General features: G+C 66.7%; 58 protein-coding genes (2 of these 58 cut by a window edge). 40 read left to right on the top strand and 18 right to left on the bottom strand.

Annotation, left to right across the window (positions count from 1 at the left end; genetic code table 11):
* Positions 1–559 carry the end of a murein biosynthesis integral membrane protein MurJ gene (murJ, locus tag FGU64_RS16500; RefSeq protein ID WP_139954168.1) on the top strand. It extends 1040 nt beyond the left edge of the window, so the window shows 559 of its 1599 coding nt (coding positions 1041–1599); the start codon falls outside the window, past its left edge; its stop codon occupies positions 557–559.
* A gap of 57 nt (positions 560–616) precedes the next feature.
* Here the strand turns inward: murJ and FGU64_RS16505 are convergent, their stop codons facing one another.
* Both FGU64_RS16505 and FGU64_RS16510 read right to left on the bottom strand, forming a co-directional pair.
* Complete coding sequence (locus FGU64_RS16505; RefSeq protein ID WP_139955416.1) at positions 617–991, bottom strand: hypothetical protein; 375 nt, start codon at positions 989–991, stop codon at positions 617–619.
* 14 nt (positions 992–1005) lie between these two features.
* Complete coding sequence (locus FGU64_RS16510; protein WP_246671139.1) at positions 1006–1464, bottom strand: lysozyme inhibitor LprI family protein; 459 nt, start codon at positions 1462–1464, stop codon at positions 1006–1008.
* A 145-nt stretch (positions 1465–1609) separates the two neighbouring features.
* Here FGU64_RS16510 and trpS point away from each other — a divergent pair, with 145 nt between their 5' ends.
* From trpS to FGU64_RS16525, 3 genes are all read left to right on the top strand, one after another.
* Positions 1610–2689, top strand: a complete 1080-nt coding sequence (gene trpS, locus FGU64_RS16515) for a tryptophan--tRNA ligase (RefSeq protein WP_139954169.1) — start codon at positions 1610–1612, stop codon at positions 2687–2689.
* 105 nt (positions 2690–2794) lie between these two features.
* A complete protein-coding gene (locus FGU64_RS16520; RefSeq protein ID WP_136354404.1) occupies positions 2795–3286 on the top strand; it encodes a universal stress protein in 492 nt (163 codons plus the stop codon).
* A 121-nt stretch (positions 3287–3407) separates the two neighbouring features.
* The gene (locus tag FGU64_RS16525; protein ID WP_139954170.1) at positions 3408–3977 is read left to right on the top strand and encodes a NifU family protein; all 570 of its coding nucleotides are present in this window, start codon (positions 3408–3410) and stop codon (positions 3975–3977) included.
* A gap of 55 nt (positions 3978–4032) precedes the next feature.
* Here FGU64_RS16525 and FGU64_RS16530 read toward each other — a convergent pair whose 3' ends face one another.
* Together FGU64_RS16530 and FGU64_RS16535 are read right to left on the bottom strand one after the other, a co-directional pair.
* On the bottom strand, positions 4033–4998 hold the full coding sequence (locus tag FGU64_RS16530) for a pyridoxal-phosphate dependent enzyme (RefSeq protein WP_139954171.1): 966 nt from the start codon (positions 4996–4998) through the stop codon (positions 4033–4035).
* Positions 4995–5756, bottom strand: a complete 762-nt coding sequence (locus FGU64_RS16535) for a GntR family transcriptional regulator (RefSeq protein WP_139954172.1) — start codon at positions 5754–5756, stop codon at positions 4995–4997. Before FGU64_RS16535 ends, FGU64_RS16530 begins: the two co-directional genes overlap by 4 nt.
* 152 nt (positions 5757–5908) lie before the next feature.
* Between FGU64_RS16535 and FGU64_RS16540 the strand changes: the two genes are divergently transcribed.
* The 4 genes from FGU64_RS16540 to kynU all read left to right on the top strand — a co-directional run bounded on the left by FGU64_RS16540 (position 5909) and on the right by kynU (position 9932).
* Positions 5909–6895 (top strand): ABC transporter substrate-binding protein, encoded by a 987-nt coding sequence (locus FGU64_RS16540; protein WP_139954173.1) that lies wholly within the window; start codon positions 5909–5911, stop codon positions 6893–6895.
* Positions 6896–6961: 66 nt separating this feature from the next.
* A complete protein-coding gene (locus FGU64_RS16545) occupies positions 6962–7741 on the top strand; it encodes an ABC transporter ATP-binding protein (protein ID WP_139954174.1) in 780 nt (259 codons plus the stop codon).
* 6 nt (positions 7742–7747) lie between these two features.
* A complete protein-coding gene (locus tag FGU64_RS16550; protein WP_136354414.1) occupies positions 7748–8671 on the top strand; it encodes an ABC transporter permease in 924 nt (307 codons plus the stop codon).
* A 13-nt stretch (positions 8672–8684) separates the two neighbouring features.
* On the top strand, positions 8685–9932 hold the full coding sequence (kynU, locus tag FGU64_RS16555; RefSeq protein ID WP_139954175.1) for a kynureninase: 1248 nt from the start codon (positions 8685–8687) through the stop codon (positions 9930–9932).
* 239 nt (positions 9933–10171) lie between these two features.
* Here the strand turns inward: kynU and kynA are convergent, their stop codons facing one another.
* Both kynA and FGU64_RS16565 read right to left on the bottom strand, forming a co-directional pair.
* Complete coding sequence (kynA, locus tag FGU64_RS16560) at positions 10172–11008, bottom strand: tryptophan 2,3-dioxygenase (RefSeq protein ID WP_139954176.1); 837 nt, start codon at positions 11006–11008, stop codon at positions 10172–10174.
* Entirely contained in the window at positions 11005–12630 is a 1626-nt protein-coding gene (locus FGU64_RS16565) for an AMP-binding protein (RefSeq protein WP_139954177.1), read from the bottom strand. The genes kynA and FGU64_RS16565 overlap by 4 nt, the downstream gene beginning before the upstream one ends.
* Before the next feature lie 307 nt (positions 12631–12937).
* Here FGU64_RS16565 and FGU64_RS16570 point away from each other — a divergent pair, with 307 nt between their 5' ends.
* Positions 12938–13765 carry an alpha/beta hydrolase gene (locus FGU64_RS16570; protein WP_139954178.1) on the top strand — a complete coding sequence of 276 codons (828 nt, stop codon included), beginning with the start codon at positions 12938–12940 and terminating at the stop codon, positions 13763–13765.
* A gap of 191 nt (positions 13766–13956) precedes the next feature.
* Here FGU64_RS16570 and FGU64_RS16580 read toward each other — a convergent pair whose 3' ends face one another.
* Complete coding sequence (locus FGU64_RS16580) at positions 13957–14853, bottom strand: D-alanyl-D-alanine carboxypeptidase family protein (protein ID WP_139954179.1); 897 nt, start codon at positions 14851–14853, stop codon at positions 13957–13959.
* A gap of 149 nt (positions 14854–15002) precedes the next feature.
* On the opposite strand from FGU64_RS16580, the gene FGU64_RS16585 reads away from it, so the two are divergent.
* The 3 genes from FGU64_RS16585 to FGU64_RS16595 all read left to right on the top strand — a co-directional run bounded on the left by FGU64_RS16585 (position 15003) and on the right by FGU64_RS16595 (position 17299).
* Positions 15003–16103, top strand: a complete 1101-nt coding sequence (locus FGU64_RS16585) for a hypothetical protein (protein WP_139954180.1) — start codon at positions 15003–15005, stop codon at positions 16101–16103.
* 112 nt (positions 16104–16215) lie between these two features.
* Complete coding sequence (locus FGU64_RS16590) at positions 16216–16836, top strand: nucleoside triphosphate hydrolase (RefSeq protein ID WP_139954181.1); 621 nt, start codon at positions 16216–16218, stop codon at positions 16834–16836.
* A 70-nt stretch (positions 16837–16906) separates the two neighbouring features.
* Positions 16907–17299, top strand: a complete 393-nt coding sequence (locus FGU64_RS16595) for a hypothetical protein (RefSeq protein ID WP_246671140.1) — start codon at positions 16907–16909, stop codon at positions 17297–17299.
* A 131-nt stretch (positions 17300–17430) separates the two neighbouring features.
* Here FGU64_RS16595 and FGU64_RS16600 read toward each other — a convergent pair whose 3' ends face one another.
* The 4 genes from FGU64_RS16600 to FGU64_RS16615 all read right to left on the bottom strand — a co-directional run bounded on the left by FGU64_RS16600 (position 17431) and on the right by FGU64_RS16615 (position 20279).
* Positions 17431–18135, bottom strand: a complete 705-nt coding sequence (locus FGU64_RS16600) for a glutathione S-transferase N-terminal domain-containing protein (RefSeq protein WP_139954182.1) — start codon at positions 18133–18135, stop codon at positions 17431–17433.
* Positions 18136–18224: 89 nt separating this feature from the next.
* A complete protein-coding gene (locus tag FGU64_RS16605; RefSeq protein ID WP_139954183.1) occupies positions 18225–19433 on the bottom strand; it encodes a beta-ketoacyl-[acyl-carrier-protein] synthase family protein in 1209 nt (402 codons plus the stop codon).
* Between the two features lie 9 nt (positions 19434–19442).
* Positions 19443–19700, bottom strand: a complete 258-nt coding sequence (locus tag FGU64_RS16610) for an acyl carrier protein (RefSeq protein ID WP_136354434.1) — start codon at positions 19698–19700, stop codon at positions 19443–19445.
* Positions 19701–19838: 138 nt separating this feature from the next.
* On the bottom strand, positions 19839–20279 hold the full coding sequence (locus FGU64_RS16615; protein ID WP_139954184.1) for a hypothetical protein: 441 nt from the start codon (positions 20277–20279) through the stop codon (positions 19839–19841).
* 164 nt (positions 20280–20443) lie between these two features.
* On the opposite strand from FGU64_RS16615, the gene FGU64_RS16620 reads away from it, so the two are divergent.
* The 5 genes from FGU64_RS16620 (at position 20444) to FGU64_RS16640 (ending at position 23369) form a co-directional block, all read left to right on the top strand.
* The gene (locus FGU64_RS16620) at positions 20444–20800 is read left to right on the top strand and encodes a GFA family protein (RefSeq protein WP_136354438.1); all 357 of its coding nucleotides are present in this window, start codon (positions 20444–20446) and stop codon (positions 20798–20800) included.
* An 8-nt stretch (positions 20801–20808) separates the two neighbouring features.
* The gene (locus FGU64_RS16625) at positions 20809–21405 is read left to right on the top strand and encodes a hypothetical protein (protein WP_136354440.1); all 597 of its coding nucleotides are present in this window, start codon (positions 20809–20811) and stop codon (positions 21403–21405) included.
* Positions 21406–21432: 27 nt separating this feature from the next.
* Entirely contained in the window at positions 21433–22017 is a 585-nt protein-coding gene (locus FGU64_RS16630) for an urease accessory protein UreE (protein WP_139954185.1), read from the top strand.
* Between the two features lie 57 nt (positions 22018–22074).
* Positions 22075–22515 (top strand): DUF3995 domain-containing protein, encoded by a 441-nt coding sequence (locus FGU64_RS16635; RefSeq protein WP_136354444.1) that lies wholly within the window; start codon positions 22075–22077, stop codon positions 22513–22515.
* 86 nt (positions 22516–22601) lie between these two features.
* Positions 22602–23369, top strand: coding sequence for a class II aldolase and adducin N-terminal domain-containing protein (locus FGU64_RS16640; RefSeq protein ID WP_136354446.1), 768 nt, complete (start codon positions 22602–22604; stop codon positions 23367–23369).
* 141 nt (positions 23370–23510) lie between these two features.
* On the opposite strand, the gene FGU64_RS16645 is transcribed toward FGU64_RS16640, so the two are convergent.
* Complete coding sequence (locus tag FGU64_RS16645) at positions 23511–24149, bottom strand: HAD family phosphatase (RefSeq protein ID WP_139954186.1); 639 nt, start codon at positions 24147–24149, stop codon at positions 23511–23513.
* 186 nt (positions 24150–24335) lie between these two features.
* Between FGU64_RS16645 and FGU64_RS16650 the strand changes: the two genes are divergently transcribed.
* The gene (locus FGU64_RS16650; protein ID WP_139954187.1) at positions 24336–25298 is read left to right on the top strand and encodes a sugar-binding transcriptional regulator; all 963 of its coding nucleotides are present in this window, start codon (positions 24336–24338) and stop codon (positions 25296–25298) included.
* Here the strand turns inward: FGU64_RS16650 and FGU64_RS16655 are convergent.
* Positions 25258–25494: a hypothetical protein gene (locus tag FGU64_RS16655; protein WP_139954188.1), complete on the bottom strand. Its 237-nt coding sequence runs from the start codon at positions 25492–25494 to the stop codon at positions 25258–25260. The genes FGU64_RS16650 and FGU64_RS16655 overlap by 41 nt on opposite strands.
* Before the next feature lie 117 nt (positions 25495–25611).
* Here FGU64_RS16655 and gcvA point away from each other — a divergent pair, with 117 nt between their 5' ends.
* From gcvA to FGU64_RS16695, 8 genes are all read left to right on the top strand, one after another.
* Positions 25612–26508: a transcriptional regulator GcvA gene (gene gcvA, locus FGU64_RS16660; RefSeq protein ID WP_180375556.1), complete on the top strand. Its 897-nt coding sequence runs from the start codon at positions 25612–25614 to the stop codon at positions 26506–26508.
* Between the two features lie 172 nt (positions 26509–26680).
* Positions 26681–27994, top strand: a complete 1314-nt coding sequence (locus FGU64_RS16665; protein ID WP_139954190.1) for a sugar ABC transporter substrate-binding protein — start codon at positions 26681–26683, stop codon at positions 27992–27994.
* Positions 27995–28225: 231 nt separating this feature from the next.
* Positions 28226–29098, top strand: a complete 873-nt coding sequence (locus tag FGU64_RS16670) for a sugar ABC transporter permease (RefSeq protein WP_139954191.1) — start codon at positions 28226–28228, stop codon at positions 29096–29098.
* A gap of 9 nt (positions 29099–29107) precedes the next feature.
* A complete protein-coding gene (locus tag FGU64_RS16675) occupies positions 29108–29932 on the top strand; it encodes a carbohydrate ABC transporter permease (RefSeq protein ID WP_136354461.1) in 825 nt (274 codons plus the stop codon).
* Positions 29933–30002: 70 nt separating this feature from the next.
* Positions 30003–31004, top strand: coding sequence for an ABC transporter ATP-binding protein (locus FGU64_RS16680; protein ID WP_139954192.1), 1002 nt, complete (start codon positions 30003–30005; stop codon positions 31002–31004).
* An 11-nt stretch (positions 31005–31015) separates the two neighbouring features.
* Positions 31016–31786 (top strand): L-iditol 2-dehydrogenase, encoded by a 771-nt coding sequence (locus tag FGU64_RS16685; RefSeq protein ID WP_139954193.1) that lies wholly within the window; start codon positions 31016–31018, stop codon positions 31784–31786.
* 238 nt (positions 31787–32024) lie between these two features.
* The gene (locus FGU64_RS16690; RefSeq protein WP_139954194.1) at positions 32025–33497 is read left to right on the top strand and encodes a mannitol dehydrogenase family protein; all 1473 of its coding nucleotides are present in this window, start codon (positions 32025–32027) and stop codon (positions 33495–33497) included.
* Positions 33498–33863: 366 nt separating this feature from the next.
* Positions 33864–35450 (top strand): FGGY-family carbohydrate kinase, encoded by a 1587-nt coding sequence (locus FGU64_RS16695; protein WP_139954195.1) that lies wholly within the window; start codon positions 33864–33866, stop codon positions 35448–35450.
* A 220-nt stretch (positions 35451–35670) separates the two neighbouring features.
* Here the strand turns inward: FGU64_RS16695 and FGU64_RS16700 are convergent, their stop codons facing one another.
* Positions 35671–36255: a histidine phosphatase family protein gene (locus tag FGU64_RS16700; RefSeq protein ID WP_139954196.1), complete on the bottom strand. Its 585-nt coding sequence runs from the start codon at positions 36253–36255 to the stop codon at positions 35671–35673.
* A gap of 226 nt (positions 36256–36481) precedes the next feature.
* Here FGU64_RS16700 and FGU64_RS16705 point away from each other — a divergent pair, with 226 nt between their 5' ends.
* From FGU64_RS16705 to FGU64_RS16750, 10 genes are all read left to right on the top strand, one after another.
* Complete coding sequence (locus tag FGU64_RS16705; protein ID WP_139954197.1) at positions 36482–37882, top strand: MATE family efflux transporter; 1401 nt, start codon at positions 36482–36484, stop codon at positions 37880–37882.
* Positions 37883–37948: 66 nt separating this feature from the next.
* A complete protein-coding gene (locus FGU64_RS16710) occupies positions 37949–38197 on the top strand; it encodes a hypothetical protein (RefSeq protein WP_139954198.1) in 249 nt (82 codons plus the stop codon).
* 29 nt (positions 38198–38226) lie between these two features.
* Positions 38227–39528: a nicotinate phosphoribosyltransferase gene (gene pncB / locus FGU64_RS16715; RefSeq protein ID WP_139954199.1), complete on the top strand. Its 1302-nt coding sequence runs from the start codon at positions 38227–38229 to the stop codon at positions 39526–39528.
* Positions 39529–39650: 122 nt separating this feature from the next.
* Positions 39651–41033: a hypothetical protein gene (locus FGU64_RS16720; protein ID WP_139954200.1), complete on the top strand. Its 1383-nt coding sequence runs from the start codon at positions 39651–39653 to the stop codon at positions 41031–41033.
* 154 nt (positions 41034–41187) lie between these two features.
* Positions 41188–42492, top strand: coding sequence for an ABC transporter substrate-binding protein (locus tag FGU64_RS16725; protein ID WP_139954201.1), 1305 nt, complete (start codon positions 41188–41190; stop codon positions 42490–42492).
* Between the two features lie 66 nt (positions 42493–42558).
* Positions 42559–42828, top strand: coding sequence for an antitoxin of toxin-antitoxin stability system (locus tag FGU64_RS16730; protein WP_139954202.1), 270 nt, complete (start codon positions 42559–42561; stop codon positions 42826–42828).
* 419 nt (positions 42829–43247) lie between these two features.
* Positions 43248–44129 (top strand): branched-chain amino acid ABC transporter permease, encoded by an 882-nt coding sequence (locus tag FGU64_RS16735; RefSeq protein WP_139954203.1) that lies wholly within the window; start codon positions 43248–43250, stop codon positions 44127–44129.
* On the top strand, positions 44126–45088 hold the full coding sequence (locus FGU64_RS16740; RefSeq protein WP_139954204.1) for a branched-chain amino acid ABC transporter permease: 963 nt from the start codon (positions 44126–44128) through the stop codon (positions 45086–45088). Before FGU64_RS16735 ends, FGU64_RS16740 begins: the two co-directional genes overlap by 4 nt.
* Positions 45089–45102: 14 nt before the next feature.
* A complete protein-coding gene (locus FGU64_RS16745) occupies positions 45103–45840 on the top strand; it encodes an ABC transporter ATP-binding protein (protein ID WP_139955420.1) in 738 nt (245 codons plus the stop codon).
* A complete protein-coding gene (locus tag FGU64_RS16750; protein ID WP_139954205.1) occupies positions 45837–46550 on the top strand; it encodes an ABC transporter ATP-binding protein in 714 nt (237 codons plus the stop codon). Before FGU64_RS16745 ends, FGU64_RS16750 begins: the two co-directional genes overlap by 4 nt.
* Positions 46551–46776: 226 nt before the next feature.
* Here FGU64_RS16750 and nagA read toward each other — a convergent pair whose 3' ends face one another.
* Genes nagA through FGU64_RS16770 form a run of 4 tightly spaced genes read right to left on the bottom strand, consistent with a single transcriptional unit; the run spans position 46777 to position 50630 of the window.
* Positions 46777–47931: an N-acetylglucosamine-6-phosphate deacetylase gene (gene nagA, locus FGU64_RS16755; RefSeq protein ID WP_139954206.1), complete on the bottom strand. Its 1155-nt coding sequence runs from the start codon at positions 47929–47931 to the stop codon at positions 46777–46779.
* A 13-nt stretch (positions 47932–47944) separates the two neighbouring features.
* Entirely contained in the window at positions 47945–48976 is a 1032-nt protein-coding gene (locus FGU64_RS16760) for an SIS domain-containing protein (protein ID WP_139954207.1), read from the bottom strand.
* On the bottom strand, positions 48973–49761 hold the full coding sequence (locus FGU64_RS16765; RefSeq protein WP_136354491.1) for a GntR family transcriptional regulator: 789 nt from the start codon (positions 49759–49761) through the stop codon (positions 48973–48975). Before FGU64_RS16765 ends, FGU64_RS16760 begins: the two co-directional genes overlap by 4 nt.
* Complete coding sequence (locus FGU64_RS16770; protein WP_139954208.1) at positions 49758–50630, bottom strand: N-acetylglucosamine kinase; 873 nt, start codon at positions 50628–50630, stop codon at positions 49758–49760. The genes FGU64_RS16765 and FGU64_RS16770 overlap by 4 nt, the downstream gene beginning before the upstream one ends.
* A 203-nt stretch (positions 50631–50833) precedes the next feature.
* Between FGU64_RS16770 and FGU64_RS16775 the strand changes: the two genes are divergently transcribed.
* From FGU64_RS16775 to FGU64_RS16790, 4 genes are all read left to right on the top strand, one after another.
* Entirely contained in the window at positions 50834–51772 is a 939-nt protein-coding gene (locus tag FGU64_RS16775) for an N-acetylmuramic acid 6-phosphate etherase (RefSeq protein WP_139954209.1), read from the top strand.
* A 22-nt stretch (positions 51773–51794) separates the two neighbouring features.
* Positions 51795–53054 (top strand): ABC transporter substrate-binding protein, encoded by a 1260-nt coding sequence (locus tag FGU64_RS16780; protein WP_139954210.1) that lies wholly within the window; start codon positions 51795–51797, stop codon positions 53052–53054.
* 262 nt (positions 53055–53316) lie between these two features.
* Positions 53317–54237 carry a sugar ABC transporter permease gene (locus FGU64_RS16785; protein WP_136354499.1) on the top strand — a complete coding sequence of 307 codons (921 nt, stop codon included), beginning with the start codon at positions 53317–53319 and terminating at the stop codon, positions 54235–54237.
* A gap of 7 nt (positions 54238–54244) precedes the next feature.
* Positions 54245–55006: the 5' portion of a carbohydrate ABC transporter permease gene (locus FGU64_RS16790; RefSeq protein WP_139954211.1), read on the top strand. Its footprint extends 78 nt past the window's final position; the window shows 762 of its 840 coding nt (coding positions 1–762); its start codon is at positions 54245–54247; the stop codon falls past the right edge of the window.

Consider the following 55006-nt stretch of genomic DNA (forward strand, 5'->3'; position numbering starts at 1 on the left):
CAACAATTCGACGCCGACGGTGGCGGCGATCCTCGCCATCTTCGGCCTCGGCCTGCCGGCCTTCGTGCTTATAAAGGCCTTCACGCCCGGTTATTTCGCCCGCGAGGACACCAAGACGCCGATGGTCTTCGCCGCCGTCTCAGTGGCGGTGAACGTGGCGACGGCGCTCGCGCTGTTTCCGTCCATGGGTGCGCCGGGCATTGCGGTGGCCTCGGCCGTCGCCGGCTGGCTCAATGCCGGCATGCTTTTGTTCGTGCTGGTGCGGCGCGGCCATTGGGGCAGGGAAGCGGCGCTGATGAAGCGCATCCCGCGCCTCGTGCTCTCGGCGGCGCTGATGGGCGCGGCTCTGTGGTATGCGCAAGGCTGGCTGGCGGCGGAACTGTCGTCCTCGGCCCGCCTCGTCACCAAGGCGGCGACGCTGGCGCTGCTGTCGGGCGCCGGTGCCGTGCTCTATTTCGCGCTCGCTTTCGCCATCGGCGGTGCCGATATCGGCATGATCCGCCGCAACATGCGGCGGGGCGGCAAGGCGCAGGTCATGAATCCGTCTCCGGACCCGTGAGCCGGCGTCCGGAGTTTTCCGCTCCCCAAACGGGCGTCATCTGTCGGCCGCCAGCCTTCAGTTGTCATCGTCGGGGTTGTCGACCTCGCACCCTATGTCACGGCATCCCTGGTAGTTGCCCTGGGTGTCGAAATTCGGATTGCCGTCCCTGTCGTAGCTCGGCCGGGTATCGATCACGTCGTCCTGTCTGCGGCGCGCCTCCCTGCGCTCGCGGTCCCGCCGTTCCATGCGATCCTCGAAACGCCGTTCGTCGTCGTCGCGCTGCACGCTCTGTTTCATCATGCAGTCGGCGAAGCTGTCGGTCCCTGGCCGGTAGCCGAAGGACGCACACTTTTCCTGATCCATCGCACGCTGGTCTTCGGCGCTGACGCAGCCGGCGACGGCCAGCGGCACCAGGGCGAGCAGCACATATCTCATTCTGAAATTCGGCATCTTGCTGCTCATGGTCATTCCGAAGGAACCGGGCAAGCAAGATCGCCTTCCTGGCAGTTCAGGTATGCTTTCAACTGTTTCGTGCGGTCGTTGGTCAGGTCTGCCCGACAGCCGGCGGCAACCATGGGCGCCGCGGACCCGCCGTCGTCTCCGCTGGACTGGAAGGTGCATTCGGCATCGCGGAACGCGATCCATGCCCGTTGCGCTTTCACGAGCCGCGCCTTGCCGCCGGCGTCGTCGTCAAGCCGCTTCTGGATTTTCTTGAAGGTCTGGTTCAGCGCCTGGTCGGCTTTCTTGAGGTCGGTCCCCGGATCGGCCAGGACAGCCGTCGCGGTGAACGAAAGTGTGATTGCCAAGGCAGTCATTAAACGCATGGTTGCATCCATCAATAAAAAAGCAACCGGAGGAAAGCACGCACCCATTCGGCCGGCAAGCCTTGCCATGCCGCATGGTAAGCAAAAGGTTTTCTGCACGCGCTGTTTTTCTTTCAGCGAAGCTCGCCCGGGCGGACGGCGATGCCGAAACCCTTGCCTGACCCCGCGACTTGGTTCATAAGCCCGCGCGTCCGAAATTTCGCCGCGTGCGAAACGGCCCTCCACAAGCCAAGGAAACTTGAAAATGACCGATCAGACTTCGCCGTTCCGGCAGCTCGTCTTCTCGGGCGTCCAGCCCACCGGCAACCTCCATCTCGGCAACTATCTCGGGGCCATCCGCAAGTTCGTCGCCCTGCAGGACGAGTACGACTGCATCTACTGCGTCGTCGACCTGCATTCGCTGACCGCGCAGATGGTCTATGACGACCTCGCCGACCAGACGCGCCAGATCACCGCCGCCTTCCTCGCCTCCGGCATCGATCCGAAGAAGCACATCGTCTTCAACCAGAGCCGGGTGAAGCAGCACGCCGAGCTTGCCTGGATCTTCAACTGCGTGGCGCGCATCGGCTGGATGAACCGCATGACGCAGTTCAAGGACAAGGCCGGCAAGGACCGCGAGAACGCCTCGCTCGGCCTGCTCGCCTATCCGAGCCTGATGGCCGCCGACATCCTCGTCTACCGCGCCACCCATGTGCCGGTCGGCGAGGATCAGAAGCAGCACCTGGAACTGACGCGCGACATCGCCCAGAAATTCAACAACGACTTCTCCGGCCGCATCGCCGACCTCGGTGTCGGCGTCGAGATGCAGGTCGGCGACGAGACGGTCAACGGCTTCTTCCCGCTCACCGAGCCGGTGATCGGCGGGCCGGCGGCGCGCATCATGAGCCTGCGCGACGGTTCCAAGAAGATGTCGAAATCGGATCCGTCGGACCTGTCGCGCATCAACCTCACCGACGACGCCGACGCGATCTCGAAGAAGATCAAGAAGGCCAAAACCGATCCCGACGCGCTGCCGAGCGAACTGGCGGGCCTGGAAAGCCGGCCCGAGGCGAAGAACCTCGTCGGCATCTATGCCGGGCTTGCCGACATCTCCAAGGAAGACGTCCTGAAGGCGTTCGGCGGCCAGCAGTTTTCCACCTTCAAGCCGGCTCTGGCCGACCTCGCGGTGGAAAAGCTCGCCCCGGTGGCGTCCGAGATGCGCCGCATCATGGCCGACACCGCCTATGTCGACGCCGTGCTGAAGGACGGCGGCGAGCGCGCCGGTGCGCTGGCCGAGGAGACGATGAAGACGGTACGCGACATCATCGGCCTGGTGCAGGACTGACCGTTCAGGCGCTCATGCCGGGAAATATCCTGACAGCCACCCGCTTGCCGCCGACTGGCGCGGGTGGCAGATTGTCGGGCCTCCACACCACTTTTCACGGATAGCATGGTCTCCAAACGCCTCAGCCGCCAAGCCGGGCACCGGCGCAAGTTCCTTTCGATCGTCGATGCGACGCCGGAAGGCGAGCGCGCCGCCGCCTATGCCTCGAGACGGGCGCAGAACACCGGCGGCGTACTCGTCCTGCTCTACGTCATCGAGCCGGACGACTTCCAGCATTGGCTGGGCGTGGAAAAGATCATGCGCGAGGAGGCGACCGCCACGGCGCGTGCGGCGCTCGACACCCAGGCGGCCAAGATCCGCTCGACGCTCGGCATCGAGCCGGAACTGGTGGTGCGCGAGGGCAAGGCGGTCGAGGAAATCCACAAGCTGATCGAGGAGGACCAGGACATCGCCATCCTGGTGCTTGCCGCCGGCGCCGGAAAGGAAGGGCCGGGGCCGCTGGTCACCTCCGTTGCCGGCAAGGGCGCGGCCTTCCCCATCCCCGTCACCGTCGTGCCGCAGAATCTGTCCGACGAGGACCTCGACAATCTGGCCTGAGCCCGCGCCGGCACCTATATGCGCCTCGACAGGGTCGCTTGTTTCGCTTGAACCGGCGCCCGATCGGGTCTATTTAGAATTATTCCAAACTGTATCGCCCCAGGCGGGCGTGGAGACGGCGATGTTCATCCAGACCGAATCGACCCCCAATCCGGCGACGCTGAAGTTCCTGCCCGGCAAGGAGGTCCTGCGCGACGGCACCGCCGATTTCCGCGACGCGGCGACCGCGTCAGAGGCTTCGCCGCTGGCCGCGCGCCTGTTCTCCATCCCCGGCGTCACCGGCGTCTTCTTCGGCTACGATTTCATCACCGTCACCAAGGACGGTCCGGACTGGCAGCATTTGAAGCCCGCCATCCTCGGCGCCATCATGGAGCATTTCATGTCCGGCCAGCCGGTGATGGCCAATTCCGGCTCCTCTCATGTCGAGGAAAATGGCGAGGAGTTCTACGACAAGGAAGACGAGGAGATCGTCGTCACCATCAAGGAACTGCTGGACACGCGCGTGCGCCCGGCCGTGGCGCAGGACGGCGGCGACATCACCTTCCGCGGCTATGAAAAGGGCACCGTCTTCCTGCATATGAAGGGCGCCTGCGCCGGCTGCCCGTCCTCTACCGCGACGCTCAAGCACGGCATCCAGAACCTGCTTCGGCATTTCGTGCCGGAAGTCGAGCACGTCGAGCAAGTCGCGTAAGGCCGCTTTTCCGCACGGATAGCACCATCGAACGGGCGTAGCGCAGCCCGGTTTGTCACGGCCGCGGAATGCCGCCGGCCAGAACGGTCGCATAGGCGTCGGCATCGATATTGCCGCCCGAAATCACGCACACGACGTTTCCCTTGGCGCGCTCGTCGGTGAGGGCGGCCGCCAGTGAGGCCGCACCCGCGCCTTCGGCCACCACCTTCGCCTTGGAGAACAGCATCCGCATCGCGGCGGTGATCTGCTCCAGGCTGACGGCAACCGCGCCGTCGATCAGCGTTCGCGCCACCGGCCAGAGTTGCGGCACCAGCGACGGTCCGCCGATGCTCTTGACGAAGGATGGCCGCGTCGGGATCTCGACGATTTTTCCCCCGGCGGCCAATGCCGCCGTCGCCGGTGCGGCGTTCTCGTCCTCCGCCGCCAGCACCGTCGCCTGCGGCCGCAGCGCCTTGACGGCGCTGGCGACGCCGGTGGTCAGCGAGCCGCCGCCGTAGGGCGTCACGACGACGTCGACCTCCGGCAGGTCCTCGACGATCTCCAGCCCGATCGTGCCGTTGCCGGCAAGCACCGCCTGGTCGGTGACGGGATTGATCAGAAGTTCGGGCGCGTCCGGACGTTCGGCCTTGACGATGTATTGCCACCATGTCTCCATCGAGATGAAGCGCACCGCGCCGCCTAGCCGCTGCACGCCCTCGATCTTCGTCTTCGGCGCGCCGGAAACCATGTAGGCGGCCATCGGCACGCCGAGCAGGCCCGCCGCCGCGGCCATGCCGTAGGCCATGTTGCCGGAGCTTGCCACGGCAACGCCGGAAGCGAGTGCTGCGCGGTCGCGCGACAGCAGCGCATTCAGAGCCGGCCTGATCTTGAAGGCGCCGATCGGCTGCAGCGTTTCCAGCTTGAGGAAGATTTTCCGGTCCGGCAGGCCGAGGTCGAGAGGGACGAGTGGCGTGCGGGTGATATGAGGCGCCAGCCGGTCGCGCGCGGCCTCGATTTCGGCGAGCGTCGGGCGGCGGGTCACTCGGCGGCCGGCCTGGCCATGAGCTCCAACCCGCCTTCCGCCGTGCGCGTATAGACGTTGAGCGTAAAGCCGATGTGGTCGATCATCAGCGCCTTCGTCCGCTCCAGGTCGCGGTCGAGCGCGGCCTGCATCAGCGCCGTGTGCGAGCCGATGGACTGGGCTTCCCTGAGCGCCGCCATGGCGTCCTCCGAGCCGCCTTTGTGGCCCGCGGCGGCGGCGCGCACGGCCGGCGTCAGGCTGAGCGCGCGATGGTGGCGTCGCAACTGGTCCGAGATGGTCGCGCGGAAGCGCATCAGCCAACCGGCGTCGGCGGCGCCGATGAGCGCGGCATGGAAAGCTTCGTGGCATTCGTCCCAGGCGTCGATCGCCGCGTCGGACGGGTCCTCCAGCGCCGTCTTGCAGCGCGACAGCCGGTAGTGCGTCGTCACCACCGCTTCCTCCCAGTCGCTGCCGCCCTTTTCCACCGATTCCATCAGCAGCGGCACCTCGACCACCAGGCGCGCGCGGGAGAGGTTCTCCAGCTCATGGCGCGAGACAGGCGCGACGGCGAAGCCGCGATTGGAAACGGCGGTGACGAGGCGCTCGGCCTCCAGCCTGGACAGCGCCTCCCGCAACGGCGTCCACCCGACGCCGTAGGCCTCTCCCAGCATGGCGAGCTTGAGCGCGGCGCCCGGCATCAGCCGCGCCGTGAGGATGTCGCGTCGCAGCAGCCGATAGGCCGTCTCCGTCTTCGTCGCGCGTTCCTTGCGGTCGTCCATCGCAGTCTCCGCTGCCCCCAGACCGACGAAGGATTATATATCATGGGCGCTATCGGCAAGAAATATATATAATGTTGACGCAGCCGCCGGAACCTGCTCATGTTGCGGGCAAGCTGCCATGGCAATGGCGGCGTGGACCATGGGAGGAGTTCATGAAGAAGTTCAAGACGGGCCTGTTGTCGGGCCTGATCGTGGCTGGCGCGTTCGCCGCAAGCCTCGCCACCGCCGCCGCCGACCCGATCAAGATCGGCATCGCCAATTTCGGCGAGCATCCGCAGCTCAACGCCGCCATCGCCGGCTTCAAGCAGGCGCTGACCGACAGCGGCTATGCCGAGGGCAAGGACGTCGTCTACAGCGAGAGCCACACCAATTTCGATGCTTCGCTGGTGCCGCAGATGATCGCCAAGCTGCAGGCCGAGAACCCGAAGCTGATGTACACCATCACCACCCCGGTCTCGCAGATCGCCAAGAAGGCGCTGGCCGGCTCCGGCATTCCGATCGTCTTCGCGGCGGTGACCGATCCGGTCGCGGCCAAGCTCGTTCCCTCGTGGGAAGCGGGTGACGAAGGCATGACCGGCGCCACCGACCTGCAGGATATGGCTGCCGTCATGGCCTTCACCAAGAAGCTCCTGCCCAACGCCAAGCGTTTCGGCGTGCCCTTCAATCCGGGCGAGGCCAACGACGTGGCGCTGGTCGCCAAGATCAAGGAAGTGGCGCCGGCGGCGGGCTTCGAGGTGGTCGAGGTCGGCGTCGACAACGTCAACGACATCCAGCAGCGCATCGCCTCGCTGGCCGGCAAGGTGGACGTCATCTATACACCCGCCTCGAACCTGTTGCAGCCGGCCATCGCCGCCGTCTCGGCCGCCGCCCGCCAGGCCGGCATCCCCATCGTCAATTCCGACGACGGCGCCGTGCGCAAGGACATCGTGCCGGCCTCCTTCGCGGTCAACTACACCCAGGTCGGCATCAATGCCGGCAAGATCGCCGTCGAGATCCTCAAGGGCAAGGACCCCAAGGAGATCCCGCCGTCGCGTCCCGCCTACGAGGACCACGCGCCGACCATCTCGAAGAAGGCGATGGCCGATTTCGGCATCGAGATCCCGGCTTCGCTGGCCGATTGCGGCTGCATCGTCGACTGATTTCGGTCCTTCACATCAATCGCGGCGGCGCTCCCGGCGCCGCCGCCACCGTTCTGGGAGGGACGGATGCTTGAGATCAGATCGGCGCGCAAGGTCTTCCACCGCGGCCAGCCGGACGAGAAGGTGGCGCTCGACGGGCTCGACCTGAAGCTCGCCACCGGCGAGTTCGCCGTCGTCATCGGCTCGAACGGCGCCGGCAAGTCGAGCATGCTCAACGCCATTTCCGGCGCGCTGGTGCTCGATTCCGGCAGCATCGTCATCAACGGCGACGACGTCTCCGGCCTGCCTGTCTACAAGCGTGCGGTAAGATTGGCGCGCGTCTTCCAGGACCCGATGAGGGGCACCGCCGCCTCCATGACGGTGGCCGAGAACATGCTTCTGGCGGAGCTGAGGGCGACGAAGCGCACCCTTCGCCAGGGTCTCAACGTCAAGCGTCTGGCCGACTACAAGGAACGGCTGGCGCTGCTCGGGCTGGGGCTGGAAAACCGTCTCAACACCCGCGTCGACCTGCTTTCGGGCGGCCAGCGCCAGTCGCTGTCGCTGATCATGGCCGTCGGCGGCAAGCCGGACCTCCTGCTGCTCGACGAGCATACGGCGGCGCTCGATCCGCGCACCGCCGACATCGTCATGCAGGCGACGGTGCGCGCGGTGGACGCGCTGAAGCTGACCACGCTGATGGTGACCCACAACATGCAGCACGCCGTCGATTTCGGTCACAGCGTCGTCATGCTCGACGCCGGCAAGGTGCGCCTCGAAATTTCCGGGCAGGAGAAGGCCGACGTCACCGTCGCCGATCTCATCGGTCATTTCGCCGTCAAGACCGACCGCATGCTGCTTGCGAGCTAGAGACCCATGGATTTCATCCAGACGACCGTCGAGAGCTTCATCTCGCTCATCCCCGTCACCCTGGCGCAGAGCCTGATCCTGTCCTTCGTGGTGCTGGGCATCATGATCCCGTTCAGGACGCTGAACTTCCCGGACCTGACCAGCGAGGGCGCCTTTCCACTCGGCGGCTGCGTCTGCGGCGTGCTGCTGGCAGCCGGCGCCGGGCCGCTGACGGCGATCGCGGCCGCGCTCGTCGCCGGTTTCGCCGCCGGCTGCTGCACGGCCATCATCCATCTGCGCTTCCGCATCCACACCCTGCTCGCCGGTATCCTGATGCTGACCATGCTCTATTCGGTCAACCTGAGGATCATGGGCAAGTCGAACCTGTCGGTGTTCGGCCAGCCGACCGTGTTCGACTGGGCGCCGTTCATGAGGCCGGGCTTCCCGGCGTCGAAAATCGTCATCGCAGGCCTGATCGCGCTGGTCGTCTTCCTCGTCCTCAATTTCTATTTCAAGACGGAGAAAGGCACGGCCATCCGCGCCGTCGGCGCCAATCCCGACATGGCCGAGGCGCAAGGCATCAACGTCTGGGCCGCCACCATCGGCGGCATCGGCCTCGCCAGCGCCTTTTCCGCCACCAGCGGCGCGCTGATGGTCCAGAGCCAGGGCTTCGCCGACGTCAACATGGGCCTCGGCATCCTCATCAACGGCCTTGCCGCGCTGATGATCGGCGAGGCGATCGTCGGCAAGCAGACGGTGCTGCGCCAGCTCGCCGCCCCCTTCGTCGGCGCGGTGGTCTATTATCAGCTTGTCTCGGTCTGCCTTGCCGCCGGCATGCCGCCGCCCGACCTCAAGCTCGCCACCGGCCTGTTCGTGCTCATCATGCTGGCGGCTCCCACGCTCGGCCGCAGCCGCGGCCCGCTGCCCGAGCGCGAAACCATCCGCGAATAGAAGAGAAACCGCAATGACCCGATCCGTCGATCTCGCCGCCGCCGAGGCCATGGACGCCGCCGATCCGCTGCGCTCCATGCGCACCCGCTTCGTGCTGCCGCAAGGCGTCATCTACCTCGACGGCAATTCGCTGGGGGCTGCTTCGCCGACGGTGTTTGCCGAGGTCGATATCGCGGCGCGGCAGGAATGGGGCGAGGGCCTGATCCGCAGCTGGAACACCGCCGGCTGGTTCGACATGCCGCTGGAGCTGGGCCACCGCATCGGCCGCCTGATCGGCGCCGCCGCCGGCCAGACGGTGGTGACCGACACCACCTCGATCAACATCTACAAGGCGTTGCATGCGGCGATGGGCCTGCGCCCCGGCCGTAATGGCATCGTCGCCGAGGGCGGCTCCTTCCCGACCGATCTCTACATGGCCGAGGGCGTCGCCGCCACGCGGCCGGGCGCTCGGCTCAAACTGGAAGGCGTCGACGCACCGGCCATCGAGGACCTGATCGACGACACGGTCGCCGTGGTGCTGATCAACCACGTCAACTACAAGTCGGGCGAACTGCGCGACATGGCGGCGCTCACCAAGCGCGCGCACGACGCCGGCGCGCTGGTGGTGTGGGACCTGTGCCATTCCGCCGGCGCCCTGCCGGTCGAGCTCGATGCGTGCGGCGCCGATTTCGCCGTCGGCTGCACCTACAAGTACCTCAACGGCGGACCGGGTGCGCCGGCCTTCATCTATGTGGCCAAGCGCCACCAGGCCGAGACGCGCCAGCCGCTTTCCGGCTGGTGGGGCCACGCACGGCCCTTCGCCTTCGAGCAGGGCTATGATGCCGATGCCGGCATCCGCCGCTTCCAGTGCGGCACGCAAGGGATGCTGTCGCTCAGGGCGCTCAAAGGCGCGCTCGATGTCTGGGACGAGGTCGACATGCAGGCGCTGCGCAAAAAGAGCATCGCGCTGGCCGACCTGTTCATCGAGCTGGTGGAGGCGCGCTGCGCCGGCCATGGACTTGAGCTGGAAAGCCCGCGCGACGGGTCGAAGCGCGGCAGCCAGGTCTCGTTCACGCAGGACAATGCCTACGCCGTCATGCAGGCGCTGATCGCGCGTGGCGTCATCGGCGACTTCCGCGCCCCGTCCACCCTGCGCTTCGGCTTCACGCCGCTCTACATCGGCTACGCCGACGTCTGGAAGGCGGTGGACGTGCTGGTGAATGTGCTGAACACAGGCGCCTGGAAGGACCCGCGCTTCGCGGTGCGGGCGGCGGTGACGTGATCCCATCTTCGGAAATGATAATCGCGTAACGCACCGTACTTCTCTTGCGTCGTCCTCCCCCTCTCCGTCTCGGCTTCGCCGAGCCACCTCTCCCCCACTTCGTGAGGGGAGAGGATAGGCGTCCAGCTTGGCTCCCATCCTTTCCCTCCGGAACGGGGGGAGAGGTGGCTCGGCGAAGCCGAGACGGAGAGGGGGTGATGCGCCCCTGTCTTTCGGAGAGGAGCGAGCAGCCCCAACCCTCACAGCCGCGTGCGCACGTTCCACAGCTCGGGAAACAGCACGACCTCCAGCATCTTCCTGAGGTAGGAGACGCCGCCGGTGCCGCCGGTGCCGCGCTTGAGGCCGATGATGCGCTCGACCGTGGTGACGTGGTTGAAGCGCCAGCGGCGGAAATAGTCCTCGAAATCCACCAGCTTCTCGGCCAGTTCGTAGAGCGTCCAGTAGCGCTGCGGGTCGCTGTAGACTTTCTGCCAGGCTGAAAGCACTTCCTCGCTCTCGGCCCGCGTCTCGCGCCAGTCGGAGCGGTTGGCGTCGGCGCCGATGTCGAAGCCGCTGCGGCCGAGCAGCAGGATCGCCTCGTCGTAGAGCGATGGCTGTGCAAGAATCGCTTCCAGCTTCTCCATCAGGTCCGGCCGGTGCCGGTGCGGGCCGAGCATGGCAAGGTTGCGGTTGCCGGCCAGGAATTCGATGGCGCGGTATTGCCACGACTGGAAGCCGGAGGACTGGCCGAGCGCGCCGCGGAACTCGGTGTACTCGCTGGGCGTCATCGTGCGCAGCACGTCCCAGGCGTTGTTGAGCTGCTCGAAGATGCGCGCCACGCGCGTCAGCATCTTGAAGCTGGGTTCCGGCCTGTCGGCGCGGATCGAGGCGATCGCCGCCCTGATCTCGTGCAGCGCCAGCTTCATCCACAGCTCCGAGGTCTGGTGCTGGATGATGAACAGCATCTCGTCATGCGCGGTCGATAGCGGCGCCTGCGCGGTCAGAACCTTTTCCAGGCCGAGATAGTCGCTGTAGGACATGCGGTCCTTGAACGACATCTGCGCCCCTTCCGTGGAAGGATCGTAGGGCTTGCTCACTTCGTTTCCTCCGCGCGCAGGCGAAAACGCTGGATCTTGCCGGTCTGCGTCTTCGGCAGTGCGTCGACGAACCTGACCGAGCGCGGATATTTGTAGGGCGCGATGGTCGCCTTGACGTGGTCCTGCAACAATTTGACCATCAGCGCGTCGCCGACGGCGCCCTTGGCGAGCACGACATAAGCCTCGACGATCTGGCCGCGGTCGGTATCGGCAGCGCCGATGACGGCGCATTCGGCCACCGCTTCATGGGCAAGCAGGGCGGCTTCCACTTCCGGCCCTGCGATGTTGTAGCCGGCCGAGACGATCATGTCGTCCGAGCGGGCGGCGAAATGGAAGAAGCCGTCCTCGTCCTGGTAGAAGGAATCGCCGGTCAGGTTCCAGCCGTCGCGCACATAGTTGAGCTGCCGGTCGTCGGCCATGTAGCGGCAGCCGGTCGGGCCGCGCACCGCCAGCCTGCCGACCGTGCCGCGCGGCACTTCGTTCATCTCCTCGTCGACGATGCGCGCCTCGTAGCCGCCGACCGGCTTACCGGTCGAGGCCGGCTTCATGTCCTCGAAGCGGTTGGAGATGAAGATGTGCAGCATTTCCGTCGCGCCGATGCCGTCGAGGATCGGCTTGCCGGTCTTTTCCACCCATTCCTCGAACACCGGGCCGGGCAGCGTCTCACCGGCCGAGACGGCGACGCGCAGCGACGACAGGTCGGCGCCCTCATCCATCGCCTTCATCATCGCCCGGTAGGCGGTCGGCGCGGTGAACGAGATGGTCGCCTTATAGGTTTCGATGATCTCGATCATGTTCGGCGGCGAGGCGTTTTCCAAGAGCGTCGCCGTGGCGCCGAAGCGCAGCGGGAAGATCGCCAGCCCGCCGAGGCCGAAGGTGAAGGCGAGCGGCGGCGAGCCGACGAACACGTCGTCGGGCGTCACGCCGAGCACCTCCTTCGCATAGCCGTCGGCGATGATGAGCAGGTCGCGATGGAAATGCATGGTCGCCTTCGGCACGCCGGTCGTGCCGGAGGTGAAGCCGAGCAGGGCGACGTCGTCGCGGCCGGTCTTCACCGCCTCGAAGCGCACGGATTTGGAGAGTGCTACGCGGTCCAGTTCGGCGTCGTGGTTGGCGGTGCCGTCGAAGCCGATGACCTTCTTCAGGAAGGCGCTGTCCTTGGCGCAGGCGACCATCTCGTCCATCAGCCGCGTGTCGCAAAGCGCCAGCGAGATCTCCGCCTTGTCGACGATCTTGGCAAGCTCGCCGGCACGCAGCATCGGCATGGTGTTGACCACCACCGCGCCCGCCTTGGTGGCGGCCAGCCAGCAGGCCACCATGGCCGGGTTGTTGGCCGAGCGGATAAGCACGCGATTGCCCGGCTTGACGCCGTAGTCTTCGACCAGCGCATGCGCCAGCCGGTTGGTCCAGTCCGACAGTTCCTTGTAGGTGCGCCGCCGGCCGTTGCCGATCAGCGCCGTGTGGTCGCCGAAGCCCTTGTCGACCATGCGGTCGGTCAGCTCGACGCCTGCGTTGAGATGGTCGGGATATTGGAAGCCGTCGAGCAGGAAGGCCGGCCACTGGTCCGCCGGCGGCAGGTTGTCACGCGTGAAGGTGTCGGTATGCGCTGACGGTCCAAGCATTCTGCGGTTGCCCTTGTCGATCCGGTCACGGCATCAGTATGCCGGTTCCTGGGAAAATGTCTTGCGTGAAGAGGTGCGGGGCCGCTCGCATCCGGCTCGGAAGGCCGGGAAACGACGCCTTGCGAAGGCAAAGGGCGCCGTCGGTCTGTCTTGCGGGTGACACAGCCAAACCTCCCACTCGGCTGATCGCTGACCATCGCACCGCGACCGTGTTATTTCAAGCATAAAGTTTTTCGCCGTGGTGCATTGACGGCTCCACGCAGGCCGTTCATTGCTGCCGTGTTGGGATACCGAAGGGAGGACGCCGGTGCTCGAACGACAGATCGGCGATTGGGACGACGCCTACGCCAACAGCCCCCACATCGTCGGCAGCGAGGACCTGCCCGATCTCTGGGCGAAGCAGGCGAAGACCTTTCGCGACGAGCTTGCGGCGGCAGGCCGCGCCAGGCTGGACATCGACTATGGGTCCGGCGAGCGCAACCGCCTCGACCTGTTCCTGCCGCAGGGCACGCCCGCCGGCCTCGCCGTCTTTATCCATGGCGGTTACTGGATGGCGTTCGACAAGGGCTCGTGGTCGCATCTGGCGCGCGGTGCCGTGAAACGCGGCTATGCGGTGGCCATGCCCTCCTACACGTTGTGCCCGGATGCGCGGATCGCCGACATCTCGCGCGAGGTCGGCGCGGCGATTGCAAAGGCCGCCGGCCTCGTGCCCGGCCCGGTCGTGCTGACCGGCCATTCCGCCGGCGGCCATCTGGCGAGCCGCATGGTCTCGGTCACCACGCCGCTGCCGGCCGCCGTGCAGGCCCGCATCCGCAACACCGTTTCGATCTCCGGTGTGCACGACCTGCGTCCGCTGATGACGACCGGGATGAACGAAACGTTGCACCTCGACGAGGCCGAGGCGCTGGCCGAGAGCCCAGCCTTGCTCAGGCCGATGGCCGGCGCCCGCATCACCTGCTGGGTGGGCGGCGGCGAGCGCGGCGAGTTCCTGCGCCAGAACGCGCTGCTGGCGAACGTCTGGACCGGCCTCGGCGCCACGACCGCCGCCGTGGTCGAGCCCGACCGGCATCATTTCAGCGTCATCGAAGGCCTTGCCGATCGGGATCACGCCCTGACGCGCACCCTGCTGGGGTGAGAAGATCGTCCATGGCGCAGTACCCCCACCCTTAACCCCTCACCGAAAGGGGGAGGGGATTCCGCAATGGCGCCACAATTCGACCCAAGCGGTTTTGAGCGAGCGGGCGGCGTCAGCGTCTCCCTCCCCCTTGCGGGGAGGGGACAGGGGTGGGGGTATCTGCGCCAGGGTTCGATGACCCCGCGCCGGCGTCAGTAGGCCGCCGCAGTCCCCTGGTCGGAAAACACCAGTTCCGTCCTGCCGCCGCCCGGCGACAGCGCGCGTTGCAGCAAAGCCTCGGCGTGGTCGTTGCGCTGGCGGGCGCTGTCGGCTCCCATCACCACCACGACGATCTGCCGGCCGTCGGCATTGTAGGAGGTGACGATGTTGAAGCCGGAGGCGCGGATGTAGCCGGTCTTGATGCCGTCGACGCCGCGCACCCGACCGAGCATATCGTTGTGGCCGCGCACCAGCCGGCCGCGGAACATGAAGTCGGTGGCGGAAAAATAGGAATAGTATTGCGGGAAGTGCTTGCGTAGCGCCATGCCGAGCACCGCCATGTCGCGTGCCGTCGTGTGCTGGCCGTCGTCGGGCAGGCCGGATGCGTTGCGGAAGACGGTCGCCCGCATGCCGATCCGCCGCGCCTTGTCGGTCATGGCGGCGGCGAAGGCCTCCTCCGAGCCGGCGAGATATTCGCCCACCGCGACCGCGACGTCGTTGGCGGATTTCACCACCAGCGCGCGGATGGCGGAATCGACGTCGATCGTCTCGCCGGGCTTGAAGCGCAGCTTGGTCGGCGGCTGCGAGGCGGCATGCGCCGAGACGGGGATTTGCGTGTCCCTGGTGACGCGGCCGCTCTCCAGCGCCTCGAACAGAAGGTAGAGCGTCATCATCTTGGTCAGCGAGGCGGGATAGCGCGGCTGGGTCGAGTTGGCCTCGAACAGCGTCTTGCCGGTCCTGGCGTCGACCACGATGGCGGCGTATTTCTGCGGCGGCGCGGGCACGGCAAGCACGCGCTCGGGCGGCGTGGCGGCGGTACAGCCGGCCAGGAAGACCAGGACGAGGAGGGCCGCGAGGCTTCGGCGGGCGAGCAGGCTCAGGATCGGCAAGGCTGGCTTTTCTGACGGAACGTTGACGAACTTCCCTCTAACCTAAGCCAATCCCCGCGTCCATTTGGTTAATGCGCCGCACGCTTCGACCGGCTTGCACGGTCATCGCGGAAAGCGTCTTCTGGCGATCCAGCGATTCGGGAGGCCCCATGGACACCGTCACCATCGCGGCGCGCGGCATTTCGGTTTCGCTCGACCTTGCCGTCGGCCACATCGCAAAAATGGCGATCGAGGCGGACGGGCGCACCCTCGAACCGCTGCATCGCGCGCCGTGGATCGAGGAGCCGCGCGAGACGCTGCCGCCGGACCTGCCCGAAGGCGTCGTCCGTCTTTCCGGCGATTTCCTCTGCGCGCCCTTTTCCGTCGCCGACGTCGAGAAAGCACCGCTGCACGGCTGGCCGGCGAACAGCCCATGGGCCGTTGTGGAAAGCGCGGCAATAGAAGGCGGCTGGCGCGCGACCTTCCGGCTCGCCCGCACCGTCATGGGCGCGACGGTGGAAAAGACGCTGACGCTGCGCGACGGCCATCCCTTCCTCTACCAGGAGCATGCCTTCGTCGGCGGGCAGGGCGCCATCTCGGTCGCCCATCATACCATGACGGTGATGAAGGACGGTGGCCGGCTCGCCTTTTCGCCGAAGCGCGTCGCGGCGACGCCGGCCGACGCGACGGAGCCGGACCCGGCGCGCGGCCGCTATCTGCTCGCCTATCCGGCGCGCACGCACGATCTCGCAGCCTTCCCGGCCGCGGCCGGCGGCACCACCGACCTGACGGACTACCGCATGGACCGTCGCCACGAAGATTTCGTCACGCTGGTCGAGGCCGGCCATGGCGGCCCCGGCTGGACGGCGGTGGCGCGGCGGGCGGAAAAGGACCTCGTGCTTGTGCTGAAGAATCCGGCCGAATTGCCGGTGACGATGCTGTGGATCTCCAACGGCGGCCGCGACTATGCGCCGTGGAACGGCCGCCATCGCGGCGTGCTCGGCATCGAGGACGGCCGCGCGGCCATCGGCCATGCCGCCTCGCTGGGCGACAATTGGCTCAAGCGCGAAGGCGTGCCGACCGCCTTCGACCTCGCTGAAGGCCGCCGCATCGCCTTCCGGCAGGTCGTCGGCGTCGTGCCGCTCGACGGCGGCGAGCCGCCGCTGTCGGTGACGGTACGGCCCCGGCATCTGGAACTGGCTTTCGCCGACGGCGGGACGCGCGACATTCCCCATGACGGCGGCTTCCTGCGCGCCGCAGGGGCCACCTGACGGGAACCGCCGTTGCCGGCAGGCGTTGGGATGTGCAACCATCCGCCACGGCAACGCATGTGGAAACCCGGAGCCTTCCGGTCGCCGAAGGCTCGAACCCGAGGCCATCGCCATGTCCGAGATCGCCCATATCGCCGCCACCCTGTTCAAGCGCGCCGGCAAGGCCTCCCGCTTCGTCGTCGCCATCGCCGGTCCACCGGGATCGGGCAAGTCGACGCTGTCGGCCGCTCTCCACGACGTGCTGGCCGAGCACGGCGCCGAGGTGGTGCCGATGGACGGCTTCCACTTCGACGACGCCGTGCTCGAACGGCGCGGGCAGCGCGCCCGCAAGGGAGCGCCCGAGACGTTCGACTTCGCCGGTTTCGAGACGCTTCTGAAGCGCATTCGCGCCGGCGAACCGGACGTCGCCGTTCCGGTCTTCGACCGTTCGATGGAACTGTCGCGCGCCGCCGCGGCGATCGTCGGCGCAAACACCCGCTTCATCCTGGTCGAGGGCAACTACCTGCTGCTCGACGAGGCGCCGTGGTCTCGGCTGGCGCCGCTGTTCGACTTTTCCGTCTTCGTCGACGTGCCGCGCAACGAACTGGAACTGCGGTTGCGCCGGCGCTGGCACGAGCACGGCAGGAGCGACGAGGACGCCGCCAACTGGATCGCCTCCAACGACATGCCCAACATCGAGCGCGTGCTGGCCCGCCGGCGGGCGGCCGACCTGGTCGTCGGCGCCTGGGACTGAGCCGCAGGAACCTTGCCGCGCCTCTGCCGTTATCGGCAAACGGCGATCCTGCCGAACGACGAGGGATGTCATGGCTGCGAATGTGAAGAAGGCCGCGCCGCGTGCCGCCAAGGCAGGGGCCGGCAAAGGAACGGGCAAGAGCGCCGGCAAGGTCACCCAGACGCGGGCCGGCGCCGGCCCGGCGGTGGCCGAACGCTCGAAGGATGCCAAGCCGGCCTTCGGCAAGGCCGCGCCGAAACGGGTTGTGCCTGCGACCGAGGCCAAGGCCGCCAAGCCGGCAGCGTCGAAAAGCGCCGTCCGCAAGGCCGCCTCCCGTTCTTCCGAAAGCGGTGACGGTTCCGTCGTCGCCAAGGTGGCGCGGGTCGCCAAGACGACGGCGGCGGTTGCCGTCGGCGCCGTGGTGGCGACGGCCAAGCTGGCTACGCCCTCGCGCAAGCGCAAGGATGACAAGTCGGCCAAGTAGGTGCCTTTTGCCGTTAAAGCATGTCTCCCGAAAGTGGGACCCGGTTTCGGGACAAAGACATGCATAAAATCGAGAATCTAAAGCGTGGGAGCGGATCTGAAAGATCGCGACACGCTTTAGGAAGGGCCGCGTCAGCCCTTCGCCGGGATCGTCAGCCCGCGCTGCACCGCCGGCCGGGCAAGCCCCCGCTCCAGCCATTTCGCGACTGTCGGGAAATCGTCGAAGCCGACGAGGTCGCGCGCCTCGTAGAAGCCGATCAGGTTGCGCACCCAGCCCAGCGTCGCCACGTCGGCGATGGTGTAGTCGTCGCCGGCGATCCACGGCCGGCCGGTCAGGCGCGTCTCCAGCACGCCGATCAGCCGCCGCGATTCGGTGGCGTAGCGCTCCAGCGGCCGCTTGTCGGCGATCTCGCGGCCGGCGAACTTGTGGAAGAAGCCGACCTGGCCGAAGATCGGCCCGATCGCCGCCATCTGGAAGAACACCCACTGGATTGTTTCGTAGCGAAGGGCGGCGTCGGCCGGCAAAAGCTTGCCGGTCTTCTCAGCGAGATAGAGCAGGATGGCGCCGGATTCGAACAGGCCGAACGGCTTGCCGTCGGGACCGTCCGGATCGACGATCGCCGGGATCTTGCCGTTCGGGTTGAGCGCGAGATACTCCGGCGTCCAGGATTCGTCCTTGCCGATGTCGACGTAGTGAGGCTCGTAGGGCAGGCCGATCTCCTCCAGCATGATCGACACTTTCACGCCGTTCGGCGTCGGCGCGGAATAGAGCTGCAGGCGGTCGGGATGCCTGGCCGGCCAGCGCGAGGCGATCGGGAAAGCGGAAAGGTCGGCCATGGGAAACTCCTGAAGGGGTGCGCAGGAATGCGGGGAGGGCGAACTTTAGGTAAATCCGCGCGCCGCGTCTTGCAACGGATGCGCCGCCCTCAGACCGCCTTGAAGGCCAGCACCGCGTTGGTGCCGCCGAAGGCGAAGGCGTTGGAGAGTGCAGCGCGGACAGGGCGCTCGCGCGCCACGTTGGGCGTCACGTCGAGGTCGCAGTCCGGGTCCGGCTCGCGATAGTTCGCCGTCGGCGGCACCAGCCCCTCGCGGATCGCCATGACGCAGGCGATCATTTCCAGCGCGCCGGATGCACCCAGGCAATGGGCGTGCATGGATTTGGTCGAGGAGACGGACAGGCTGTAGGCATGCTCGCCGAAGGCGCGCTTGATCGCCTGCGTTTCGATCTGGTCGTTGGCCTTGGTGCCGGTGCCGTGGGCGTTGAGGTAGTCGACGTCCTCCGGATTGAGGCCGGCGTCCCTGAGGCAGGCGCGCATCGCCTGCTCGGGGCCTTCGACGGTCGGCGCCACGATGTCGGAGGCGTCGGCCGAAAGCCCGACGCCGGCGAGTTCGGCAAGGATGGTGGCGCCGCGCGCCGTCGCATGCTCGTAGCTTTCCAGCACCGCCATGCCGGCGCCTTCGCCGAGCGACAGGCCCTGGCGGTCGGCGGAAAAGGGACGGCAGGTGTCGGGCGCCAGCACGCGCAGCGCCTCCCAGCCCTTCATGACGCCCCACACCAGCGGCGCGTCGCTGCCGCCGGCCAGCATCACGTCGGCGCGGCCGGCGCGGATCTGGTCCACCGCCGAGGCGATGGCATGATTGGCCGAAGCGCAGGCCGAGGTGACGCCGAAGACCGGGCCGCGCAGGCCGAGCGCCATCGAGACCTGGCCCGCCGCAGCACCCGGCATCACCTTCGGCACGGTGAAGATGCCGGCGCGGTTGCGGCCTTCCGTCAGGATCGCCCGGTAGTTCTCCTCGATCGCCTCCCAGCCGCAGACGCCGACCCCGACGGTGGCGCCCATGCGGTGGCCCTCCACCCTGCCGGGCTCCAGCCCCGAGTTTTCGAGCGCCTCGCGGGCGGCGAGCACGGCCAGCAGGCTGAAGCGGTCCATCGAGACGGTCTGCTTGCGGTCCAGCCCATGCTCCGGCAGGGCCTTGATCTCGCAGCCGGTGCGGACCTTGATGTCATGCAGGGACTGGTTCTCGATCGGCCCGATGGCCGAGCGGCCGGCGCGCATTTCCTGCCAGATGGCCCCGGCGCTGCTACCCAGGCCGCAGATGCCGCCCAGCCCGGTGATGACGACGCGTGCGGCCATGGAGGACGATCAGGCTTTCTGCTTGGCGATCAGCGCGCGAACGGCTTCGACGATGTCGCCGACGTTCTTCAGGTTGCTCCAGGCGTCGGAGGTGCTCATCTCGATCTCGATGCCGTAGGCCTCCTCGAGGTCGAAGATGATCTCCGTCAGTTCAAGCGAGTGGATGCCGAGCGCGGTGAGTTCGGTCTTTTCCGTGATTTCCTCGCCGTCGGGCTCGGCATGAGCCTTGATCTTCGCGATGATATCCTGGGCCAGCTCGTCAGCCATACGCATCCTTCCCCATGCCACGCGGTGCCCGAAGGCTTGGCCCTGTATAGAAACCGAAACCGCGGGAGGCAACAAGCCATATCGACAAAGCGGACGCGTGCTTAACCGTCCGCAACGGCGGATCGCACGGCGAAGGGCTCAGCCGGCCGGCTTGGCGGCGGCATAGACGATGATCTTCTTCGGCCCGTCGAAGGCGACGGCGAGCACGTCGGCGACCAGAACGCGCTTGGAATCGATGGCGTGGTAGAGCAGCGCGTTCGCCTCGACCTCCTGGCGCAGCAGCGCGATCTCGTCGCGGTGCTGCTCGATCTTCTTGGCGATCTCGGGCGGTGGTCCGCCCTCGCTGCGGGCGGTGTCGGCGAGGAAGACGATATCGACATGATCGACGCTGGAGGTCTTGCGCACCATGCTGGTCGCCTCGGCCGTGGTGTCGATGGCGGCCAGCACCTTCGCCTGTTCGTCCGCCGCCGTCTTCTCCTCCTCGCTGATGCCGGAGCCGACGATGCTCTTGACCGTGGTGTCGTCGAGGCTCTGGGCCGCGGCGGGCGATGCCAGTGCGGTGAAGGCGGTCAATACCATGGCGATTTGTCTTGCAGTGTGATGCAAGGATACTCTCCCTCAATTCATGCCGATCCTTGCGCCGGGTCTTCCCGACGTCTTGCGGAAACGGGACGGGATCGGCATGGTTCCCTGCAATCTTGTCGCAACCGCGACACGGCAGGGAAAAACCGGAAAGGAAGACGATGGGTGCCCAGCGCTACAACGGAAGCTGCCAGTGCGGCGCGGTCCGCTACGAGGTGACGGCCGATCTGGACAACACCATAAGCTGCAACTGCTCGCGCTGCGGGCGGCTGGGCTCCATCCTCACTTTCGCGCCCGAGCAGGATTTCACCCTGGTTTCGGGCGAGGACAGCCTGAGCGAGTACCTGTTCAACCGCCACGCCATCCATCACCTGTTCTGCAAGGTCTGCGGCATCCAGTCCTTCGCCCGCGGCTCGACGCCCGACGGCAAGGCGATGATCGCCGTCAACGCCCGCTGCCTCGAGGGGGTCGAGCCCGACCGGCTCAACCCCAAGAAGGTCGACGGCCGCAGTTTCTGAGCGACGCGATGCCCGCCGAAACGCTTCCCTCCGCGCACGACATCTTCCCGCACCTGCGCATCGTCATGGGCATGGTGGTCGGCCTTGGCGTCACCCGGCTGTTGTCGGGCGTGGCGCGCATCGTCCAGCATCCGAACCAGTACAAGCTCTACCCGGTGCATCTTGCCTGGGTCGCCCTGCTCCTGCTCATGCTGGTGCATTTCTGGTGGTGGGAATTCGGCCTCTACGCCATCCAGGACTGGACCTTCGGCAAGTACCTCTTCATCATCTTCTACGCCGTCGTGCTTTTCCTGCTCAGCGCGCTGCTGTTTCCTGATTCTCTGTACGATTATGCCAGCTACGAGGATTTCTTCTTCAAGCGGCGAGCGTGGTTCTTCGGCCTGCTGGCGCTGACCTATGTACTCGATATCGCGGATACGCTGATGAAGGGCGAGGCCCATTTCGCCCGCTTCGGCAGCGAGTATCTGGTGCGCACGCCGGTCTTCATCCTGCTCTGCCTTGCGGCGATATGGACCTCCAACCGGCGTTTCCATGCCCTGTTCGTCGCCGCCGCGCTGGTCTATCAGGTGTCGTGGATTTTGCGCCTGTTCGACACCATCGTTTAGCGGCAGGCAAAAAGAGGAACGCCCCCCGTGAAACTCAACATCCAGACGGATTTCACCAAGTTTCCGCGTGCGACGGCGGTGGTGCGCGCCGCCGATGCCGGCTCATCGCAGCCTTTCGACACCGCAGCGCTCGCCCATGACGAGCGGCAGTTGCGCCGCCGCGTGGTGGAGCTGGCGGGCGGCGACAAGGTTCTGGCCGACCTGCTCGAACCCGTCACGCTGGAAGACGGCGACCGCCTCGTGCTGGAAGACGGCCGCCAGGTCGGCATCACCGCCGCCGCCGAGGAGGTCTACGAGGTGCGCGGCCGCGACGGCGCCCATCTAGCCGAACTCGCCTGGCATCTCGGCGAGCGGCATCTCGCCGTCGCCGTCGACAAGGACCGCATCCTCGTCCTGCGCGATCCCGCCGTCAGAGCCGCACTGGAAAAGCTCGGTGCCGAGGTCAAGGAAGGCTCGGCGGCTTTCCGGCCGCTGCACAGCGCCCATGAGGGGCACGGGCATCACGACCACCATCATGGCCATGGCGGGCACGACCATCACCACGGCCATGGCGAGCCCGACGCCTTCGGCCGCCTTCCCGGCGATCCGCATTACGGCCACAACCATGCCTGATTGCCGAGGGGCGGACGCGACTTCGCCCTCCAATCCGGTTGACGAGGTCTTCCGCCCATGATTGTGCTCGCTTTCGTCCTCTCGGCGATCCTGCTTCTCATCACTGCCGCCCATGTCTATTGGGGCATCGGCGGCATCTGGCCGGGCCGCGACGGCGCCTCTTGCGCCCGCGCCGTGGTCGGCTTCCGCGGCGTCGATGCCATGCCCTCGTCCTTCGCCTGCTTCGCCGTGGCCGCCTGCCTGTGCCTCGTCACTTTGTGGCCGCTGGCGCTGGAAGGCGTGTTCGCCACGCCCTTCGATCACGCCGGGCTGGCGGCGACCGCCGTCATGATCGGCCTGGCGGTCCTTGCGCGCGGCATCCTCGGTTTCACGCCCTGGTGGCGGCGCCTTGCCCCCGAACAGCCTTTCGCCCGGCTGGACCGGCGCTTCTATTCGCCGCTCTGCCTGCTCATCGCCGCCGGCTTCCTGGTGCTTGCCTTTTCCGCATTTCCCGTCTGAGCCGCGCTCCCGCCGCTGCACCAACCGAAACCGGTTGCCCGCGCGGGCGCCGCGCGTCATCCTGCGGCAAACGGGAGAACACGCCGATGCCGGTCGCCAGTCTGCGCAAGGAGAACCTCACCAACCTGCCGTTCGCCGAGGAGCGCGCCGACATGGCCGCCGCCTTCCGCTGGACGGCGCGGCTCAACATGCACGAGGCGGTGGCGAACCATTTCTCGCTGGCCGTCAATGACGACGGCACGAAATTCCTGATGAACCCGAACCAGGTGCATTTCTCGCGCGTCAAGGCGAGCGACCTTCTGCTGATCGACGCCAACGATCCCGAAACCCTGTCGGGGCCGGATGCGCCGGACCCGACCGCCTGGGGCCTGCATGGCGCCATCCACCGCAACGTGCGCCACGCGCGCTGTGTCATGCACGTCCATTCCATCCACGCGACCGTGCTCGCCTCGCTGGCGGATTCGCGCCTGCCGCCGATCGACCAGAACTGCGCCACCTTCTTCAACCGCCATGTCGTTGACGCCCATTATGGCGGGCTTGCCTTCGAGGAGGAGGGCGAGCGCTGCTCGGCGCTGCTGGCCGATCCGAAGAACAAGGTCATGGTCATGGGCAACCATGGCGTGCTGGTCATCGGCGACACCGTGGCCGACGCCTTCAACCGCATGTTCTATTTCGAGCGCGCCGCCGAGACCTACATCAAGGCCCTGTGGACGGGCCGGCCGCTGCGGGTACTGTCGGACGAGATCGCCGAGAAGACGGCCGCCGAACTCGACGCCTATCCCGGCCAGGCCGACCGGCATCTTGCCGAACTGAAAGCGATCCTCGACGAGGAAGGCTCGAATTATCGGCATTGAGCTTTCCTCGCCCCGTTTACGGGGAGAGGATGCCGGCAGGCAGGTGAGGGGCGGCGCCCCTCCGATGGAAATTCGCGCTGCCCCTCATCCGCCCTTCGGGCACCTTCTCCCCGTAAATGGGGCGAAGGAAGAGGGGTGTGCCTAGCCCAACCCCAGCGCGGCCCGCAGCTCGTCCGCCGAGTTCACCGTAACGGCGCCGGCAGGGCCTCGCATGCCCGGCCGCTCCGGCCAGAAGATCGCTTTCATGCCGGCGGCGAGCCCGGCGCTGGCGCCGATGATGCTGTCTTCCACCACGGCCGCCTCGACGGGATCGACGTCGACAAGCCAGGCGGCGCGCAGGAAGGGCTCGGCGTGCGGCTTGCCTTCGCGCACGTCGTTGCGGCTCACCGTCTTCATGCCCGGATAGAGCAGGCCGACGGCGCTCAGGTTGGCGTCCACCACCATGCGGTCGGAGTTCGACACCACCGCCTGAAGAATGCCCAGCGCGTTGATCTCTCGGAAGATCTCGATGGCGCCGGGCCGTGGCCTGAGGCCCGAAAGGTCGGCGAGATAGTGGCTGTACTTGCGCTCAATCCAGTCGGGGAAGGGCAGGGTCAGCCCGAACTCCTCGCGCATCATCGCATAGATATGCGCCGCGGTCTGGCCGAGCGCGCGCTCGTGCAGGTCGGCCGGCGGCTCCAGCCCTTCGCTCCGCATGGCGGAGGCAAGGGCCGCCGCATGCAGCGGCTCGCTGTCGACCAGCGTTCCGTCCATATCCCAGAAGACCGCTTTCGGCGTCATGACCCTTCCAATCGGTTTGCGGCAGAAAGGAATAGACCGTTTGGCGCGCGCCACCAACCCTTTCCTGATAACGTGGCAAATGTCGGGCGATTCCATCGATCGCTTTACGGGCAATTGTCTCCGATGCAGGGCAATTGCGTATCGGCACAATCCCTGCGAAACTGGATCGGGGAGAAAGGGAGCGCCATGAACGCGCGACAGGAAGGCGGCAGCGGCCATAGCCGGCTCGACGACGCGGCCCGCGCCGGCTGGCTCTATTATGTCGCCGGCAACACGCAGGACCAGATCGCCGCCAAGCTCGGCATCTCGCGCCAGACGGCGCAGCGGCTGGTGTCGCTCGCCGTCTCCGAGGGCCTGGTCAAGGTCCGCCTCGATCACCCGATCGCCGCCTGCCTCGACCTTGCCGCGCAACTGCGCACCCGCTTCGCCCTCGATCTCGTCGAGGTCGTGCCGAGCGATCCCGGCTCGTCGTCCACCACCATCGGCGTCGCCGAGGCCGCCGCCGCCGAGATCGAGCGCTGGCTGCGCAAGCCCGAGCCGATCGTGCTGGCGATCGGCACCGGGCGCACGCTGAAAGCGGCCATCGAGCAGTTGCCGCCGATGGAATGCCCGCAGCACAAGGTCGTGTCGCTGACCGGCAACATCTCGCCCGACGGCTCGGCCGCCTTCTACAACGTCATTTTCACCATGGCCGACCGCATCAAGGCGCGGTCCTTCCCGATGCCCTTGCCGGTCATCGCCTCGTCGCCGCAGGAGCGGGAAATGCTGCTCGGCCAGCCGATGATCCAGCCGACGCTGGACCTGGCCGCGCGCGCCGACGTCACCTTCGTCGGCATCGGCGATCTCGGCCCGCAGGCGCCGCTCTACGAGGACGGCTTCGTTTCCGAAAGCGAGCTCAAGGCGCTGCACAAGGCCGGTGGCGTCGCCGAAATCGTCGGCTGGGTGTTCGACCGCGAGGGTCGGCTGATCGAGGGCATCACCAACGACCGCGTGTCCTCTGCGCCGCTGCCGTCGCGCGAGAAGTCGCTGGTGGTGGCGCTGGCCATGGGCGAGAAGAAGCTGCCGGGCATCCTCGCCGCCGTCAACCGGCGCCTCGTCAACGGACTGATCACGGACGAACGCACCGCATCGGCGCTGTTGTCCGCATGAAGGGCCATTCGGCGCGCGACCTCTGTATGCGACGGGTGATCTCTTCTTCCCCGTCGCACAGGCCGATGTCGCGCTGGACATAGGCGGGCAACTCGCGCACGTCGATCAGGGATTGCCGCCGTCGTCCGCTCGCCGAAAGCCGGGAAAGCAGCGAGCCGGAGGGGGCCGAAAAGAGCTTGTCGAGCATCGTGGTCATGGGTTCCAACCTTCGCTATGCTTGAAGCCGTTTGATGACTGAGGATGGAATCTCGGTGCGCTCGCGCCTATTTTCCAATTGAATCTCGATCATCATCCATAAGCAGGATTTATGCATATGGGCCTTCAGCTTCCGCCGCTTGCGGCGATCCGGGCGTTCGAGGCGGTGGCGCGCCACCTGTCCTTCACCAGGGCGGCCGAGGAACTCGGCATGACGCAGGCGGCGGTGAGCTATCAGATCAAGCTGCTGGAGGAGCGCGTCGGCGCGCCGCTGTTCCTACGCAAGCCGCGCCAGATCGCGCTGACCGACACCGGCCAGCGCATGGCGCCGAAGGTGGCTGAGGCTTTCGCCCTGCTCGGCGAGGCCTATACGGACGCGCGCGGCGGCGCCGACGGCGTGCTGTGCGTCTCGACGCTGCTTACCTTCGCGGCCAACTGGCTGGCGCAGCATCTCGGCCTTTTCCAGCTTGCGCATCCGTCGCTCGCGGTGCGCGTCGATACCTCCAACCGCGTCGTCGATTTCGCCCGCGAGGAGGTCGATGTCGCCATCCGCTCCGGCAGCGGAAAGTGGCCGGGCGTCGAAACCCACATGCTGTTCCGCGCCGATTTCACGCCGGTGCTCAGCCCGAAGCTCGCCGCGAGCATCGGCGGCGTGAAGGAGCCTGCCGACCTCCTGAAGCTGCCGATCCTCGATCCCGGCGATATCTGGTGGAAGACGTGGTTCGAACTGGCCGGCGTCGAGGCCGACGGGTTGGCGCAGCGTCCCGGCAGTTCGTTGGGCGCCCAGGCCTACGAGGCCAATGCCGCGATCGCCGGGCAGGGCGTGGCGATCGTCACCCGTGCGCTGTTCAAGGTGGAGATCGCCGACGGCAGGCTGATCCAGCCTTTCGACATCGTCGGCGACGACGGCCATGCCTATTGGCTGGTCTATCCGTCCGGCCGGCGCAACGTTCCCAAGATCCGCCTTTTCCGCGAGTGGATCCTAGCCGAAGTGAAGGATTCGCTCGGCCCCTGACGCCTTGCGCCGGTTTTTTCCCAGATTCGCAGAATCCGCTGCCGTCGAAGCGGCGGCAGGACAGCCGCTCGCGCTGCTGCAACGCAGCAACGAATCCGCTTGACATAATTCATTCTAAGTGAGTAATTGCCCAAGAAGAAAGCAATTGCTCATTTCATCTGGGAGGATTTCGATGAAACTTCGCACGCTCGTTCTTGGCCTGTGCTCGGCCAGCGCGCTGGCCTTCGCCGCGCACGCCGAATCCATCACCATCGCCACCGTCAACAACGGCGACATGATCCGCATGCAGAAGCTGACGGACGACTTCACCAAAAAGAACCCCGACATCCAGCTGAACTGGGTGACGCTGGAGGAGAACGTGCTGCGTGAGCGCGTCACCACCGACATCGCCACCAAGGGCGGCCAGTACGACGTCATCACCATCGGCAACTACGAGGTTCCGATCTGGGCCAAGCAGAACTGGCTGCTCGCACTCGACAACCTGGGCGCCGACTACGACGTGGACGATCTCCTGCCGGCCATCCGCGGCGGCCTTTCGGTCGACGGCAAGCTCTATGCCGCGCCCTTCTACGGCGAATCCGCCATGATCATGTACCGCACCGACCTGATGGAGAAGGCTGGGCTGAAGATGCCCGACAAGCCGACCTGGGAATTCATCGGCGACGCCGCCCGCAAGATGACCGACCGCGCCGCCGGCATCAACGGCATCTGCCTGCGCGGCAAGGCCGGCTGGGGCGAGAACATGGCCTTCCTGACGGCGATGGACAATTCCTTCGGCGGCCGCTGGTTCGACGAGAAGTGGCAGCCGCAGTTCGACCAGCCGGAATGGAAGGACACGCTCGATTTCTACGTCAAGCTGATGAAGGACGCCGGCCCCGAGGGCGCCTCCTCCAACGGCTTCAACGAGAACCTGACGCTGTTCCAGCAGGGCAAGTGCGGCATGTGGATCGACGCCACCGTGGCGGCATCCTTCGTCTCCGATCCGAAGAACTCGACCGTCGCCGACAAGGTCGGCTTCGCCATCTTCCCGAGCAAGGAAGGCGTCGACAACCACGGCAACTGGCTGTGGTCGTGGAACCTGGCGATCCCGGCGTCCTCGCAGAAGGCCGAGGCGGCGGAAAAGTTCGTCTCGTGGGCGACCAGCAAGGGCTACACCGAACTCGTCGCCTCGAAGGAGGGCTGGGCCAGCGCCCCTCCCGGCACCCGCACCTCGCTCTACAACAACGAGGACTACAAGAAGGCCGCTCCCTTCGCCGGCCCGACGCTGGCCGCCATGGATGCCGCCGACATCACCAAGCCGAGCGTCAAGCCGGTGCCCTATACCGGCGGCCAGTTCGTCGCCATTCCCGAATTCCAGGGGCTGGGCACGACGGTCGGCCAGCTGTTCTCGGCCGCGCTTGCCGGCCAGTCGAGCGTCGACGAGGCGCTGAAGCAGGCGCAGGACGCCGCCACCGCCTCGATGCAGGAAGGCGGCTACCTCCAGTAAGGGGAGAGCTTTCTTCTCCCCGTTCACGGGGAGAAGATGCCGGCAGGCAGATGAGGGGCGGCGTCTCGTTCCGCAACGTCTGCGCCGCCCCTCACCCTTACCCTCTCCCCGTGAACGGGGAGAGGGGGCGTCGACGCCGACGCTATGATTTGCCACCGGAATGCGGCTTGATCCGCATTTTGGAATGATTGGCTAGGAGCGCGCTGGAGACACGCGTTCGGGGAGAGAACAATGGCCACCAGACAGACCAGCACGCTCGCGCGCTTCATGATGGCGCCGTCGGTCATCCTGCTCCTGGTCTGGATGATCGTGCCGCTGGCGGTGACGCTGTGGTTCTCCTTCCTGCAGTACAATCCGCTGAACCCGATCCGCGACGGCTTCATCGGCTTTTCCAACTACGCGCTGTTCTTCAAGAACCCGGCCTTCGCCGCCTCCATCGTCAACACGCTGGTGCTGGTGCTGGCGGTGCTTGCCATCACCATCGTCGGCGGCATCCTCCTTGCGCTCCTGCTCGACCAGCCGATGTGGGGGCAGGGCATCGTGCGCATTCTGGTGATCTCGCCCTTCTTCGTCATGCCGCCGGTGGCCGCCCTTGTGTGGAAGAACATGATCATGCATCCGGGCTACGGCGTCTTCGCCGACATCGCCCGCTTCTTCGGCGTCCAGCCGGTCGACTGGTTCGCCGACCTGCCGCTCACTTCCATCATCATCATCGTCGCCTGGCAGTGGCTGCCCTTCGCCACGTTGATCCTGCTCACCTCGCTGCAATCGCTCGACGGCGAGCAGAAGGAGGCGGCGGAGATGGACGGCGCCGGTTTCCTCGCGCGCTTCCGCTACCTGACGCTGCCGCATCTGGCTCGCGCCATCACCGTGGTCGTGCTGATCGAGACGATCTTCCTCTTGTCGGTCTATGCCGAGATCCTCGTCACCACCAATGGCGGCCCCGGCTACGCCTCCACCAACCTGCCCTTCCTCGTCTACCAGAAGGCGCTGCTGGAATTCAAAATCGGCCAGGCTTCGGCCGGCGGCATCATCGCCGTCATCCTCGCCAACATCGTCGCGCTGTTCCTCATGCGCGCCGTCGGCAAGAACCTGGACAAGTAGGAGGCGACCATGGCCCGTGCCGTCACCAACCGCCACAAGACGATCGTCACGATCGCCGCCTGGATCGTCGCGCTGCTGATCTTCTTTCCGATCCTCTACACCATCGTCACTTCCTTCAAGTCGGAGCAGGAGGCGATCGCCGGCTTCAACCTGATCCCGTCCGGCACGCTGGAGAGCTACACGGCGGTCGAGGAGCAGAGCGGCTATTTCAGGTTCTTCCTCAACTCGGTGATCCTGTCGGTCGGCTCGACCATCCTGGCCCTCCTCGTCGCCGTTCCCGCCGCATGGTCGATGGCGTTCTCGCCGACCAAGCGCACCAAGGACATCCTGATGTGGATGCTGTCCACCAAGATGATGCCGGCGGTGGCGGTGCTGTTTCCCATCTACCTGATCTTCCGCGACTGGGGCCTGCTCGACAGCCGTATCGGCCTGACCGTCATGCTGATGCTGATCAACCTGCCGATCGTGGTGTGGATGCTCTATACCTACTTCCGCGAGATTCCCGGCGAGATCCTGGAAGCCGCGCGCATGGACGGCGCGACGCTGTGGGGCGAGATCGTCTATGTGCTGACGCCGATGGCGGTGCCGGGCATCGCCTCGACCATGCTCTTGAACATCATCCTCGCCTGGAACGAGGCGTTCTGGACGATCCGGCTGACCACCATCAACGCAGCACCCTTGACCGCCTTCATCTCATCCTTCTCCAGCCCGCAAGGCCTGTTCTGGGCGAAGCTTTCGGCCGCCTCGACGCTGGCCATCGCGCCGATCCTGATCATGGGCTGGTTCAGCCAGAAGCAGCTCGTGCGCGGCCTGACTTTCGGTGCGGTGAAGTGATGGCAGCGCGGTGAAGTAGTGACTGCGCGGTGAAGTAACGGCGACCAGCGAAATTTCGGGGAGACGCATCATGGGCAACATCGTCTTGAGAAACGTCCACAAGGCGTTCGGCGCCACGACCATCATTCCCGATATCGACCTCGATATCGCCGACGGCGAGTTCGTCGTCTTCGTCGGCCCGTCCGGCTGCGGCAAGTCGACCTTGCTGAGGCTGATCGCGGGGCTGGAGGACACGACTTCGGGTAAGATCATGATCGACGGCCGAGACGTCACCGACGAGGCGCCGGCAAAACGCAAGCTCGCCATGGTGTTCCAGTCCTACGCGCTCTATCCGCACATGACGGTGGCCAAGAACATCGCCTTTCCGCTGAAGATGGCCGGCGAGAGCCCCGACGTCATCGACAGGAAGGTCAAGGACGCCGCCCGCGTGCTCAACCTGACCAACTATCTGGAACGCCGGCCGGGCCAGCTCTCCGGCGGCCAGCGCCAGCGCGTCGCCATCGGCCGCGCCATCGTGCGCCAGCCCAGCGCCTTCCTGTTCGACGAGCCGCTGTCCAACCTCGACGCAGCCCTGCGCGGCACCATGCGGCTGGAGATTTCCGAACTGCACCAGCAGCTCAAGACCACCATGATCTACGTCACCCACGACCAGGTGGAAGCCATGACCATGGCCGACAAGATCGTCGTGCTGAACGCCGGCAACATCGAACAGGTCGGCTCGCCGATGGAGCTCTACCAGACGCCGAAGAACCTGTTCGTCGCCGGCTTCATCGGTTCGCCGAAGATGAACTTCGTCGAGGGCGCCGCGGCGGGCAAGCACGGTGCCGCGACCGTCGGCATCCGACCGGAGCATATCGCCATCTCCACCAGTGCCGGCGACTGGAAGGGCAAGGTCGGCGTCGCCGAACATCTCGGCTCCGACACCTTCGTCCACGTCCATACCGACGACCATGGCACCGTCAACGTGCGCGCCGGCGGCGATGTCGTCGCCCGCCACGGCGACACCGTCTACCTGACGCCCGACGCCAGGCGGCTGCACCGCTTCGGGCCGGACGGCAAGGCGCTCGGGTGAGGGCGGGTTCGATGCGGCTCGAAGGAAAATCGGCGCTGATCACCGGCTCGGCGCGCGGCATCGGCAGGGCATTTGCGGAAGCCTATGTGCGCGAGGGCGCCACCGTGGCGATTGCCGACATCAACCTTGAGGCGGCCGAAAAGACCGCGCGGGAGATCGGCGACAAGGCCTATGCGGTGAAGCTCGACGTCACCGACCAGACTTCCATCGATGCGGCGGTGAAGGCGGTCGAAGACAGGGCCGGCGGGCTCGACATCCTTATCAACAACGCCGCCCTGTTCGACGCCGCGCCCATCGTCGAGATCGCCAGGGGCAGCTACGAAAAACTGTTTTCCGTCAACGTGGCGGGCACGCTGTTCATGCTGCAGGCGGCAGCCAGGTCGATGATCGCCCGGGGCAAGGGGGGCAGGATCATCAACATGGCGAGCCAGGCCGGCCGCAGGGGCGAGGCCTTGGTGGCGGTCTACTGCGCCACCAAGGCTGCCGTCATCTCGCTCACCCAGTCGGCGGGGCTGGACCTGATAAAACACCGCATCAACGTCAACGCCATCGCGCCCGGCGTCGTCGACGGCGAGCACTGGGACGGCGTCGACGCGCTGTTTGCAAAGTACGAGAATCGCCCGCTCGGCGAGAAGAAGAAGCTGGTCGGCGAGGGCGTGCCCTATGGCCGCATGGGCCGCGCCGAAGACCTCACCGGCATGGCGGTTTTCCTCGCCAGCGACGAAGCCGACTACATCGTCGCCCAGACTTACAATGTCGATGGCGGCCAGTGGATGAGCTGAGGATGGTTGCCGTCTTTCCTCATTTCTTAGGCCGTCGCGTCCGGATCGCCCCCCTCTCCGTCGCGCTTCGCGCGCCACCTCTCCCCCGATCATCGGGGGAGAGGATAACCGGTCGCAAGGTTGGCACCCATCCTCTCCCCTCACGAAGTGGGGGAGAGGTGGCGCGCGAAGCGCGACGGAGAGGGGGAAGCTCGACGGTCTGGATGGGCTTCAGATTCTCGGAAGGAGTTTTCGCGTCATGACCACGAAACTCTCGCTATCGAACCTTGCTTCCCTCCGCGTCGCCGTCGACCGCCCGCGCTACGACCGCTCTGGCCTGAAGGCCGGCATCCTGCATTTCGGCGTCGGCAATTTTCATCGCGCCCATCAGGCGGTTTATCTTGACGACCTGTTCAACCTCGGCCTCGGCCACGACTGGGCGCTGGTCGGCGCCGGCGTCTTCGAGGGCGAGAAGGCGGGCCGTGAAAAGCTGGCGCGGCAGGACTGGCTGACCACCGTTGTCGAGCAGGACGAGGGCCATATGAGCGCCCGCGTCACCGGCGCGATGATCGATTTCCTGACGCCGGGAAACGCAGCCGCGATCATCGAAAAGTTGGCCGACCCGTCGATCAAGATCGTCTCGCTGACCATCACCGAGGGCGGCTACTTCATCGACCCGGCGTCGGGCCGTTTCGATCCGACGCATCCCGACATCGTCGCCGATGCCAGGAACATCGCCGCACCCCGCACGGTGTTCGGCATCATCCTGGCCGGGCTGGTGCGGCGGCGTGCCGACGGCATCGTGCCGTTCACGGTCATGTCCTGCGACAACATCCCCCACAACGGCCGCGTCACCGCCGACGGCGTCGTCGGCCTCGCCCGGCTGGTGGACGAGGACCTTGCCGCATGGGTGCGCGACACCGTCGCCTTTCCCAACGCCATGGTCGACCGCATCACGCCGGCGACCAGCGAGCGCGAGCGCAAGATCCTCGCCGACGACTTCGGCGTCGAGGACGCCTGGCCGGTCTTCTGCGAGCCGTTCCGGCAATGGGTGCTGGAGGACCGCTTCACCGACGGCCGGCCGCCGCTGGAGAAGGTCGGCGTGCAGTTCGTGCCCGACGTGTCGCCTTACGAGCAGATGAAGATCCGCATCCTCAACGGCGGCCATGCGGCGATCGCCTATCCGGCCGGGCTGATGGACATCCATTTCGTCCACGAGGCTATGGCCGAGCCGCTGGTGCGCGGCTTCCTGGAAAAGGTCGAGCGCGAGGAGATCATCCCGACCGTGCCGCCGGTGCCGGACACCAGCCTGCAGGCCTATTATCAACTGATCGAGAAGCGGTTCTCCAACCCGAAGATCGGCGACACGGTGCGGCGGCTGTGCCTCGACGGCTCCAACCGCCAGCCGAAATTCATCATCCCCACCATCGCAGACCGGCTAAACGCGGGCAAGGATGCGGCGGGGCTGGCGCTGGAATCGGCGCTGTGGTGCCGCTACTGCTTCGGCACCACCGATTCGGGCGCCGTCATCGAGCCCAACGATCCCAACTGGGACCGCATGCAGGCGACTTCCGTTAAGGCCAAGGACGACCCGTCCGCCTGGCTGGCCATGGAGGACATCTACGGCGAGGTCGGCCGCTCGGCCTCCTTCGCCGCCGCATTCGCCAAGGCGCTGGACGCACTGTGGAAGGACGGCGCCCGCGCCACGCTGACGCGCTATCTGGCGGGCTGATAGCCGTCTGTAGCATTGCTGCTTTCGGCCAGAATACATTCGTCATTCCGGGCAAGCGCCGCGAAGCGGCGTGACGACCCGGAACCTATTGGTCCGATGATTTCGGGCACGGCCCGGTCCTCGTCTCGGCGCCTTCATCGGCGCTTGTGCCTTTCCGCCGCCCGGCCGCGCCAACTCAATGGGTTCCGGGTCGGCGTGCCGCTTCGCGGCGCTTGCCCGGAATGACGAGCGTAGGGCAGAGGTGTAAATCGAGATCGCTCTGTTCCCCGGGCGACGATGTTACACTTCCACTCCGCCTTGCCTCGGCCGAACCCGTCCTTATAGTCGCCCCCGGTTGCGGTTCGCCGCAATGTCGGGAGAGGCATGGTGAGCAGCGGTTTCGTCTGTGCGGTCGACGTCGGCACCGGGAGTGCCCGTGCCGGCATCCTGGATGCGGACGGCAGGCTGCTCGGCCGTGCCGACCGGCCTATCCGGATGAACCAGCCGAAGCCGGATCACGCCGAGCATGACTCCGAGGACATCTGGGCGGCCGTCTGCGCGGCGGTTCGCGAGGCGCGGCAGAAGGCGGGCGTGGCGCCGGAAGCGGTCGCCGGCATCGCCTTCGACGCCACCTGCTCGCTGGTCGTGCGCGACCGCGACGGCCAACCGCTCGGCGTTTCGACCGGCGGCGGGCGGGACTGGGACACCATCGTGTGGCTGGACCACCGTGCCATCGCCGAGGCCGACGAATGCACCGCGACCGGGCATCGCGTGCTCGATTTCATCGGCGGCGTCATGTCGCCCGAGATGCAGGTGCCGAAGCTGATGTGGCTGAAACGCCATATGCCTGAAACTTGGGCGCGCGCCGGCCGTCTGTTCGACCTCGCCGATTTCCTCGGCTGGAAGGCGACCGGCTCGCCCGCCCGCTCGCAATGCACGCTGACGGCCAAATGGACCTATCTGGCGCATGAGGAACCGGGCTGGCAGGAGGACTTCTTCGCTGCCGTCGGATTGGCGGACCTGTTCGACCATGCCGGCCTGCCGGACCGGGCAAGTCCTGTCGGCGCCGACCTTGGCCCGCTGACGCCGCAGGCGGCGGCCGATCTCGGCCTGAGCGAGGCCTGCCGCGTCGGCGCCGGCGTCATCGACGCCTATGCCGGTGCGCTCGGCGTGCTGGGCGGTTTCGCCGCGGACGCGGAAAACATCGGCCGGCACCTAGCGCTGATCGCCGGCACGTCGAGTTGCGTGATGGCGATGTCGCCGGAGCCGCGGCCTTTCGCCGGTGTCTGGGGGCCTTATTTCGGCGCCGCCTTGCCTGAGCTCTGGCTGTCGGAAGGCGGCCAGTCCGCCACCGGCGCGCTGCTCGACCATGTCATTCGCTGGCACGGCGCCGGCGGCGAGCCGAACGCGGCCATGCATGCCCGTATCGCCACCCGCATCGGCGAACTGCGGCAGGTGGAAGGGCTCGACCTCGCTGGCCGCCTGCATGTGCTGCCGGATTTCCATGGCAACCGCTCGCCTCTGGCCGATCCGCACGCTGTCGGCGTCGTCAGCGGGCTGACGCTGGATGCCTCCTTCGACAGCCTGTGCAAACTCTATTGGCGCACGGCGGTGGCGATCGCCCTCGGCGTGCGTCATATCCTCGAGGCGCTGAACCGCAACGGCTACGTCATCGACACGCTGCACGTCACCGGCGGCCACACCCGCAATCCGCTGCTGATGGAACTCTATGCCGACGCCACCGGCTGCACGGTGGTGGAGCCGGAACTGGACGAGGCGGTGCTCACCGGCACCGGCATGGTCGCCGCCACCGCCGCCGGCCTGTTCCCGAGCCTTCCCGCGGCTTGCGTCGCCATGCGGCAGCAAGGCCGCGCGCGCAAGCCGAACCCCTCCGCCGCGCGCCGCTTCGACCGCGACTACCGCATCTTCCTCGAAATGCACCGGCAAAGGCAGGCGCTCGACGCCATGGTCTGAAACCAATGCCCGTCGCGGCGGCGTTGCCTCTCATCTGTGGAGGCAATCGCATATGGCGCGCACCCCCACCCCTAACCCCTCCCCGCAAGGGGGAGGGGATTTTGCGGCTGCACCACGACATGCCGACTTTGATAATTTCGAACGGAACGGCACTGTCCGCGTCTCCCTCCCCCTTGCGGGGAGGGGACAGGGGTGGGGGTGCGGCGCAACCAGTACGAGGTCAGCGCCGGTTCCAGCCGCGCACCACCGGCTCGGCACGGCTATGGTGCTCGTAGCCCAGCACGCTGATGCTGGCCGTGTCGAGGACGAACAGGGCGCCCTGCTCGGGCGGCAGGCCGAGCCAGCGCGCCGCCAGCACGCGCAGGAAATGCGCGCTGGAGAAGATCAGCACAGCGCCGTTTTCGGCGCGCAGGGCCGCGACGATCCTGTCGGCCCGCCGGCCGGCGTCCGCCGCCTGCTCGCCGTCCGGGCAGCCGTCGCGGAACAGCAGCCAGCCGGGGCGTTCCTGCAGGATTTGCGGCGTCGTCAGGCCTTCGTAGGCACCGTAGTCCCATTCGGCGAGATCGTCCTTGACGATGCAGCGGTCGCCGAAGCCGGCCAGTTCGCAGGTCCGGCGCGCTCGCTGCGACGGGCTCGACCAGACGGCGGCGAACGCCTGTCCCTCCAGCCTTTCGGCCAAGCCACGCGCCGCCGCCTCGCCGGCGGCCGTCAGGGGAATGTCGCTGCGGCCGGTATGGCGGCCGGACGCGCTCCATTGCGTTTCGCCGTGGCGCACCAGCCATATGTCCGAGACCGCTCCGCTCATGCCTAACCTTTCCGTTTCGTCCTGCTTTCGTCGCAGGAGCGGGCGGCGAATGCAACGGCCCCGGCGAGGGTGCCGCCGCTGGTCCGGCGCTTGTGGCGGTGGCCCTCTTGTCTTTTTGCGCCTTTTCGTCGACAAACCGCATCTTGCCCGCGGCGCCATGACGTGCCGCGGCGATTCGTGCGGCTTCCGGCCGATTTGCCGACGCGCCGTGTGTGGATTGACGACCATGTCCGTGATGGAAGCCGGAGCGCGCGCGCCGGAAAATCTCTGGCGCTCCGAAATCAAGGCGACGGTGGCGCTCGCTTGGCCGATGGTGCTGACCAATCTCGGCCAGACGGCGATGACGGCCACCGACGTCATGATGATGGGCCGGCTCGGCCCCGCGAAGCTGGCGGCCGGCGCCCTCGGCTCCAACCTCTATTTCATGCTGATGATCTTCGGCCTCGGCCTGATGCTCGCCACCTCGCCGATGATGGCGACCGAGCTCGGCCGCAAGCGCCATTCGGTGCGCGACATCCGCCGCACCGTGCGGCAGGGCCTGTGGCAGGCCGTTCTGGTCGCAATTCCCATCTGGCTCATCCTTTGGCACGGCGAGGCGCTGCTGCTCCTGATGGGGCAGGAGCCGGACTTGGCACATCTGGCCGGCATCTACCTGCACTGGCTGCAATGGGCCGTGCTGCCCTTCTACGGCTACATCATCCTGCGGTCCTTCATCTCGGCGCTGGAGCGGCCGGGCTGGGCGCTGGTCATCGTCTTTCTGGCCGTGGCCGCCAACGCCCTGTTCAACTGGCTGTTCATGTTCGGCCATTTCGGCTTCCCGGCCATGGGCATCGCCGGCTCCGGCCTCGCCACCACGCTGTCCTCGACGCTGATGTTCATCGGCATGACGGTGGTGGTGCTGGTCGAGCGACAGTTCCGCCGCTACCGCCTGTTCGGTCGCTTCTGGCGCTCCGACTGGCCGCGCTTCATGGGCCTGTTGAAGCTCGGCCTGCCGATCGCCGGCATCCTCGCCTTCGAGGTGACCATCTTCAATGCGGCCGCGCTCCTGATGGGCCTGATCGGCGCCGATCCGCTGGCGGCGCACGCCATCGCCCTGCAGGTCTGCTCGATCACCTTCATGGTGCCGCTCGGCCTGAATCAGGCGGTGACGGTGCGCGTCGGCCTCGCTCACGGCGCCGGCGACAAGGAGGGGGTGAGTCGCGCCGGCTGGACGGCCTTCATCCTCGGCGTGTCCTTCATGGCGCTGATGGCGCTGGTCATGCTCTTGTGGCCGCGCCCGCTCATCAGCGCCTTCGTCGATGTCACCGATCCCGCCAACGCGCCGGTCATCGTGCTGGCGGTGTCGTTCCTCGCCTTTGCCGCCCTGTTCCAGATCTTCGACGGCGCGCAGGCGGTGGCGTCCGGCATGCTGCGCGGCTTGCACGACACCACCGTGCCGATGATCTATGCGGCGATCGGCTATTGGGGCATCGGCCTGCCGCTCGGCGTGGTCCTGGCCTTTTACGTCGGCCTGCAGGGCAACGGCATCTGGATCGGCCTTTCGGTCGGGCTGGCGTCGGTGTCGATCCTGCTTCTGGCGCGCTGGCTGCGGCGTGGCCGGCTGGCGCCGGCGCCGGATTTCGGCTGAGACGGACCCCGCGCCGCCGTCACCGTCCCGGCGGACGGCGGCGAGAATCTCGACAAGGGGATTTCCGTGCCCGGCCCCGGCACCGGGCAGGCGGTGCCGGATACGCTCGACCGGCTGGCCGAAACCGGCAAGGCCGGTGATTTCGTTGTCTTCTATCGGAGCGGCTACTGCGAATACGCCTGTTACTGCCACGCGATCGGCGCGTTCCCCATAAGAAAACCCCGCGGCGAAGGCCGGGGTTTTCTTATGGACCAAGGGCGAAGCAGGCAGCGCGTTGCGCGATTCGATGCTAGAAGGCCTGTCGCAACCGCCTGATCAGCCACTCCGACCCGGGGCCGGACCGCATGACCAAGACCGACATCGCACGGCGCGTCTACAACCACACCTGGAAGCTCGATCCGATCGTGCGCAGTCTGCTCGACACGGATTTCTACAAGCTTCTCATGCTGCAGATGATCTGGGGCATGTACCCGAAGGTCGACGCCACCTTCTCGCTGATCAACCGCAGCCCCGTCCGGCTGGCCGACGAGATCGACGAAGGCGAGTTGCGCGAACAGCTCGACCATGCCCGCACGCTGCATTTCTCCAAGAAGGAGATGATCTGGCTGGGCGGCAACAATTTCTACGGCCGCAAGCAGATCTTCGAGCCGGAATTTCTCGCCTGGCTGGAGGATTTCCGCCTGCCTGAATATCATCTGGAAAAGCGCGACGGCCAGTTCGAGCTGACCTTCGCGGGGCCGTGGATGCTGACGACGCTGTGGGAGATCCCGGCGCTCGCCATCATCAACGAGCTGCGTTCGCGCGCCGCCATGCGGCAGTTCGGCCCCTTCGCGCTCGACGTGCTCTATGCCCGCGCCAAGGCCAAGATGTGGGCCAAGACCGAGCTTCTGAAGAAGCTGCCGGGCATCAACATCTCCGACTTCGGCACTCGCCGCCGCCATTCCTTCCTGTGGCAGCGCTGGTGCGTGGAGGCGCTGAAGGAAGGCATCGGCGATGCCTTCACCGGCACCTCCAACGTCAAGCTCGCCATGGACACCGACCTGGAGGCGCTGGGCACCAACGCACACGAATTGCCGATGGTGCTGGCGGCCCTTGCCGATACCGAAAAGGAACTCAAGGCGGCGCCCTATCAGGTGCTGCTGGACTGGCAACGCTACTATGGCGGCAACCTGCTGATCGTGCTGCCGGACGCGTTCGGCACGGCGGCCTTCCTGCGCGACGCGCCCGACTGGGTGGCCGACTGGACCGGATTCCGGCCGGACAGCGCGCCGCCCATCGAGGGTGGCGAGAAGATCATTTCCTGGTGGCGCGAGAAGGGCAGGGACCCGAAGAAGAAGCTCTTGATCTTCTCCGACGGGCTGGAGGTCGACACCATCATCGACACCTACAAACATTTCGAGGGCAAGGTGCGCATGGCCTTCGGCTGGGGCACCAACCTGACCAACGACTTCGAGGATTGCGCGCCGACGCCGACCGACCGGCTGAACCCCATCTCGCTGGTCTGCAAGGTGACCGAGGCGAACGGCCGGCCGGCGGTGAAGCTGTCCGACAATCCCGAAAAGGCCACCGGCGACAGGAAGGAGATTGCCCGCTACCTGCGCATCTTCGGCGAGGAGGATCGCGTGCGGCAGCTGGTGAAGGTGTGAAATTTTAGCAGGGCGGTTTGCATATGGGAATTTCGCCGATACCGCCCGGTCGCAACCCCCACCCCTTGTCACTTCCCGCAAGGGGGAGGGAGGTATCATTGAATGCAGAACAGAGAGCGGGCATGGGCGGTCTCCTCGCTGTCATTGTCCCGCTTCTTCTCCCCACATCCGCCTTCGCCCATGCCTCCGACCGGGGCCATGTGCTGCTTCTGCCGACCGGCTACTACCTTCTCGGCGGCGCCGTCGCTGTCGCCGTGTCCTTCCTCGTGCTCGCTCTGCTGCCGGCTAGCGCGCCGGCGCGGCTGTGGCGCCGCCGCGTGCCTTTGTTAGAGGCCGGGGAAGGCCCGCGCCTCGCCGTCTCGCTGTTGTCCTTCGCCGTCTTCGCAGCACTGGTCGTGGCCGGCTTCGTCGGCAGCCGCGATCCGCTCTCCAATCCGCTGCCGCTGACGATATGGACGCTTCTGTGGGCCGGGCTGGTCCTGGTGCAGGGCCTTCTCGGCGATGTCTGGCGATGGCTCAATCCCTGGTACGGCCCCTGGCGTCTCGCCGCCGGCCTGCTCGGTCCACGCGTGCCATGGCGGCTGCCGGCATGGCTCGGCTGCTGGCCGGCTTTCGTCCTGTTCTTCGCGTTCGCCTGGTTCGAACTGGTCGACCCGGCGCCCGACGATCCGGCCCGGCTGGCGACGGCCGCCGGCCTCTACTGGCTGTTTTCTTTTGCCGCCATGCTCGCCTTCGGCTACCGGCCGTGGAGCCGCCAGGGCGAATTCCTGACGCTGTTCTTCACCATGGTCGCGCGCTTCGGCGTGGTAGAGCGCACGGGCCGCCGGCTTGCTCTTTGCCTGCCCGGTTCCAAGCTCTTCGGCGCCGCACCGCTGGCGGCGAGCGGCACGGCGTTCATCCTTCTGGCGCTGTCCTCCGTCTCCTTCGACGGCCTGTCCAAGACCTTCTTCTGGCTCGGACGGTTCGGCGTCAATCCGCTCGACTATCCGGGTCGCACGGCGCTCATGGGCATCGGCGCCTTCGGCCTCGTGCTGACGTTCCTGCTGCTCGCCGGCGCTTTCCTGCTTGCTGTATGGCTCGGCCAGCGCCTTGCCGGCGACGGTGTCCCGTTCGGCCGCGCCGCCGGCCTTTTGGTGTGGTCGATCGTGCCGATCGCGCTCGCCTATCATGTCGCCCACTACCTGACGGCGCTGCTGGTCGACGGCCAGTATGCGCTGGTCGCGCTGTCTGACCCGTTCGCGCGCGGCTGGAACCTCATCGGCACCGCGCACCTGCATGTCTCGGCCGGCATCGTCGCCGGCGCGCACTCGGCCTGGTGGCTGTGGAACGTGCAGGCCGGCGCCATCGTCGCCGGCCATGTGCTCGCCGTGCTGGTGGCGCACGGGCTCGCGGCCCGGCTGCACGGCGGCGCCCGCGCCGCCGTGCTCAGCCAGGTGCCGCTGACGCTTCTGATGGTCGCCTACACCGTTTTCGGCCTGTGGCTCCTGTCGGCGCCGGCGGTATGATCGCGAGCGGGCCGATTGCCGTTGCGGAAAGCTCGCTTGTCAGGCCCGGGCTTTGATGATTTAGTTTGTACACATGCAATTTTCCGCGTCCGTCGCAGGAGCGCCGCTCTCGTCTTCATCCGTTGGTCGACGTCGATAACAAAGGGGAACCGCCATGACTGACCGCAAGGGATTTTTCGACCTCTCCGGCAACCGGCTGAGCCGCCGCACCGCGCTGAAGGGCCTGGCCGCCGGCGCCGGGCTGGCGGTGGCGCCGGGCTTCGTGCGCTATGCCCAGGCGCAAAGCTCCGAGCCGATCCGGATCGGCTTCCAGGCGCACCGCACCGGCATCGGCGCCGCCTATGGCCGCTGGTACGAGCGCACCACCAACGCCGCCGTCAAGGCCATCAACGATGCCGGCGGCATCAATGGCCGCCCGATCGAGATCATCGTCGAGGACGACGGCACCGATGCCGCCCGAGGTGCTGAGGTGGTGGCCAAGTTCGCCAACCAGCACAAGACTGACATCGTCTACGGCACGCTGTTCTCCCACGTCGTCATCGCTTCGGCGCCGACCGCCGGCGAACTGAAGATCCCCTACTACGTCATCTCCGAGGGCTACCATGTCGCCTCCGGCAAGATGAACCGCTGGTGCCTGCAGCCCGGCATCACCGACGTGCGCGCGCAGGTCACCTCGGTGGCCCCGTGGATCGCCGCCAACGCCGGCAAGAAGGTCACCATGATCTTCCCCGACTACGCCTTCGGCTACGATCATCGCGACTACCTGCCGCCGGCGATCGAGAAGGCCGGCGGCAAGGTGGTGGCGCAGATCGCCATCCCGCCGACGGAATCCTCCTTCACCAAGTATTTCCCGCAGATTCCGGCCGAGACGGAAGTGATCTACCATGTCATGGTCGGCCCGGCCGTGCTCACCTTCGTCAAGGAACTCGGAGACTTCTACGGCTCCAACGGCCCGAAGCTGTTCGGCTTCATCGATTCGCTGGAGGCCGTCGACATCAACAGCCCCGGGCTGGAATATCTCGACGGCAGCCACTTCTGGGAAGGCTCGCCGCGCTATGCGCAGGCGGGTGACAGCGAGGCCGAGAAGGCCTATCGCGCCGCCGTCGGCATCGACGACAACGGCGCCGCCGTCGGCGACGCCAAGGACGTCTCCACCGCCGCCCACATGTTCGGCTGCTGGGAGACGCTCTACGTCATAAAGAAGGCGATGGAGGACGCCGACTACAAGGGGCCGCAGGACCGCGCCAAGCTGGTCGAGGCGACCGAGGCGCTGACCGAGTTCGCCGAAGGGCCGGAGCACCCGCAGGGCAAGAAAGTGTTCAACGGCAAGATCCATCAGGTCTTCGGCAGCCAGAACATCTCCAAGCTGGAAGGCGGCAAGCTCAACGTCGTCCACAAGACGACGATCGAGGACGGCATGTACGAGCCGGAAGCCGACTACACCACCCAGCCGCTGTAGGCTTTCCTTGTCGCCAGGATACTGACGGCGTATATACGTCGTCAGTATCGAAAAGGAGCCTTTGCCATGGCCAAGGAAGCCGTCTTCACCATGAAGCTGGAACCGGAACTGCGCGACGCCTTCATGGCCGCTGCCGCCGCCGCCGACCGTCCCGCTTCGCAGATCGTGCGTGAATTCATGCGCGACTACGTTCAGCAGGATAGGGAATATGTCGAGTTTCTGCGCCGCAAGGTGGAGAAGGCAAGGCAATCTATTGCCGAAGGGAAATGGTCCACCCAAGAGGAGGTCGGAGCCAGAGCCGCAATTCGGCGGGGGACTTCGGCGCCGGATCGATGAGGCCACCGAGTGAAGCCTGTCGTTGTGCACCATAACCTCTCCTCACAAAGGCAGGGCTATCGCACATGGCGCGTTACCCCCTCTCCGTCGCGCCCTGCGGGCGCGCCACCTCTCCCCCCGTTTCGGGTGGAGAGGATACGCCGGCCGCAACCTTGGTGCCCATCCTCTCCCCTCACGAAGTGGGGGAGAGGTGGCTTGCGAAGCAAGACGGAGAGGGGGAGCGCCATGTGCGATAGCCCTGCCTTTGTGAGGAAAGGTTAGGGTGGGGGAGCGCCGCCATATGCAATCACCATGCCCACATTGTGGGAAGAAATTTGCGCGCTGCTGCTTGTGTTCCTTGTCTTCGCCGCCCAGCAGTGCGACTGCACTTCCATACGTCCCGCCAATGGCCTCCGATCGAAGACCAAGGTGACGCCTGAATGGCCTTCGGTCCGCATCTCCTTTTGGCCATTCTCGAAGGCCTCGTCACCGCAGCCGTCCTGTCGCTGACGGCGCTTGGCCTGTCGCTGGTTTTCGGCGTCATGCGCATCGTCAACGTGGCGCACGGCGAGTTCTTCATGCTGGGCGCGGTGCTGGCCTGGGCGGTGGCGAACGCGCTCGGCGGCCATCCCGCCCTCGGCTTCGTCGCCGCGCTGGTGATCGCGCCGCTGGTCGTCGGCGCGGTGGCGTGGCTGGCCGAGCGGCTGGTGCTGTCGCGGCTGAACTACAATCCCGAATCCACCATCGTCGCCACCATCGGCCTGCTCTACATCATCCAGCAACTGGCGCTGACCTTCTACGGCCCCGAAGCGCGGCCGGTGGCGCCGCCCTTCAACGTCCGCCTGTCGCTGCCGTGGTTCGGCTATTCCGCCTACAAGCTCTCCATCATCGCCACCGCCGCCCTTTTGCTGATCGCCACCTGGCTGGTGCTGACGCGCACGAAGATCGGCCTCACCATGCGCGCCACGCAGTATGACAGCGAGACGGCGCAGGCCTTCGGCATCCCGGTCGGCCGCGTCTATGCCGGCGTCTTCGCGCTCGGCGCCATGCTGGCCGCCCTTGCCGCCGTGCTGATCGTGCCGATCAGCCAGGCGCATTACCTGATGGGGCAGGACCCGCTGCTGCTCTCCTTCATCGTCGTCATCATCGGCGGTCTGGGCTCACTGCGCGGCACGGTGGTGGCGGCCGTGCTGATCGGTGTCTCCGACGGCGTCGTCTCCATGTTCTTCTCGCCGACGCTGGCCAAGATGATCGCCACGCTGGCGGTGGCGCTGGTGCTGGTGTTCCGCCCGCAGGGCCTGTTCGGGACGGCGGCGCGATGAGCGGGGACGACAGGCCCGCGAAGGTCTACGGCCTGCACCTTGTTGTGCTCGCCGTCCTGTTCGCACTGAATTTCGTGCTGCCGGCCTATTATCACGGGCTGATGGCACGCATCATGGTGCTGGCGGTGTTCGCCATGGGCTACAATGTGCTGTTCGGCTATGCCGGCCTGCTCAGTCTCGGCCATGCCATGTTCTTCGCCGCCGGCATGTACGGCACCGGGTTGACGATCGTCCATTTCGGCTTCTCCGTGCCGCTGGCTTTCGTCAGCGGCATTGCCTGCGGTGCGGTGCTTGCGTTTGTCATCGGCCTGTTGGCGCTGCGCACCTCCGGCGTTGCCTTCATGATCGTCACCATGATGTTCGCGCAGGTCTTCGCGCTGTCCCTGATCTATTTCGCCGGCTGGACCGGCGGCGACCAGGGCCTGGTGATCCCGCAGCCGGCGCGCATCCTGAATCTCGGTGCCGCCTTCGACCTCACGGACCCGACCGTGCGCTACATGGCGGCGCTGGCGTTGTTTGCCGCAGCGCTGTTCGCCACCCTGGCGCTGGTGCGCTCGCGCCATGGCCGCGTGCTGGTGGCCATCCGCGAGAACGAGGAGCGCACGAAGATGCTGGGCTACGACACCTTCGCCAACAAGCTCGCGGCCGTCACCGTCTCCGGCACGATCTCGGCAGCGGCGGGTGCGGCCTTCGCGCTGCTGTTCGGCTATGTCGGCGCCAACTTCGCCGGCGTGCAATATTCCATCCTGCCGCTGCTTTGGGTGTTGCTCGGCGGTGCCGCCACGACGCTCGGGCCCCTCCTCGGCACGCTGGTCATGTATGTCGTCACCGACACGGCAAGTTCCTTCACCTCCGCCTGGCTGCTCATCGTCGGCGTCGTGCTCATCCTTCTGGTGCTGTTCTTCCCGAAAGGTATCCTCGGCACGCTGCGCGCCCGCTGGCTTGGATGGCTGCCATGATCGGCCCGCTGCCCATGGACCCGCTGCTCGTCACCAAGGGGCTGACGCGCCGCTTCGGCGGGCTGAAGGCCGTCGACGGCGTCGACTTCACGCTGATGCCGGGCGAGATCCGCGCCGTCATCGGCCCCAACGGCGCCGGCAAGACCACCTTCGTCAGCATGGTCTGCGGCCGCGTCCTGCCGAGCGCCGGCATGATCCTGTTCGACGGCGGCGACATCACCGACATGCCGCCGCACAGCCGCGTCAGGCTGGGCATCGCCTACACCTTCCAGATCACCAGCGTCTTTCCCAATTTGAGCGTCTACGACAACGTGGCGCTTCCGGTGCAGCGCACCTTGACCGACGGACGCTCCCGCGGCGCCATACACACCGGCGTCCTGACGGCGCTCGAAAAGGTCGGGCTGGCCGACCGTGCCGCCATGCAGGCCGGCCAGCTTGCCTACGGGCACCAGCGCCTGCTGGAGGTCGCCATGGGACTGGCGCTGAAACCGCGCCTGCTCATCCTCGACGAGCCGACGCAAGGCCTGTCCGACGCCGAGATCGAGGACTTCGTCCGGCTGGTGCGCACGGTCGCCGAGGATGCGACGGTGCTTCTGATCGAGCACAACATGCCGCTGGTCATGCAACTGGCCGACCGCATCACCGTCTTCGATGCCGGCCGCGTGCTGGCCGAAGGCACGCCCGAACAGATCCGCTCCGACGCCGCCGTGCAGGCGGCCTATCTCGGCACCGGGGCGGGGGAAGCCGCATGAGCGACAGCGCCATCCTCGCCATTGCCGGCCTCGACGCCTTCTACGGCGAAGTGCAGGTGCTGTTCGGCCTCGACCTTGCGCTGGAGCGGGGCGAAGTGCTGTGCCTGCTCGGCCGCAACGGCGCCGGCAAGACGACGACGCTGAAGGCGATCATGGGCCTTGTGCCGGCTGCGGCCGGCTCGATCCGGCTGGAGGAGCGGGACCTGGCCGGCCTGCCGGCGCACGAGGTGCCGAAGGCCGGCATCGCCTACGTGCCGCAGGGCCGGCGCCTGTTCGCCGATATGACGGTGGCCGAGAACATCGAGATCGGGTTGATGGCGCGCAAGAAGGGCGCGTCCGTCCGCGAAGCCGTGCTCGACCTGTTTCCGCTGCTGCGCGAACGGCTGAAGCAGCGCTCCGGCACGCTCTCGGGTGGCGAGCAGCAGATGCTCGCCATGGCCCGCGCGCTCTGCCTCGAACCGAAGGTGCTGCTGCTCGACGAGCCGACCGAAGGCCTGATGCCGTCGATGATCGCGAAGATCCGCGAGACGGTGGCGAAGCTGCGGGAGCAGGGCGTCTCCACCATCCTGGTCGAGCAGCGGGTCGACGCCGTGCTGCCGGTCGCCGACCGTGTCGCCTTCATCGAGAACGGCCGCAACCGCGAGACGGTCGGGGTAGACGTGCTGCGCGCCGACCCTTCGGCGGTGAAGCGCTATGTCGGGGTGGGATGACGTCTATGGCGAAGGTCGCGCCGCCCCTCACCCTTACCCTCTCCCCGTAAACGGGGAGAGGGGGATCGCCGACGTTGCGGCCAGCTTTCCTCGCCCCGTTTACGGGGAGAGGAGGCCGGCAGGCAGGTGAGGGGCGGCGCCAGCTTCCGATCGTTAGCACCGCCCCTCATCCGGCACTTCGGGCCGCCCTGCGGACCTTCCCCTGAACGGGGAGAAGGAAAAGAGGTTATCCGGCCACCTGCCGGCCGCCGATCCATACGCCCTTGACGTCGAGCGCGTCGGACAGCGCCACGACATCCGCCGCCGTGCCCTTGGCGAAGCGGCCGAGCCGGTGTGCCTGGCCGACCGCTTCGGCCGGGTAGAGGGAAGCCATGCGCAGCGCCTCGGCAAGCTCGAGGCCGATCGTGCGATGCATGAAGCGGACTGCCGAGATCATGTCGAGATCGGCGCCTGCCAGCGTGCCGTCCGCCAGCGTAAGCCTCCCGTCCTTGCGGTAGATGGTGCGGCCGTTGAGGGTGAAGGACGCCATGTCGGTGCCGATGGTCGCCATGGCGTCGGTGACGAGGAAGATCTTTCCCGGTCCCCGCTTGGACCGCACGGCAATGCCGATGGTCGCCGGATCGACATGGATGCCGTCGGCGATAAGCCCGGCCGATAGGCCTTGCGTGTCGAGCGTCGCACCCGCCAGCCCCGGCTCGCGATTGCCGATCTGGCTCATCGCGTTGAACAGATGCGTGACCACCGAGGCACCGGCATGCGCATAGGCCCGCGCGGCGGCGAAATTCGTGTCGGTGTGGCCGAGGCTGACGACGATGCCGGCTTGCGCGAGGGCCGCCACCTGCTGCGGGTCGACCGATTCCGGCGCCACCGTCGTCAACAGCACCGGCAGGTGCCTGCGTGCCGCGATCAGCGCGGCCTGGTCGGCCTCCGTCATCGGCCGGATCAGCTTCGGGTCGTGCGCGCCCTTGCGGGCCAGCGACAGATGCGGGCCTTCCAGGTGCAGACCAAGGAAACCGGGCACGGCCTCCCGCGCCGCTTGTTCGCCGGCGGTGATCGCGGCGGCGGTGATTTCGGGCGTGTCGGTGATCAGCGTCGGCAACAATGCGGTGGTGCCGAACGGCGCGTGTGCCGAGCAGATGGTGCGGATCGAAGCCACGTCGGGATGGTCGTTCAGCATGACGCCGCCGCCGCCGTTGACCTGAAGGTCGACGAAGCCGGGCGCCAGCAGGTCGCCGGTGTCGATGCGCTTCACAGTCTTCGGCAAGGCGTCCGTCGGCAGGATGGCCTCGACCAGCCCGTCGCGGACGACGAGCGCGGCATCCTCGTGCCAGCCGTCGCCGTCGAAGATGCGCCTGGCGGTGAGGGCGAAGGATTCGGTCACGTCGCGGCCCCCGTCACAGCGTTTCCGTCACCTTGCGCAGGTTGCGCGGCGTGTCGGGGTCGAGCCCGCGATGGCGCGCGAAGGCCTCGACGAAGGCATAGAAGGAGACGATCAGCGGCAGCGGGTCGGTCAGCGGATGGCCGGTCGCGACATGGGGCAGCTGGTTTGCCGCCTTCGCCAGCGCCGAGGTGACGAAGACGTCCGCGCCCTTGGCGGCGAGCGCGTCGGCGGCCTCGGCCAGCGACGGCTCAGAAGCGTCGCGCGCGGCCAGCGTCAGCACCGGGAAGCCGGGGCCGACCAGCGCCAGCGGGCCGTGCATCACTTCGGCCGCGCTGTAGGCCTCGGCGTGCATGGCGCAGGTTTCCTTGAACTTCAGCGCCGCCTCGGCGGCGATCGCGGCGGACGGGCCGCGGCCGAGCACGAACAGCGAGCTGTCACCTTCGAGCGCCGGCGCCAAGGCCATCCAGTCGCAGCCGATGGCCTGTTCGAGCTGGCTAGGCAGCGCCTTCAGCGCCTCGAGCAGGCCGGTATTGCCGGTGGCATGCGCCATCAGAGCAAGGGCGGCGACGGCCGAGTTGACGAAGGTCTTGGTCGCCGCGACGCTGCGTTCCGGGCCGGCGAGGATGTCGATGGCGTGATCGCTTGCGGTGGCCAGCGGCGAGCCGGCGGTGTTGGTGAGCGCGATGGTGAGCGCGCCGCTTGCTTTCGCGCTTTCGGCCATCGCCACGATGTCGGGGCTCTTGCCGGATTGCGAGACGGCCAGGCAGGCGGAGCCGGCGAGCCTGAGTTTCGCGCCGTAGATCGAGGCGACCGAAGGGCCGACCGAGGCGACGGCGAGGCCGGCGGTCAGTTCGACGGCGTATTTCATGAAGGCGGCGACATGGTCGGAGGAGCCGCGCGCCACCGTCACCAGGAAATGCGGGTCTCGCGCTGCGATGTCACGGCCGGCGGCTTCAAGCGCGGCGCCCGAGCCGTCGAGCAGCCGTGCGGCGGCTTCCGGGATTTCCTCGACTTCGCGCCGCATATGGGTCTTGTGGTCGCTCATGCGCCTCTCCCTGTTTCGTCGGCGGTGATGCCAAGCCTGAGTTCGGCGACGAAATCGTAGGCGTCGCCGCGATAGACCGAGCGGGTGAACTCGATCACCTTGCCGCTGGCCAGATAGGATATACGCTCGATGCGCAAGCCCGCCGCGCCCGGCGCCACGTCGAGCAGGCGCGCGTCGCCCTCGCCGAGATTGGCGGCCGAGATGCGCTGCACGGCGCGCACGGGGCGGTTGCCCGTCGCCTCCAGCGCGGCATAGAGCGAGGAGCCTATCCCCGCCGGATCGGGCAGCACGCGCGCCGACAGCGAGGCGCGCTCGATGGCGAGCGGCGTGTCGTCGGCGATGCGCAGGCGCGCCACCCGCGCCACCAGCTCGCTGGCGGCGAGGCCGAGCACCATCATCTCGTCGGGCGAGGGGGCGTAGAGGCCGCGGTCCAGCCATTGCGAGCGCACCGCCATGCCGCGCCGCGCCATGTCCTCGGTGAAGGAGGTGAGCCGGGACAGCGACTGCTCGACGCGCTCCATGCGCGGGGCGACGAAGGTGCCGGAGCCGTGGCGCTGCACCAGGATGCCACCCTTGACCAGATCCTGCACCGCCTTGCGCACGGTGACGCGCGAGATTTCGGCCTTGGTGGCGATGTCGCGCTCGGAAGGCAGCGCGTCGCCGGGGCCGATGAGGCCGCGCCTGACGGCGTCCTCGATGCTTCGGCGCAGTTGCAGGTAGAGCGGCGCGCCGCTCTGGCCGGATTGCCGGAGCGTGGCGAAGATTTCGTCGGCGGCCTCGCTCATCGGCCCTGCTCCGAAAACAGCCGCGCCGCCATGCTGACCGCGCCGCCCAGCGCGTCGTCCAGCGGTTGTCTCAATTGCGCCCGGTAGCGTTCGGTGAGGCGCGACGCATAGAGCCCGGCGAGCCCGCCCAGCAGGCAGAGCGGATCGCCGGGCCTCAGCTCCAGCGCTCCGAGCGCCGCCTCGACGTCGCCGACCGCCTTGTCGACGATCCATTGCGCGACGGCGTCGCCCTTGGCCGCGTGCTCGAACACCTTGGGCGCGAAGCCGCCGAAATCGCCCGGCTTGGCGTTGGTGGTGAATTCCACCACATCCTCAGGGTTGTTGCGGAAGACGGCGAGCATCTCGTCGGTCAGCGGTGAGGCCGGGCGGATGCCGTCATGGGCGAGCAGGGTCTGTTCCAGGAGGTCGCGGCCGATGCGCGCGCCGCTGCCCTGGTCGCCGACCTGGAAGCCCCAGCCGCCGACGGCGCGCGATTTGCCGTCCTTGCGCGCCATGTAGGCGGTTCCGGTGCCGACGATCGCCATGGCGCCGTCGCCGGCGCCGACGGCGCCTTCCAGCGCGATCTCGGCGTCCGTCTCGACCCGGCTCGCGGCGAACGGCAGGATGGCCTGCAACTGCTGGCGGTAGGTGCCGACATTGGCGCCGGCGAGGCCGAGGACCGCCGGCGTTTCCGGTATGAGGTCCGGGTCCTGCCCGGCGGCGAGGAAGGCCTGCCTGGCGGCGTCGACGATATGGGTGCGGGCGCCGGTGAGGTCGGTGCGGATATTGGCGGCGCCGCTCCTGGCGCGGCCGATCACGGCGCCGTCCGCTGTCGCCAGCGCGGCCTTGCAACTGGTGCCGCCGCCATCGATGCCGAGCACGAAATGCACGATCGGATCCTCCTCCTCGGTGATAATACCAATAAAATACCAATAGCCAAGAGTTAATTTGTGCGCCACGGGATGAACTGCGCAATTTGAAGCAAAATCAACCAGATGTTCGCATTTATCGGACCCCCGGCGACAAATTCGTTAATGCGTCTGGACAAGTGGTATTTTTTTGGTATTGTCAGCCCATCGGGAGGATCAAGGGCATGGCGCAAACGCGCACGGAAGCGTTGCACCGCAATGCGGAGGGGCTGGACACCCGCTCTCCGCAGGAAATCCTGTCGTCGCTCGCCGAAGGCCAGATCGAGGCCGCCCAGGCTGTTCGCGCCGCCGTCCCCGCCATTGCCGAAGCCGCCCTGCTCGTTGCCGGAAGCCTCAGGGCCGGCGGCCGGCTGGTCTATGCCGCCGCCGGCAGCTCGGGCCTGATGGCGCTGGCCGACGCGCTGGAATTGCCGGGCACCTACGGCATCGAGCGCGAGCGCATTCTCATCCTGATCGCCGGCGGCGAAGAGGCGCTGCGCGACCTCGCCGGCGCGCCGGAAGACGATGCCGGCGCCGCCGCGGACGCGGTCGCGCAGGCCGGCGTCGGTGCCGGCGACTGCGTGATCTCGCTGTCGGCCAGCGGTTCCACCCCCTATGCCCTCGGCGCGCTGGACGAGGCGAAGCGGCGCGGTGCCGCCACCATCGCCATCGCCAACAATCGCGGCGCGCCTTTGCTCGAAAGGGCGGACGCCGCCATCCTTCTCGAAACGCCGCCGGAAGTGATCGCCGGCTCGACCCGCATGGGCGCCGGCACCGCGCAGAAGATCGCGCTCAACATGCTGTCGACGCTGGCGGCCGTGCATCTCGGCCACGTCCACGACGGCTACATGGTCAACCTTTTCGCCGACAACGCCAAGCTGCGCGGACGCGCGGCCCGCATCGTCGCCGCCGTCGCCGGCATTGCGCCCGAAGAGGCCGAGCGCCGGCTCGAGGAAAGCGGCGGCGCGGTCAAGACGGCCATTCTGCTCGCCGCCGGCGCCAAGGACGCCGGCGCTGCGCGCACGATGCTGGAGAGGAGCGGACAAAAGCTCAGGCCCGCCCTTTCCGAAATCCGAGGGGAACGGAAGGGCGACCGCCTTCCGTCTCGTCAAAACCGAACCTGACAGGTCAACTGGGAGAGTGAACATGACAAAGAGACTTCTGACGGCCCTGCTTGGCGGCGCGAGCCTCCTCGGCACCGCTGGCATCGCGCTCGCCGCCGATGCGACGCTGACTATCGAAAGCTGGCGCAACGACGACCTGTCGATCTGGCAGGAAAAGCTGATCCCGGCCTTCGAGGCGAAGAACCCCGGCATCAAGATCACCTTCGCGCCGTCGGCACCGACCGAATACGACGCGGCCCTCGGCGCCAAGCTGCAGGCCGGTTCGGCGGGCGACCTCATCACCTGCCGCCCGTTTGACAAGTCGCTGGAGCTCTACAACAAGGGCAATCTTGCCGACCTGACCACGCTGTCGGGCATGGAGAACTTCTCCGACACCGCCAAGGCGGCCTGGACCACCGACGACGGCAAGGCCACCTTCTGCGTGCCGATGGCCTCCGTGCTGCACGGCTTCATCTACAACAAGGACGCCTTCGACCAGCTCGGCATCAAGGTTCCCGAGACCCGCGACGAGTTCTTCGCCGCCCTCGACAAGATCAAGGCCGATGGCACCTACATCCCGATGGCCATGGGCACCAAGGACCTTTGGGAAGCCGCCACCATGGGCTACCAGAACATCGGCCCGAACTACTGGAAGGGGGAGGAAGGCCGTGTCGCGCTCATCAAGGGCGAGCAGAAGCTGACCGATCCGGACTGGGTGGCGCCGTTCGAGGAACTGGCCAAGTGGAAGCCTTATCTCGGCGACGGCTTCGAGGCGCAGACCTATCCTGACAGCCAGAACCTGTTCACGCTCGGCCGCGCCGCCATCTACCCGGCCGGCTCGTGGGAGATCTCGGTGTTCAACGCGCAGGCGCAGTTCAAGATGGGCGCCTTCCCGCCGCCGGTCGGCAAGGCGGGCGACACCTGCTACATCTCCGACCACAACGACATCGGCATCGGTCTCAACGCAGCTTCCAAGAACGCCGACGCGGCCAAGACCTTCCTGACCTGGGTGGCATCGCCCGAGTTCGCGGAAATCTACGCCAACGCGCTGCCGGGCTTCTTCAGCCTGAACTCCAAGCCGGTGGAAATGAAGGACCCGCTGGCGCAGGAATTCGTCTCCTGGCGCGGCAAGTGCAAGTCGACCATCCGCTCGACCTACCAGATCCTGTCGCGCGGTACGCCGAACCTGGAAAACGAGACGTGGGTGGAATCGGCCAACGTCATCAACGGCACCGAGACGCCCCAGCAGGCTGCAGAGAAGCTGCAGAAGGGCCTCGACAGCTGGTACAAGCCGGCGAAGTAAGGCACGGCCTGGCCCTCTCCCGGAAGGGAGGGGGCCGTTCCGGCGCCTGAGCGCCGGTCGAAAAACCAAGCCGGGATGGAAGCGAGGCGCGCTGGCGCGGCCTTCCATCCCGCGCTCGAAACCCCGCAGTGTCAGGCTTGCCTGCGTCCCTCCGAAAGCAGGAGCGCGAAGGACTTGCCCTGCCTTGGGAAACAGTCGCCAAAGTGACTACGAAGGCTATACTGTCCGCAATCGGGTCCTGAGAGGGGATGGATCAAGTCCGATGACCGCACCGAAAAGAGCGATCCGCTGGCACATCGGCGTTTTCCTGGCGCCGGCGGTGCTGATCTACACCGCCATCATGATTCTGCCGCTGGTCGGCACGCTCCAGCTTGCGCTGTTCAAGGCGGTGGAGAATGTGCAGACCTTCGTCGGCCTCGACAATTTCCGCACCCTGTTCGGCGATCCCAACTGGTCGACCGGCTTCTGGAACGCGCTCAGGAACAACGTCTGGTTCTTCGTCATCCACATGCTGGTGCAGAACCCGATCGGCGTCATGCTGGCGGCCCTGCTGTCGTCGCCGAAGCTGCGTTTCTCGGCCTTCTACCGCACGGCGATCTTCGTGCCGACGGTGCTGTCCTTCGTCATCGTCGGCTTCGCCTGGAAGCTCATCCTGTCGCCGCTGTGGGGCGTGGCGCCCAACCTGCTCGACCTCGTCGGCCTGAAATTTTTGTTCAGCCCGTGGCTCGGCAAGGAAAGCAGCGCGCTGATCGCGCTCAGCCTCGTTTCGGTGTGGCAGTTCGTCGGCATCCCGATGATGCTGATCTACGCGGCCCTCCTGTCGATCCCCGACGAGGTGATCGAGGCGGCCGAATGCGACGGCGTCACCGGCATGGCGCAGTTCTGGAAGATCAAGCTGCCGCTCATCCTGCCGGCGATCGGCATCATCTCGATCCTCACCTTCGTCGGCAACTTCAACGCCTTCGACCTGATCTACACCGCGCAAGGGGCGCTCGCCGGGCCGAACTATTCGACCGACATCCTCGGCACCTTCCTCTACCGCGCCTTCTTCGGCTTCCAGCTCCAGGTCGGCGATCCCAACATGGGCGCGGCGATCGCCACCATGATGTTCCTCATCATCCTGGTCGGCGTCTGCTTCTATCTGTTCCTCGTGCAGACGCGCCTGCGTCGCTACCAGTTCTGAGGCGATCATGAGCAAGGCAACCGCTTCCCCGGCCCGCAGCATCGCCGCCCACAGCATCCTGATCCTCTACACGATCATCGCGCTGTTCCCGGTGCTGATCGTCATCGTCAATTCCTTTAAGTCGCGGCAGGCGATCTTCCGCGAGCCGCTGATGCCGCCGACCGCCTCGACCTTCGACCTGATCGGCTACGTCACGGTGATGAAGCAGGGCGACTTCCTGCTCTATTTTCAGAACAGCTTCGTCGTCACCGTCCTGTCGCTGTTCTTCGTGCTTCTGTTCGGCGCCATGGCGGCCTTCGCGCTGTCGGAATACCGCTTCCGCGGCAATACGCTGATGGGCCTTTACCTGGCGCTCGGCATCATGATCCCGATCCGGCTGGCGACAGTTGCCATCCTGCAACTGATGGTGGCGAGCGGGCTGGTCAACACGCTGACGGCGCTGGTCCTCGTCTACACCGCGCAAGGCCTGCCGCTCGCCATCTTCATCCTGTCGGAATTCATGAAGGGCGTGTCCGACGACCTTAAGAACGCCGGCCGCATCGACGGCCTGTCGGAATACACGATCTTCTTCCGCCTCGTGCTGCCGCTTGTGCGGCCGGCCATGGCCACCGTCGCGGTCTTCACCATGATCCCGATCTGGAACGACCTGTGGTTCCCGCTGATCCTGGCGCCGTCGGAATCGACCAAGACGGTGACGCTGGGCGCCCAGCTCTTTCTCGGTCAGTACGTCACCAACTGGAACGCGGTGCTGGCCGCGCTGTCGCTGGCG

The sequence above is a fragment of the Mesorhizobium sp. 8 genome, assembly GCF_006351905.1.
In the GTDB taxonomy this organism is placed as follows: domain Bacteria; phylum Pseudomonadota; class Alphaproteobacteria; order Rhizobiales; family Rhizobiaceae; genus Mesorhizobium; species Mesorhizobium composti.

Bases quoted from the DNA above. Each gene is read 5' to 3' on its own strand.
- FGU64_RS16720 (WP_139954200.1), top strand. From the start codon at position 39,651: ATGGGCGGTCTCCTCGCTGTCATTGTCCCGCTTCTTCTCCCCACATCC.
- FGU64_RS16635 (WP_136354444.1), top strand. From the start codon at position 22,075: ATGATTGTGCTCGCTTTCGTCCTCTCGGCGATCCTGCTTCTCATCACT.
- FGU64_RS16730 (WP_139954202.1), top strand. From the start codon at position 42,559: ATGGCCAAGGAAGCCGTCTTCACCATGAAGCTGGAACCGGAACTGCGC.
- FGU64_RS16675 (WP_136354461.1), top strand. From the start codon at position 29,108: ATGGCCCGTGCCGTCACCAACCGCCACAAGACGATCGTCACGATCGCC.
- FGU64_RS16785 (WP_136354499.1), top strand. From the start codon at position 53,317: ATGACCGCACCGAAAAGAGCGATCCGCTGGCACATCGGCGTTTTCCTG.
- pncB (WP_139954199.1), top strand. From the start codon at position 38,227: ATGACCAAGACCGACATCGCACGGCGCGTCTACAACCACACCTGGAAG.
- FGU64_RS16665 (WP_139954190.1), top strand. From the start codon at position 26,681: ATGAAACTTCGCACGCTCGTTCTTGGCCTGTGCTCGGCCAGCGCGCTG.
- FGU64_RS16595 (WP_246671140.1), top strand. From the start codon at position 16,907: ATGGCTGCGAATGTGAAGAAGGCCGCGCCGCGTGCCGCCAAGGCAGGG.
- FGU64_RS16585 (WP_139954180.1), top strand. From the start codon at position 15,003: ATGGACACCGTCACCATCGCGGCGCGCGGCATTTCGGTTTCGCTCGAC.
- FGU64_RS16700 (WP_139954196.1), bottom strand. From the start codon at position 36,255: ATGAGCGGAGCGGTCTCGGACATATGGCTGGTGCGCCACGGCGAAACG.
- FGU64_RS16620 (WP_136354438.1), top strand. From the start codon at position 20,444: ATGGGTGCCCAGCGCTACAACGGAAGCTGCCAGTGCGGCGCGGTCCGC.
- FGU64_RS16765 (WP_136354491.1), bottom strand. From the start codon at position 49,761: ATGAGCGAGGCCGCCGACGAAATCTTCGCCACGCTCCGGCAATCCGGC.
- gcvA (WP_180375556.1), top strand. From the start codon at position 25,612: ATGGGCCTTCAGCTTCCGCCGCTTGCGGCGATCCGGGCGTTCGAGGCG.
- FGU64_RS16705 (WP_139954197.1), top strand. From the start codon at position 36,482: ATGTCCGTGATGGAAGCCGGAGCGCGCGCGCCGGAAAATCTCTGGCGC.
- FGU64_RS16550 (WP_136354414.1), top strand. From the start codon at position 7,748: ATGGATTTCATCCAGACGACCGTCGAGAGCTTCATCTCGCTCATCCCC.
- FGU64_RS16775 (WP_139954209.1), top strand. From the start codon at position 50,834: ATGGCGCAAACGCGCACGGAAGCGTTGCACCGCAATGCGGAGGGGCTG.
- FGU64_RS16780 (WP_139954210.1), top strand. From the start codon at position 51,795: ATGACAAAGAGACTTCTGACGGCCCTGCTTGGCGGCGCGAGCCTCCTC.
- FGU64_RS16750 (WP_139954205.1), top strand. From the start codon at position 45,837: ATGAGCGACAGCGCCATCCTCGCCATTGCCGGCCTCGACGCCTTCTAC.
- FGU64_RS16685 (WP_139954193.1), top strand. From the start codon at position 31,016: ATGCGGCTCGAAGGAAAATCGGCGCTGATCACCGGCTCGGCGCGCGGC.
- FGU64_RS16735 (WP_139954203.1), top strand. From the start codon at position 43,248: ATGGCCTTCGGTCCGCATCTCCTTTTGGCCATTCTCGAAGGCCTCGTC.
- FGU64_RS16535 (WP_139954172.1), bottom strand. From the start codon at position 5,756: ATGGACGACCGCAAGGAACGCGCGACGAAGACGGAGACGGCCTATCGG.
- FGU64_RS16740 (WP_139954204.1), top strand. From the start codon at position 44,126: ATGAGCGGGGACGACAGGCCCGCGAAGGTCTACGGCCTGCACCTTGTT.
- FGU64_RS16540 (WP_139954173.1), top strand. From the start codon at position 5,909: ATGAAGAAGTTCAAGACGGGCCTGTTGTCGGGCCTGATCGTGGCTGGC.
- FGU64_RS16655 (WP_139954188.1), bottom strand. From the start codon at position 25,494: ATGACCACGATGCTCGACAAGCTCTTTTCGGCCCCCTCCGGCTCGCTG.
- FGU64_RS16610 (WP_136354434.1), bottom strand. From the start codon at position 19,700: ATGGCTGACGAGCTGGCCCAGGATATCATCGCGAAGATCAAGGCTCAT.
- FGU64_RS16565 (WP_139954177.1), bottom strand. From the start codon at position 12,630: ATGCTTGGACCGTCAGCGCATACCGACACCTTCACGCGTGACAACCTG.
- FGU64_RS16520 (WP_136354404.1), top strand. From the start codon at position 2,795: ATGGTCTCCAAACGCCTCAGCCGCCAAGCCGGGCACCGGCGCAAGTTC.
- FGU64_RS16590 (WP_139954181.1), top strand. From the start codon at position 16,216: ATGTCCGAGATCGCCCATATCGCCGCCACCCTGTTCAAGCGCGCCGGC.
- FGU64_RS16525 (WP_139954170.1), top strand. From the start codon at position 3,408: ATGTTCATCCAGACCGAATCGACCCCCAATCCGGCGACGCTGAAGTTC.
- FGU64_RS16650 (WP_139954187.1), top strand. From the start codon at position 24,336: ATGAACGCGCGACAGGAAGGCGGCAGCGGCCATAGCCGGCTCGACGAC.
- FGU64_RS16690 (WP_139954194.1), top strand. From the start codon at position 32,025: ATGACCACGAAACTCTCGCTATCGAACCTTGCTTCCCTCCGCGTCGCC.
- kynU (WP_139954175.1), top strand. From the start codon at position 8,685: ATGACCCGATCCGTCGATCTCGCCGCCGCCGAGGCCATGGACGCCGCC.
- trpS (WP_139954169.1), top strand. From the start codon at position 1,610: ATGACCGATCAGACTTCGCCGTTCCGGCAGCTCGTCTTCTCGGGCGTC.
- FGU64_RS16760 (WP_139954207.1), bottom strand. From the start codon at position 48,976: ATGAGCGACCACAAGACCCATATGCGGCGCGAAGTCGAGGAAATCCCG.
- FGU64_RS16640 (WP_136354446.1), top strand. From the start codon at position 22,602: ATGCCGGTCGCCAGTCTGCGCAAGGAGAACCTCACCAACCTGCCGTTC.
- FGU64_RS16680 (WP_139954192.1), top strand. From the start codon at position 30,003: ATGGGCAACATCGTCTTGAGAAACGTCCACAAGGCGTTCGGCGCCACG.
- FGU64_RS16600 (WP_139954182.1), bottom strand. From the start codon at position 18,135: ATGGCCGACCTTTCCGCTTTCCCGATCGCCTCGCGCTGGCCGGCCAGG.
- FGU64_RS16505 (WP_139955416.1), bottom strand. From the start codon at position 991: ATGCCGAATTTCAGAATGAGATATGTGCTGCTCGCCCTGGTGCCGCTG.
- FGU64_RS16625 (WP_136354440.1), top strand. From the start codon at position 20,809: ATGCCCGCCGAAACGCTTCCCTCCGCGCACGACATCTTCCCGCACCTG.
- FGU64_RS16645 (WP_139954186.1), bottom strand. From the start codon at position 24,149: ATGACGCCGAAAGCGGTCTTCTGGGATATGGACGGAACGCTGGTCGAC.
- FGU64_RS16615 (WP_139954184.1), bottom strand. From the start codon at position 20,279: ATGGTATTGACCGCCTTCACCGCACTGGCATCGCCCGCCGCGGCCCAG.
- FGU64_RS16725 (WP_139954201.1), top strand. From the start codon at position 41,188: ATGACTGACCGCAAGGGATTTTTCGACCTCTCCGGCAACCGGCTGAGC.
- FGU64_RS16745 (WP_139955420.1), top strand. From the start codon at position 45,103: ATGGACCCGCTGCTCGTCACCAAGGGGCTGACGCGCCGCTTCGGCGGG.
- FGU64_RS16545 (WP_139954174.1), top strand. From the start codon at position 6,962: ATGCTTGAGATCAGATCGGCGCGCAAGGTCTTCCACCGCGGCCAGCCG.
- FGU64_RS16670 (WP_139954191.1), top strand. From the start codon at position 28,226: ATGGCCACCAGACAGACCAGCACGCTCGCGCGCTTCATGATGGCGCCG.
- FGU64_RS16605 (WP_139954183.1), bottom strand. From the start codon at position 19,433: ATGGCCGCACGCGTCGTCATCACCGGGCTGGGCGGCATCTGCGGCCTG.